Origin of the sequence: Dermacoccus sp. GAS27A, from assembly GCF_044909235.1 — a bacterium.
Lineage (GTDB): Bacteria > Actinomycetota > Actinomycetes > Actinomycetales > Dermatophilaceae > Dermacoccus > Dermacoccus nishinomiyaensis.
On record NZ_JBIYDW010000006.1, the window covers coordinates 1 to 55731 of the forward strand.

Below are 55731 nucleotides of genomic sequence, written 5' to 3' on the forward strand. Positions count from 1 at the left end.
CGGAGTAGTTCTTCCTGGCCATGGTTCTTCGATCATCTCGCTTCCCCAGCACCAGGTGCTGGATTCAGCGTGTCCAAGAACCGGGGTCAGGCCCCCCGAAGGACTCGCGGTGTCGTGGAATACCGCCAACGACGCTGTTCTGGCCGAAGGTCAACGCCTGCTGATCGATAACCCGTCCCGCTTGGACGGCGTCCGCGTGGTCGGGGTCGACGAGCATGTCTGGCGGCACACGAGGAAGGGCGACAAGTACGTCACTGTGATCATCGACCTCACCCCGGTGCGCGACGGCACCGGCCCCTCCCGCCTGCTGGCGATGCTCGATGGCCGTTCGAAGAAGGCGTTCCAGGACTGGCTCGCCGAGCGGGACCAAGCCTGGCGGAGGGGTATCGAGGTCGTCGCGATGGATGGCTTCTTCGGGTTCAAGACCGCCACCACCGAAGAGCTGCCGGACGCCGTCTGCGTGATGGACCCCTTCCACGTGGTCCGCCTGGCCGGCGACGCCCTCGACGATTGCCGCCGCCGGGTCCAGCAAGAGCTCCACGGACACCGCGGACGCAAGGGCGACCCGCTCTACACCGCGCGGCGGACTCTGCACACCGGTGCCGACCTGGTCACCGGCCGCCAACACGAGCGCCTCGAGTCCCTCTTCGCCGACGAACGCCACATCCAGGTCGAGTGCACCTGGGGGATCTATCAGCGCATGATCTCCGCCTACCGTCACCACGACCGGAGCGTCGGCCGCGTCGAGATGAGCTCCGTGATCGACGCCCTCGCCGATGGTGTGCCCACGGCGTTGGTCGAGCTGCGCAAGCTGGGCCGCACCCTGGCCAGACGCGTCTGTGACGTCCTGGCCTACTTCGACCGGCCGCGCACCAGCAACGGACCCACCGAAGCCGTGAACGGACGCCTTGAGCACCTACGCGGGCTCGCCCTCGGCTTCCGCAACCTCACCCACTACATCGCCCGAGCACTCCTGGAAGCCGGGGGATTCAGACCCCAACTACACCCTCATCTGTGAAGAGCCGGTTTGCTGTCGGATGGGCCTACAGGGGATCGCCCGCAGCCGAGCGGAATCTCATCAGGGCGGTGCTCAAATGGAAGCCCGTAGGGGAAGCTCGAACCGTTCTGGGCGCAGACACGGTCAACCTTCTAGAGGAAGCAGGCGTCGCGCTCCAGGACGTATACATCTTCCGTACCAACCTGAGGAATGCGCCCCCGTGTGCCATGTTTCGCCGCAGCGTAGGTTTCTGCGGCGAGGACGTCGACGCCCTCGAGGATGAGGGAGCGATACCCCCTGAGGTTCTCGCCGGCGTCGTGGCGCACGAGATCGGCCACCTGAGGGGAGGCCAACTCGTGCACCCGGTCGTTTATTGGATGATGACGCCCGCCCTCTTCTGCGGACGCATGTTCAATGCGGCGACGGGCGGAGTGTTCCGCCAACTCCGCCATGACCTCGGGCATTTTGCGACCTTCGCTGTCGGCGCCGTGGCCGCCCTCATGCTCTTGGGCCTGCTGCGCAACCACCCTGTAGCCCTTGGTGCGGGCGTAGCCTGCGCACTGATCTGGACAGGGCTGCTACTGGCCCTGCGCGCCGCCGACCGCGCTGAAGAGTTCCGCGCCGACGACTTCGTGAAGAAGCACGGCCTCGCGCCCGGCTTGACCTCCTACCTCGAAAACCAGCACGACAATGGCAACGAAGAGAGTCAGACGCCACCCATGTCGTGGCTCAACACCCACCCCCCACTGATCGAACGCATCGAACTCCTGGAGAACTGACAGACTCCCCCCGCGCCCAGCGAACGCGAAGGAGGGGTGGTGATTCCACTGGAATCACCACCCCTCCTTCGCGTTCGCTCAGGCGTCCACGTAGTACATGTGGAGCGCGCGGAAGGTGGCCCGGCCGGCGACACCGTCTACGCCGAGGTGGTGCGCGCGCTGGAAGCGCACGACGGCCGCGCGGGTCTGCGGGCCGAAGACGCCGTCAGCGCGAATGCCGAGGTGGCGCTGCAAGTTCGCCACCGAGGCGCGCAGAGTGGAGTCCAGCAGAGTGGTGTACGACGGACCTGAGTGAGCGCGTGCCTTCAACGTAGGCGCGGCCACCAGGTGGATCCTTCGAGTGATCTCTCACAACCAACCTCGAAGAAGGACACCTTGATGACCGCTGGACCCAGTATCGACCCTGCCCGTTTCCTGAACGAGCAGCTGTCCCAGGCGAGCCCCGATCTGATGCGGGACCTGCTCACCACCTTCGTCAATGCACTGCTGTCCGCCCAGGCCGACGCGGTGTGCGGTGCCGGCTACAACGAACGGACCCCGGAGCGGGTCAACTCCCGCAACGGCTACCGCCACCGCGACCTCGACACCCGCGTCGGCACCCTGGATGTCGCCGTCCCCAAGCTACGCACCGGGTCGCTGTATCCGGAGTGGCTGCTCGAGCGCAGGAAGCGTGCCGAACGAGCACTGACCAGCGTGGTGGCGACCTGCTACCTCCTCGGCGTCTCGACGCGGCGGATGGACAAGCTCGTCCAGACTCTCGGGATCACCGGCCTGTCGAAGTCCCAGGTCTCGGTGATGGCCAAGGAACTCGACGAGCACGTCGAAGAGTTCCGCACCCGACGACTCGAAGACGCCGGGCCGTTCACGTTCGTCGCCGCTGACGCGCTGGTGTTGAAGGTCCGCGAAGGTGGCCGTGTGGTGCCGGTGCACGTGCTGGTCGCGACCGGTGTCAACGCTGACGGGCACCGCGAGATCCTCGGCGCGCAGGTCACCACCAGCGAGGACGGCGCCGGCTGGCTCGCGTTCTGGAGGGATCTGACCGCCCGCGGCCTCACGGGGGTCAAGCTCGTCACCTCTGACGCCCACGCCGGGCTCGTAGCTGCGATCGCGGCCACGAGCCCGGGCGCCGGTTGGCAGCGCTGCCGGACCCACTACGCGGCCAACCTGATGTCCGCGACCCCGAAGACCAACTGGCCGTGGGTCAAGGCGTTGCTGCACTCGATCTACGACCAGCCCGATGCTGAGGCCGTGCACGCCCAGTTCGACCGCGTCGTCGACGCCCTGCACGAGAAGCTCCCGGCGGTGGCTGAACATCTCGAAGGTGCCAAGGCGGACATTCTGGCGTTCACGCCGTTCCCGAAAGAGGTCTGGCGTCAGATCTGGTCGAACAACCCGAACGAGCGGCTCAACCGCGAAATCCGCCGGCGCACCGACGTGGTCGGGATCTTCCCCGACCGCGCATCCATCATCCGGCTCGTCGGCGCCGTCCTGGCCGAGCAACACGACGAGTGGGCCGAAGGCCGCCGCTACCTCGGCCTCGACGTCCTCGCCCGCGCACAAGCCGTCGACACCACCACCGAGGAGGTGACCACCGAACTCGAACTACAGGCCCTCACAGCCTGACAACACGACCAACCGAGGGATCAACCTCGTACACCACCCCAGCGGACTTGACCACCGACCTCGCCCGCTGGGGCCAAGACGAACTCCAAGCCGTCGCGCACGCCCTGAACACCCGCCCCCGCAAGGCACTCGGCTGGAAGACCCCCGCAGAAGCCTTCAACGAAGAACTACTGTTGCTGGCACAAGCCGGTGTTGCATCGACCAGTTGAACCCAGTCAGTACACCTCGGCCCAACTCGCCGAGGCCGCAGAAGAGCTCGATGTTCGATTGTCGGTCGGGCGCACCGGGGTCTGTTGGGACAACGCGCAACAGGAATCTTTCTGGTCAACCCTGAAAACCGAGTACTACCATAGGTATTCGTTCACGACCCGGGCCGAAGCCATCACCGGAGTCAGTACCTGGATCGACACGGTCTATAACCGTCGCAGGCGGCACAGCGCCCTCGGTCAGATCAGCCCGACAGCGTTCGAAGACCAACTCACCACCGCGGCTGCTGAAGCCGCATAACCGATGTCCACCAGACGGGGTCAACCCCAGGATGCTTGAGCTGGTGGAGCGCCGGCCGCGGGAAAGCGATTGGGCGGACCCGGCGCTTCGACTCACTCCACCACGGTCGGTAGTAATAGAGTGCGCGGGTGCGTAGCCTTCGTCGGTCCCCGTTCCAGCGTCGGCTCGCTGCTGTGGCGGCAGCGGCCGTGGTGCTGGCCGGAGCCGCTGCTTGTGGTGATGGTTCGAACTCGATTGCTGGCCAGGCCAAGCGTGGCGACAACAAGGGGTACGTCGCCGGTAACGGCCAGATCGAGGTGATCGCACCTGGGAAGCGAAAGAAGCCCGTGGCGCTGGAGGGTACGACCCTGGAGGGCAAGGCGTGGTCGCTCAGCTCGGCCCGCGGCCAGGTGGTGCTGCTGAACTTCTGGGGCTCGTGGTGTCCGCCGCGCCAGAAGGAGCTACCACAGCTGCAGAGCGCCTGGACCCGCTACCGTGCGGCCGGTGCGCCGGTGCAGTTCATGGGTGTACTACAGAAGGACTCAGTGACCTCTGCCAGCGCGACCGCGGCCAAGTTCGGTGTGCGCTATCCCTCCCTGCGCGATGACGGCGGCAAGTCGTTGCTGGGACTGCAGGGGAAGGTCGTCACGGTGCCGACCACATTGGTGATCGACAAGCAGGGCCGGATCGCCGCACGGGTGTCCGGTGAGTCAACCGAGACGACGTTCCGGTCCTTGGTCGACCAGATGCTCGCCGAGCCAGCAACATGACGTCCGACGCGGCCGACGTCGTCGCCAGCGGCAGCCTGCCGCTGGCCGTCATGCTGGCCGTGGCGGCCGGGACCGTCTCGTTCGCCTCGCCGTGCGTGCTGCCTTTGGTGCCCGGTTTCCTCGGCTACGTCACCGGACTGACCGACCACACCAGGCGTACGCGCGTCGTCGCCGGCGCCGCGCTGTTCGTGATCGGCTTCTCCGTCGTGTTCGTCAGCCTGTCGGTGGCGCTCAACGCGGCGATGAGCCTCTTCTTCGGCCACCGGGACCTGCTGATGCGCGGCGGTGGGGTCCTGGTCATCCTCCTGGCGCTGGTCTACCTCGGGTTCATCGGCCAGCGGGGACTGCCGGTCCGGTGGCGACCAGCCGCCGGGCTCCTCGGCGCGCCCGTCCTGGGCATGGTCTTCGGCATCGGCATGAGCCCATGCATCGGCCCCGTCTACGGCGCTATCCAGGTCGCCGCCTCACCGCTGAGCAACGACGGCGCGCCAGTCCTGCGCGGAGTACTGCTCGCAGCCGGCTACAGCCTGGGCCTGGGGTTGCCGTTCGTGCTGATCGCCGCAGGGTGGGCCCGCGCCGACCGCGCCTCACGCTGGCTGCGAACCCACCACCGGGCCACCCAGCGCCTGGGCGGCGTGCTCATGCTCGCCGTGGGTGTCCTGATGGTGACCGGTGCCTGGCAGTCCGCCATGACATGGATACAGGTCAACCTCAGCTCAGGTTTCACCCCCGCTCTGTGACCTGAGCCCCACCGGGCCACGACGACCGTCACCGCGCCCGACATCGGTGTCACCGAGATTGGCCGATCAATGGCTGATGTCGTTATTATCGGCGCATGTCGATGAGAAGTGAGGTTGCAGACGACCCGGGGCTGCAACCAGACCTGACCGCCGCGGTAGCGCTGTTCCGGTCGCTGGCTGATCCCACCCGGCTCGCGATCGCTCGCCGGCTGGCTTCGGGGGAGGCTCGGGTGGTCGACCTGACCGCGGAGCTCGGCCTGCCGCAGTCCACGGTGTCATCCCACGTCGCGTGCCTGCGCGACTGCGGGCTGATCGACTACCGGCCGCAGGGACGGTCCTCGGTCTACCGGGTCACCCACCCAGAGCTGATCGAGCTGTTTGCCGTGGCCGAGACCCTGCTCGGCGCGACCGGCGAGGCCGTTGCACTCTGCCCCACCTACGGAGATGTTGCCCGTCCTGGTGCCGAGAAGGTGAAGCGGTGACCCAGCTGTCCGCCGTCGAGACCGAGCAGCTGACCCGGCGCGGTCTGCGGCTGGCCCAGTTCACCGTCGCCTACAACCTCATCGAGGGCGCGGTCGCGATCACCGCCGGCATCCTCGCCACGACCGAGGAAGTAGCACCATGACGGATGCATGCGGCTGCGGCCACGACGATCCGCGCGATGACGAGCTAGCGGAGCTAGAGCCTGAGCGGCTCTGGGAGGTCAGCGAGCTGCGGTTCGCCGCGTTCGCTGGAGTCTTCCTCGTCGCAGGCTTCATTGCCGACCGCTCCGGTGCCTCCGGTTCGACGGTGACCGGCCTGAACGGCGTCGCCTTGGCGCTCGGCGCCTGGACCTTCGTCCCGAGCACCCTGAAGCGTCTGGTCAAGGGCAAGATCGGCGTCGGCACGCTGATGACGATCGCCGCGGTGGGCGCCGTCATCCTCGGCGAGGTTGCCGAGGCAGCGATGCTGGCCTTCCTCTATTCCATCAGTGAGGGCTTGGAGGAGTACGCCGTCGCCCGCACCCGCCGCGGCTTGCGCGCACTGCTGTCGCTGGTTCCGGCGGAGGCCACTGTCCTTCGCGACGGCACCCAGGTCACCGTCGCTCCGACCGAGCTCGCGATCGGCGACCTGCTCCTGGTCCGTCCGGGTGAGCGCGTCGCGACCGACGGCGTCGTTCGTGACGGTCGCACCGCTGTGGACGTCTCGGCCCTCACCGGGGAGTCCGTCCCGGTCGAGGTTGCCGCCGGAGACGCCGTCTACGCCGGCTCCATCAACGGAACCGGCGTGCTTGAGGTCGAGGTCACCACCACCGCCGAGGACAACTCCCTGTCCCGGATCGTCACCATCGTCGAGGCCGAGCAAGCCCGCAAGGGCAACGCCCAGCGCCTGGCCGACCGGATCGCCAAGCCGCTGGTGCCCGGCATCATGGTCCTCGCCGGAAGCATCTCGATCATCGGTAGTCTGCTGGGCGATCCGGCCACCTGGATCGAGCGCGCGCTGGTCGTGCTGGTCGCGGCCTCCCCGTGCGCCCTGGCGATCTCCGTTCCGGTCACCGTGGTCGCCGCCATCGGTGCCGCCAGCCGCATCGGCGCCCTGGTCAAGGGCGGCGCCGCACTGGAAGCACTCGGCCGGATCCGTGCCGTTGCCCTGGACAAGACCGGCACGCTGACCCGCAACCAACCGTCAGTGGTCCAGGTCGCCACCGCTCCCGGCCACACCCAGGAGCAGGTCCTTGCGATCGCGGCCGCGCTGGAGTCGCGCAGTGAGCACCCACTGGCCCGCGCCATCCTCGCAGCCGTCCCGGTGTACCGCGACGCCGAGAGCGTGGAGGCCATCACCGGGGCAGGCCTGACCGGCACCATCGACAGCCGCCAGGCCAGACTCGGTCGGCCCGGCTGGATACCCGCAGGCGACCTCGCCGACCCGGTCACCGCCATGCAGGAGGCCGGCGCCACCGCCGTGCTGATCGAGTACGACGGTGGCGTGGTTGGCGCCATCGCTGTCCGCGATGACCTGCGGCCCGAGGCCGCGGAGGTCGTCGCCCGACTCCGCGCCGACGGCTACCAGGTCGCCATGCTCACCGGCGACAACGAACGCACCGCCGCCGCGCTGGCCGCCCAGACGGGCATCACCGACGTGCACGCCGAGCTTCGCCCGGAGGACAAGTCGGCCATCATCCGCCGGCTCCGCGAGGACCGGCCGACCGCGATGGTCGGCGACGGAGTCAACGACGCCCCCGCACTGGCCACCGCCGACGTCGGGATCGCGATGGGCGCCATGGGCAGCGACGTAGCCATCGAGACCGCTGACGTCGCCCTCATGGGTGAGGACCTACGGCACCTACCGCACACCCTGACCCATGCGCGCCGCGCCAGGTCCATCATGCTGCAGAACGTCGCACTGTCTCTCGGCCTAATCGCCCTCCTGATCCCGCTCGCTGCTTTCGGTGTGCTCGGACTCGCCGCGGTGGTGCTGGTCCACGAGGTCGCGGAGATCTTCGTGATCGGCAACGGCGTCCGCGCCGGCCGTACCCGGCCGCTCCCACCACCACCGGCAGCCACGCCCGCGGCTTCGGTGCCAGCGGAAGCCGACGCCAGGTGATTGGCCGTGCCAGCGAGACGGCGGCGCCTGCGAGAACAAGTCGCGGCACGGTCCTGCTCACAGCCGCGGCCATCGCTGCGGTGGACCTGATCGCCAAGGGCGCCTCTGAGGCCCGGCTCGCCGAGTCCACCGTCGATCTCGGAGTCATCCAGCTGCAGCTGGCCTACAACTCAGGCGTGGCATTCAGCATGGGCGACAAGCTGCCCGCCGGCGTGGTCGTGGCCATCACCGCTGCCATCTCTGTCGCGTTCGTCTTGTACGCCTGGCACCGGGCTCCGCGAGCCGGGCGGATGGAGCAGATCGCCGGGGGCGCCGTGATCGGCGGCGCCGTCGCGAACGTGGCCGACCGTGCCCGCGACGGCATGGTCACCGACTACCTGCACACCGGCTGGTGGCCCACCTTCAACCTCGCCGACACATTCCTCGTCACCGGATGCGTCGTGATCGCACTGGTGCACGCGCGCCCCGGGCGCGCGGCGGATGACGAAAAGGAACAGCGTCACACCAGGAACCCGTGAACACGGCACCAGAGCAGGCACGCGCGCAGTAGCACTCGAACAACGTCGACGGAAGGAGACGAATACGCATGGATACGACCGCCGCCGCGCTGCAGGCGATCGGCTTGTACCTGGTGACGAACATCGACGACATCATCGTCTTGTCCCTATTCTTCGCCCGAGGAGCCGGGCAACGAGGCGCCACCACCAAGATCATCGCCGGACAGTACCTCGGGTTCGGTGGCATCCTTATCGCCGCATTAGCAGTGACCTTCGGCGCCGGATTCATCCTTCCCGACGACGCCATCCCGTACTTCGGTCTTATCCCGCTCCTGCTGGGCATCTATGCCGCCTGGCAGGCGTGGAGCAACGGCGACGATGACGACAACGTCGCGGACCGGCCCGTCGGCGCCCTCACGGTCGCCGCGGTGACGTTCGCCAATGGCGGAGACAACATCGGGGTCTACGTCCCGGTGTTCCTGGCGGTAGGTACCGGCGCCCTTGTGGCCTACTGCCTCGTGTTCCTGGCGCTGGTCGTCGTCCTGGTCCTCGCCGCGAAGTTCGTCGCAACTCGTAAGCCGATCGCCGAGGTGCTTGAACGCTGGGAGCACATCCTCTTTCCGCTGGTCTTGATCGGCCTGGGCATTGTCATCTTGGTTGCGGGCGGCGCGTTCGGCCTGTGACCCTCAGCTGCCGAACCGGGCTCGGCCAGTTGGCGTTGGTGCAGTCGTCCCCCGGGGTTGGTGTCCAACGCGTCCGGGGCCAGATCGGACCGTCACCCTGGGGCCAGATCGACTTGACACAATCACATTAGCGCGGATGGGGTACACCCTATTTGCACAGTTGCTCCGCTATGTGGCTCGCGTGCAAATAGGGTCGGTCGCCACCTTGTTGCCCACTTTGCGGGTAGGGTCTAGACATGCCGGGTCAAATCGTGGGCTATGCGCGCGTCTCGTCGACGTCGCAGAATTTAGCCAGGCAACTAGAGGCACTTGGGGCGGTCGACGAGCTGTTCACCGATCACCAATCCGGCAAGAGCCGAGCCAATCGCGCCGGCCTGGGGGATGCGCTGCGCTACGTGCGCCGAGGTGACACGCTGCGCGTCGCATCAATGGATCGGCTCGAACGATCACTGATCGACCTCGAGCAGATCGTCTCCGGCCTCACCGCGCGCAAGGTGAGCGTCGAGTTCGTCAAGGAACGCCTCACCTTCTCACCCGACGCCGCGGCCGACCCGTTCGCGACGTTCCAACGCCAACTCATCGGCGCCGTCGCCGAACTCGAGCGTTCCCTCATCCGCGAACGCCAACGCGAAGGAATCGACCTGGCCAAAGCACGCGGCGTGTACAAGGGTCGCGCCCGCCGCCTCAGCGACGAACAGATCGCCCATGTGCGCCAGGCAGCAGCCGCCGGCGCGAACAAGGCTGAGCTCGCGACCGACCTTGGGGTCTCGCGCCGCCTCATCTACGACGTCATCGCCGGCAACGGCGCCTATGCATCACCATCCCAGCCTGGACGCTACGGTGGCGATGAGCTGACATCGGCGGGCAGTGACGGCTGAGCAATGCTCGCCGGATGGCGCGTGGGTGGTACAGCTAGGACTGGTCGTTCGGGCCAGAAAGCTGTAAGCAGTGGAAGCCGATCGGCATAGGTAGCTGACCGTTTTGCGACGCTGCGATGAGGAGCCACTGCAGGCTCTGGTGCAGCTGCGCGAAGCCAGCGCCGCACAGCGCGATCGGCTTGCCTGGGCCCATGTGGTTGTCGGCAAGACGAATGCCCTGATCCTGCAGGAAAGCTTGGGTTTCTTGACTGGCGTGGAGAAGGTCGGTGCCTTCAGGGAAGACGATGATCATGCCTGCGGCTTGCAGGGGGCTGAGTAGGTGGGCATCAGGTACCGCGCGTTCGAAGGAGTCTTGTGGTGCGGTCATGACAAGGATTTCTTCGGGACACTCGCCCGCGTAGGTGCGGGGTCGGATGCGTGCCGTGGGGTGCCATGGCCCAGCCTTGGGGCGGCACTCCAACTCGGCATTGAGTGTTGTACAGGCTAGGGCGAGCCGCTCGGTGACGAGGTCGTCGAATCGGCCTGCGAGGAAGCGAGCCTGAAGCATCCTCAATTGATCCGGAGTTGCTGGTGAGGCGATCTCACCGTGTCGCACATAGACCGTGCCGGCCCGTGCTTTTCCGAAGTCGCGTTGGAGGACACGTAGCGGATCGCCGTCAGCGGGAGGAGCTACTTCGATCACGAGGACTGTCTTTTCCCCCCTGGCTACGTGGTGCGCTGTCCAGGCGGGCGCTTCAAGGCCAGTTCCTAAGAAGGTCGCCAGTTTTTGCTGTATCTCGGTGGCGCTGAAGGCGGGTGCGCCGTGAAGGCCGGACTCGCTCGCCCCGACGACAAGGTAGCCGAACCCCCCGTAGTCAGCTTGTGCCGTTGAGACGTCGCGGTTGGCCAGAGCGAGTATCTCTTTGGCCAACTCGAACATGCCAGCTTTGGCACCCAGGTCGCATTCGCTCTTCCACTCGAGCCAGTGAGTCTCTCCATGCTTGTCCGCGGCGGTGATGATGGCGTCGATGAGATCTTCACGGCGCTGCGGCGTCGCGATGGGGATAGTGGTGTCGAACGCGACCGGCATGACCGTTCTCCTTCAGTGGGCGACGAGAGAACTCGTACTGTCGAGGCTGGCTTTTGGAAGGGCCGCGTGCACGAACTTGCGGCTCTTGAATTGCGACCGCGATCCGTGTGCACGGTGCACCCGGCCACATCGACGCCGTCAGAACTCGTCACGCTTCGCTTGCGAGCCGTGCCGAGGTTCTTGTTCGCCACGCCATCCCCTGTAGGTGTTCATCTCGTGTGAGGTGCGTCCTGCCCGATTATGGGCCACGACGGGCCGCCTAGGTTGGCTCACCCCGGCTCAGAGCCCCCCATCCACCGACGTGGGGTAGCCGTAGCGGCGGCGGTGGTCATCCCAGCTCGACGCGTACGCCTGACGCAGGGGCTCAGCCAGATTCGCGAACCACACGCGTCGCTCCTCACGGCGCCGCTCGAACTCGCGTCGATCCTGCGCCTCGAGCCAGTCCGCATGTCGCCGCGACGGGTCGAGACCACGGCGTAGGTTGCGTTCCTCCCACACACGCTTACGCTGCTGTTGACGCCACACACTCAGACGCGAAAACTCCCCACTCAGCCGCTGCACCCGCTGCACCCGCAGCGCCCGCTCACCCGCGTCCAGACCCGCCCACCAGCGCTGCGCGCTCCTGACACGCAGCGACCGACGCGCGCCGCGCCAGCACCCACGCCGACGCACGCTCACGAAAGACCAGACGCTCCAACGCGATCCGCTCACGCACTACCTGCTGCTCAACAGACGCCGCCTCGAGAGTCGGCAGGGTCTGGGGGCGCGTCCACTCGGCGTTCGCCGAGACCTGCGCCAACCCGTGCGTCTGCAGGTGCGCCAGATGACGCAGCACCTGCCGTCGCGTCCACCCCGACACCTCACCAGGGGTGGGGCACAGTTGCGCCTTCAGCGCCACATCCTCGACCGCCAGACCCACCCGCGAATCCAACGAGGCCAGCACCAACCACGCAGCAGGGGGAGTTCACCGGGGAGGGTGGGGGCCAAGGGGATGTGATGATCGCGGCGCTCGTGCTGCTGGGGTTGGGTTGGAACGCTGGATTGCTGGCCGGCAAGGCGATGCTCGTCGACGCCACCTCGAGCGCAACCCGCGCCCGCACACAGGGAACGTGCGACGTCCTCGTCGCGCTTGTCGGAGCGGGCGGCGACATCGGCGCAGGCTTCGTCGCCAGCGCCACGACCTACGCGACGCTATGCTGCCTCGCCGTCGTCGCAGCCGTTGCGCTGCTCGCGTTCGTGCCCCGCCGAAAGTCGGCGTGACGTTTTATTCATCGTCATGACACAAAGGCGTTAGGGTGAACGTCATTCCTTTCTTTCCCATGTGACGAAAAGAGCGGCGCCATGACGGTCCGTCCCACCCCACTCTCGGCTCCCGCGAGTCGAACCGAGCGGCTCGATCGGTTGCCGTTCACGGCGCGTCATCGCTCGATGCTCGTCGGTTCGGGCGTCGGCTGGGCGCTCGACGCGATGGACGTCGGGCTCATCAGCTTTCTCATGGTGGCGGTCAAGAAGGAGTGGGGGCTGACGACCGGCGACCTTTCGGTGCTCGCCTCGATCGGCTTCGTCGGCATGGCGATCGGCGCCGGTGTCGGCGGCGCCCTGGCCGACCGCATCGGGCGCCGCACCGTGTTCGCGGGCACACTCGTCGTCTACGGCCTCGCGACGGGTCTGTCGGCGCTCGCACCGGGCTTCCTCGTCCTGTGCGCCCTGCGCTTCGTCGTCGGGCTCGGCCTCGGCGCGGAACTCCCGGTGGCCTCGACCCTGGTGAGCGAATTCGCCCCGAAGCGCCTGCGTGGACGGATGGTCGTCGCCCTCGAGTCGTTCTGGGCGCTCGGGTGGCTGCTCGCGGCCGTCATCGGATTCACGATCGTGCCGCACGACAACGGGTGGCGCTGGGCGATGGCGCTCGGGCTCGTGCCCGCTCTCTACGCAATTCACGTGCGCCGCGGGCTGCCCGAGTCAGTGCGCTTCCTCGAGAAGGCCGGCCGCGACGACGACGCCGAACGCATCGTGCGCTCGTTCGAGGCCGCGGCGGGTCCGGCGCAGCGCAGCGACGGCGCCCACCTCGACGACGCCGCCGACACCCACGCGGGCGCGCAGGGAACCACCGTCGACGTCGTGACGACCAGAACGTCAGAGCCCGCGAGCCCGTTCTCCGCACCGTATCGAACGCGGACGGCCGCTCTGTGGGCGACGTGGTTCGGCGTCAACTTCGCCTATTACGGGGCCTTCTTGTGGATCCCGACATTCCTCGTCGCGAACGGCTTCCCGGTGGCGAAGTCGTTCGGTTTCACCCTCGTCATCACGATCGCACAGTTGCCCGGATACGCGGTGGCTGCGGTGTGCGTGGAGAAGATCGGACGCCGACCGACGCTCGCGCTCTTCCTCGCAGGTTCGACGGTGTCGGCGCTGCTGTTCGGTCAGGCCACGTCGGAGACGACGATCATGGCCGCCGGGTGCGCGCTCAGCTTCTTCAACCTCGGCGCGTGGGGTGCGCTGTACGCCATCACGCCCGAGATCTACCCGACGCTCATGCGCGCGGGCGGCGCCGGCGGCGCGACGGCGTTCGGGCGCATCGCCTCGATCGTGGCGCCGCTCGTCGTGCCTTGGGTGTTCACCCATCACGGCGAGGGCTGGACGTTCGGTGTCATCGCCGCGGCCTTCGCGGTCGCGACGCTTGCCGCGCTCGCGCTGCCCGAACGTCGGGGGCAGGCGCTCGACTGACCCGGCGGGGACGAGGCGTCAGCTCTCCTGCGGGTCGCGCAACGCCGCGGTGAACGTCAGCCCCGTCAACAGCAGGCCCGCGACGAACGGCAGGATCATCGCGCGCTGGATGCCGAAGTGGTTGCTGAGGAAGCCGATGATGCCGGGCCCGGCGAGAAACGCGGTATAGCCGAAAGCGGTGACGATGGCGAGCACGCGGCCGCCGCCGATGTGGCCGGCGATGGCGTAGATCTGCGGGGCGATCATGCCGACACCCAACCCGACGAGCAGCCAGCCGACGAGGATGAGCGGCAGCGACGACGTGGTGATGACGACGCCGAACCCGGCCACCGCGACGGGCGCGCCGAAGCGCACGACGGCGGCGCGCCCGAATCGTGCCACGAGTGAGTCGCCGAGCAGCCGGATGACGACCATCGTCGCGGACACGCAGACGAGACCGGCGGCGCCGACCCCCGGGTCGACGTGCGCGACGTCCGTGACGTGGATCGAGGCCCAGTCGATCGCGGTGCCCTCCGTGAACCCGAAGAACAAGGCCATGACGCCGAGCAGCCACGCCTGCGGCGGGATGCCGGGTCGCGGCGGTGCGTCGCCGCTCCTGGGGCTGATCGGCGCGGCGTCGTCCGTGCTGTCCTCGACATGCGGTGCCTGCGGCGTCAGAGCGAACAGTGCGGTGAGCCCCGCCCCGGCAAAGATCGCTGCCGCGACGAGGGCCCACCTCGGATCAGCCCCGTCGCCGCCCTGCAGTTTCGCCGAGCCCATGACGAGCAGGGCGCCGAGGAAACCTCCGAGCGAGAAGAACGCATGGAACCGGCTCATGATCGCCGTACCGGAGGCCCGCTCGGCGTCGACGCCGAGGGCATTCATCGCGACGTCCATGACACCGTTGCACGCGCCGATCATCACGCCGCCGACCACGAGGGTGGGGTAGTTCGGGGCGAACGCGACCACCAGCAACCCGATGGCGAGGCCGACTCCGCCGACGAGTGACGGCAGGCGCGGTGTGAACCGGTCGGAAACGCGGCCGCTCACCTGCATGGCCACGATCGCGGAGCCCCCGGCCAGCAGGAGGACGAGCCCGATCCCCGACGCGTCGGTGTGCAGGCGTTCACGGAGGCCGGGCAGCGAACCGCCCCAGGCCCCGATCATCAGGCCGTTGACGAGAAAGATGCCGAACACCGAGCGGATGAGGGCGTGGCTCTGCGCTGCGGTGAACGACGTCGTGGGAGTCGAGGTGGGCATGCGCTCCATTGTCACCGCCGCCACCTACCCTGGTCGAATGGACGACAAGGCCACGCTGAAGACGTACCTCGACTCGCTGCGTTCGGCGATCCTGTGGAAGCTCGAGGGCCTCGACGAGTGGCAGCTGCGCTGGCCGATGACGTCGACGGGGTCGAACCTGCTCGGCATCGTCAAGCACCTCGCAGCGATGGAGTACGGCTACCTCGGGCATGTCTTCGACCGCCCCGGCGAGGAGCTGCCGTGGATGGGGCAGGACGCCGAGCCCAACGCCGACCTGTGGGCGACGTCCGACGAGACCGTGGAGAGCGTCGTGCGCCTCTACCGCCGGGCCGTCGCACACGCCGACGAGACGATCGCGAGCCTCGACCTCGACGCCGCCGGCCACGTGCCGTGGTGGCCGCAGCCCGACGTCACCCTGCACCGCGTACTCGTCCACCTGAGTGTGGAGGTGGCCCGCCACGCGGGGCAGGTCGACGTCCTGCGCGAACTGCTCGACGGACGCGTCGGCATGCGTGAGGCGAACCCCAACCTGCCGTGGAGCGACGAGTTCTCCTGGGAGAGCTACGTGGAGAGGCTTCGTCAGATCGCGATCGACGCGCAGTGGCCCGGTGCCCGACCCGGTCTGTACGGGTTCGCGGGCCCGCAACGGGACGCGCTGCTCGCGCCGATCCTTCGCGGTGCCAAGACGGCGACATCATCCCTGGCAGCCGCGTATTCAGTGGACGATGAACTGCCGCGAGTCGGTGAGCGCGAGGTGCTCATCTCGTCGGCGGGGATGCCCGTCGGCGTCACCGAGACAGTCGAGGTGCGCGTCGTCCCGCTGGGAGAGGTTGACCTCGAGCACGCCGTCGACGAGGGGGAGGGGTTCCGCAGCGTCGACGAATGGCGCGGGGCGCACGAACGCTTCTGGGCCTCCGACGCGATGCGGGCCGAGCTCGGCGACCCCGACCTCGTCGTCGACGATGCGACGCCCGTCGTCGACGATGCGACGCCCGTCGTGCTGCAGCGCATCCGGCTCGTCGAGACGCTCTGACGGGTGTGCCGGCGCGGTGGCACTGGAGGTTCGCCGGTGTCGAGATGCCCGCCATTCCGAGGACCGCGGGCGCTCGTGGACCGAGTGGTTCGAGGCGCAGTGACGACGGAGCAGCGCCTCGCCGATGCGTCGTGATGACGCACCACGCGCCGCGCCCGGCGCCGTCATCACGCCTGATGCCCGGTTGTCCTGGTCAGCGTGGGCGCGTCATAGCGCCCTGATCGCCGCGCTCAGGCGAACAGGTCGTCCTGCTCGGCGTGCTCGTTGCGCAGCGACTCGAGGAAGCCGACGAACGTGGCGCCGAGCTCGCTGAGCTCCTCGCCGCTGTCGCGCTCGACGTCGACCCAGCGCGTCGGGTGACCGGGGACGACGCCGAAGTCCCAGTCCTCGCCGCGGCCGAAGACGACGATGTCGCCGGTCTTGGTCACCGAACTCGGGTGCAGCACGCGCAGGTAGGGCCCGTCGGTGCCGTCGGCCATGTGGACGTTGCCGTTGTACGTCGCCGTCGTCAGCCAGAAGGCGCGCAGGTCGTCGGGAAAGGTAACGCCGAGCTTCTCCTCGGCGTGCGTGAGGTCGTCCTCGGTGGCGGGGGAGTCGAAACGGTCAGGGCTGAAGTACTCCGTGAAGGACATGCCGTCAGCCTAGGGCCTGCGACCCGTGAGCGGGCCGCGACGAACGACGAAGCGAGTAGCGCGATGGTCCGTGGGTGCTTCCGCCCCGTGAACCGGGCCGCGACGATCCCAGCGTCCTGTCGGCGCGATCCACAGCGTCTTGTCGGGGCGATGCGTCACAATGCGCTCATGATTCGTCCTGCTCCGCTTCGCTCGAACCCCCCGCGCGCCGGTGAGCCGTCATGATCGAGGGTCTCGATATCGCTGACGCGCGGGTGTGGCGCAGGAAAGAGGCGAAGGCGCGCTCCATCGAGGCGGGTGCGCTCGCCGACGCGATGCGCGACGAGGAGAACCTCGTCTGGGTCGACCTGCTCGACCCGTCGCCGGAGCAACTGCGTCAGCTCGTCCTGCGGTTGGGCGTGAGCGGGACTGTGGTCGAGGATGCTCTCGCTCCGCACGAGCGCGCCAAGGTGACGGCTCACGCCGACCATCTGTTCTTCACCGTGTACGCCACGCAGCTCGCGACCGACACCCTCGCCGAGCACGCTGACGGGGGCAGCCACCTCAGCGTCACGCGCATCAGCGGCATCGTGCTGCCGCGGGCGCTCATCACGATCAGGGTCAGGTCGCCGCATTGCGAAGCGTTCGACATGGGTGAGGTCGTGAAGCGCTGGGATGATTCCGCCTCACTCATGACGCAGGGCAGCGGCGCGCTCGTGCACGGGTTGCTCGACTACGTCGTCGACGGCCATTTCGACACAATCCAGTCGCTCGACGACGCTCTCGAAGGCCTCGAGGAGACGTTGTTCGCGGAGCGGCGCACCGGCAGCGAGTTCGTCCGCACGACGTACGCGATCCGCAAGGATCTCGTCGCGCTGCGCCGCGTCGTCCTGCCGATGCGTGAGGTCGTCAACGCGCTCATGCGTCACCGCGGGCGCACGGGCGGGCCGCTCGACGCCTGGTACGACGACCTGTACGACCACGTGCTGCGTGCCTCGGAGTGGACCGAGTCGCTGCGTGACATGGTGAGCACCGTCTTCGAGACGAACCTGTCGCTGCAGGACGCGCGGCTCAACACGATCATGAAGAAACTCGCCGCGTGGGCCGCGATCATCTCGGTGCCGACGGCCGTGACGGGCTGGTTCGGCCAGAACGTGCCCTACCCCGGTTTCCAGGCGCATTCGGGGCTCGTCATGAGCGTCGTCGTCATCGTCGCGTTGTCGGGCGGGCTCTACGCGATCTTCCGCCACAACGACTGGTTGTGACCTCCCGCCCACCTGCGTCCAAGTGCGCCCGGGTGCATCTGGACGCAGAGGGTTACGGCTGGGCGCTGACGACGAGGGTGGCCTCGCCGCGCACCCCTCCGGGCGTTCGCGATCGTGGTGAGGCGTGCCTAAGCTGGAGGCATGGTCAAGCGCATCGAAACCGACAGCATGGGTCAGATCGAGGTCGACGAGAACGCCTACTGGGGCGCGCAGACGCAGCGCAGCATCGAGAACTTCGACATCGGCCGTGACACGTTCGTGTGGGGGCCCGTCATGGTGCGGGCACTCGGCATCCTCAAGAAGGCCGCCGCGCAGGCGAACGCCGATCTCGAGCAGCTCCCGAAGGACGTCGCGGAGCTCATCGAGAGGGCCGCGGACGACGTCATCGACGGCAAGCTGAACGATCAGTTCCCGCTCGTCGTGTTCCAGACAGGCTCGGGCACGCAGTCGAACATGAACGCCAACGAGGTCATCTCCAACCGCGCGATCGAACTCGCCGGCGGAGAGCGCGGCTCGAAGAAGCCCGTTCACCCCAACGATCACGTCAACCGTGGTCAGTCGTCGAACGACACGTTCCCGACGGCGATGCACATCGCCGTCGTCCTCGACCTCGTCGAGCGCCTCTATCCGGCCGTCACCGAGCTGCGTGACGTGCTCGACGCCAAGGCGAAGGAGTTCGACGACGTCATCTGCGTCGGGCGCACCCACCTGCAGGACGCGACGCCGATCCGTCTCGGTCAGGAGATCGGCGGCTGGGTCGCGCAGCTCGACTTCGCGCTGTCGCAGGTGCGTCAGGCCGAGCAGGCGACGCGGGCGCTCGCGATCGGTGGCACCGCCGTCGGTACGGGGCTCAACGCGCACCCCGACTTCGGCATGCTCGCCGCGCAGAAGATCTCCGAGATCACGGGCGAGAGCTTCCACCAGGCCGACAACCTGTTCGCGTCGCTGTCGGCGCACGACGAGCTCGTCGCCGTCAGCTCGTCGCTCAGGCTGCTCGGCGGGGCGCTCATGAAGATCGCGAACGACGTGCGTTGGCTCGCGTCCGGGCCGCGTAACGGTATCGGCGAACTCGTCATCCCGGAGAACGAGCCGGGCAGCTCGATCATGCCGGGGAAGGTCAACCCGACGCAGTGCGAGGCGATGACGATGGTCGCCACCCGCGTGTTCGGCAACGACGCGACGGTCGGTTTCGCCGGCTCGCAGGGCAACTTCCAGCTCAACGTGTTCAAGCCCGTCATGGCGCACGCCGTGCTGGAGAGCAGCCGCCTCATCTCGGATGCGTGTCGTTCGTTCACCGCGCACTGCGCACGTGGCATCGAGCCGAACCGGGAGCGCATCGACGCCAACCTCGCCTCGAACCTCATGGTCGTGACGGCGCTCAACCGTCACATCGGCTACGACAAGGCCGCCGCCATCGCTAAGAAGGCGCACAAGGAGGGCACGACGCTGCGCGAAGCGGCGCTCGCGTCCGGCGACGTGACGGGCGAGGACTTCGACCGCTGGGTCGTGCCCGCCGACATGACGCACCCGTCCGCCTGACGAGCCCTCCCACCGGCGAAGGGGTTGTGGAGGTTCGTGCGCTCAGACGCGCAAACCTCCACAACCCCTTTCGTCGTCTGTCGTCGTCTCGGAGCGTTCAGTCGCGTAGCCCCGTCGAGTCGACGACGCCGCTGAGTACCTTGGCGGAGTGGGCGAGGGCGTCGCGTTCGGCGTCGTTCAGGTCGAGTTCGACGACGCTCTTGACTCCGCTGCGCCCCAGCACCGTGGGCACACCGATGAACAGGTCGTCGATGCCGTACGTGCCGTGCAGCTTCGTCGAGACCGGCAGCGCGGTGTACTCGTCGCGCAGGATGGCGCGGGTGATGCGCGCGAGGGCCATGCCGATGCCGTACGACGTCGAACCCTTCGCGTCGATGATGCGGTAGGCCGCCTCACGCGTGTCGGTGAAGACACGCTCGATCTCCTCACGGCGCCCCGGCACGCTCTCGAGGTCGCGTGACAGCGGCGCGCCCGCGACGTTCGCGGACGACAGTGCGGCCACCTCGGTGTCGCCGTGCTCACCGATGATCGACGCGTGCACGCTCGACGGTGCGACGTCGTACAGCTCGCCGAGCATGAAACGCAGGCGCGCCGAGTCGAGCGTCGTGCCCGAACCGATGACACGCTCGGACGGCAGACCGCTCAACTTCCAGGTGGCGTAGGCCATCACGTCGACCGGGTTGCTGGCGACGAGGAAGATGCCGTCGAAACCCGTATCCATCACGGAGCCGACGATCGAGCGGAAGATCTCGACGTTGCGCCCGACGAGGTCGAGCCGCGTCTCACCCGGGCGCTGCGCCGCACCCGCGGTGATGACGACGAGGTCGGCGTCGGCGCAGTCGTCGTATGACCCCACCGTCACGCGCGTCGGCGACGGCGCCCACACGACGCCGTGGTTGAGGTCCATCACCTCGCCCGTCACCTTCTGAGTGTTGATGTCGATGATGGACAACTCGTGGACGAGACCCTGGTTGACGAGGGCGTACGCGTACGCCACCCCGACGTCACCGGCACCGATGAGAACAACGCGATCGCTCATGACCTCAACGCTACGCCGCCGGCCCGGTCTGTTCCGTCGTGTGGAGCACCTTGCCGGTGCAGTGAACATGAACATCGAATGACAGGCGGGGAGGGCTCGTCACGTGACCGCTGGCCTCAGAGGCCCGAGCTTGGGAGTTTGGCAGCCGACCCGCGACCCCGCGGGCCTCCGGGGCCCGAGCTTGGGAGTTTCCGCCGCGTGTATTCAGGCTGTACTGCCTCGACAGGAGCCCGCGGGGGTGCGGTGCCGCGCCGCCCCGCAGGGTCAAGGTGTCGCGATCTGCACCGTAGAGTTCGTCACTGAAAAGCGAACAGCAGCAAGGGAATCGACGATTGCGTCGGCGTCCGTTGTCGCGTCGAGGTTGGCGACGTTCGTCGTCGACGTCAGCGCGAGCGTCGCGCATCCTGCGGCCTTCGCCGCGCGCAGACCGCTTGGTGCGTCCTCGACGACAAGGCATTCTTCGGCGGCGACCCCGAGACGCTCGGCAGCCACGAGGAACGGGTCGGGGTGCGGCTTGCCGTGCTCGACGTCGTCGAACGTCACGACCACGTCCGGGAGCGGGATGCCCGCGGCCTGCAGGCGCGCCAACCCAAGTTCATGCGTCGCCGACGTCACGACCGCACACCGACGGGGCAGCAGCGCCGCGACCGCGTCGACGGCTCCGGGCAGCGCGACGACCCCGTCCGTGTCTGCGAGTTCCATCGCCGTGATGCGGGCCAGCGCGACCTCCGCCTCGCCGGGGCTCAGATGCGGCGCGATCTGCGCGATGATGCCCGACGCCGGCACCCCGTGATGCTGGCCGAGCAGGTGCGGGTCGATGTCGTACTCGCGCGCCCACGCGACCCATGAGCGGATGACGGCGGGCGTCGAGTCGACGAGCGTGCCGTCGTTGTCGAACAGCACGGCCGCGAACGAGCGGCCGGCCAGGGCGGAGAGGTCACCGAGTCGGGGCATGCCTCGATCCCATCACGCCGCCACGCGACGTGCGAGTCCGTAGGCCTCCGCCTCTGGGGTGACCTGTCGAGACGTCGGTGATCGCCTGCCGCAGGGTGGCGGTCCTCCGCTTCCTGGGGGACGACGCCTCGTGGACGTACGCTTGAGGCCGTTTTCGAGGAGGAGGCCCTCATGCTGCGCACCCTGATGCGAGCCAAGATTCACCGCGCGACCGTCACGCACGCCGACCTGCACTACGTCGGCTCGTGCACCATCTCGTCCGACCTCATGGAGGCCGCCGACCTCGTCGAGGGCGAGCAGATCGACATCGTCGACGTCGACAACGGCCACCGACTCACTACCTACGTCATCGCCGGCCCTGCGGGTGAGGGGCGCATCGGCATCAACGGTGCCGCCGCTCACCTCGTCGGGGTGGGGGACACCGTCATCCTCATCGCGTACGGAATGTTCGGTCCCGACGAGGTCGCGACGCACGAGCCGCGTGTCGTGTTCGTCGACGGCGACAACCGTATCGTCGAACGCGGCACCGACCCCGCCCACGCGCCCGAGGGCTCCGGTCTCGTCGACCCGCGCGACGGCTGAAGCCCCCGCGGCCGGTACATAGGCCCGACCCTGACGTGCGGCCGGCGGGCCGGCGGATCAGCTGCTCGACTTTTGTGCATCTGCACGAGGAATGTGCCGCACATTCCTCGTGCAGATGCACATTTCTCGTGCAGCTGGGCTCTCGTGGCGCGGTGAGGCGGGTGGCCCGCTCGTTCAACGGCGCGGCGGGTGCCCGCCCGAGGTCGCTCGTTCAGGAGGCTCGTGCCGCAAGCGCGACGGCCTCGCGCACGAGTGACCTCACGCGCTCGTGGTGGTCGAGGTCGCGGTAGAGCACGCGGACGACGTGGTAGCCGAGTCGCTGCAGGGCGACCTCGCGGAGCTTCTCGCGGCGCAGCGCTTCGCGGTCGGTGTACTTGAGCAGCCCGTCGACCTCGACGATGACGTTCGTCCCCGCCACGAGGAAGTCGGCGCGCGCCACGAACCGTCCGTGCGCGTCGTACACCTCGAACTGCGGGATGACGGTGTACCCCAACGTCGCCAGCACCCAGCGGGCCCGTGATTCCGCAGCCGACTCGGTTCGCGGATCCGCGAACCGTGCCACCGTTCGTGCCTGATGAGCGCCCGCGCGAGTTCCGAAGGCGTCCGCCGCGGCGACGAGGGCATCGGCGTCGAGGCCCAGACGGCGAGCTGCGTCGGCGACGACGAGACCGTCGGGGATGCCGTGGTGGGCCGCGATGTCGATGCCGACTTGGGCCAGGCCCTGCACGGGCCGCGCGATGCCGGCGAGGGGGACGTCGGCCGGCCCGGCGCCCCACGGCCGACGCATCGCCAGGCCGGGGCGGGTGCTGGGTCCGTACGGGCGACGGGACATCTCGACCGTGGTCGGCATGGTGAGCACCGGCAGCTGGTGGGCCAGCGCGGCCGTCACACCGGTGAGGTAGCTGCCGGGAATGGCCTCGAGCAGTGCGACCGCCCGCCGCAGGTGATCCTCACGGGCTGCCTGCCAGGGGTCGTCTGGCCCATCTGTGCGCGTGACGCCGCCGGCCATGCCGGGCGCGGGCTGTACGGCGTAGAGACCCTGACCGAGGCGGGTCAGCACACCCGCCTGCCCCCAGCGTCGCAACTGCGAATCGGTGACGCCCGCGCCCAGGGCCTGCGCCCGCGTGAAATGCCCCAGCCGTGACAGTGCGAGGAGCACGTCGGGAATCGTCACGCCGGGGGCGCTCGCGTCGGAGGCGGCCGCACCACGGGCGTTCGGTGAGGGGTCGGTATCGGGGTCGACCGGGTGGTGGACGCTCGCGGCGGTGTCGTTCGGAGTGAAGGCCCGAGCGCCCTGAGGGGCGGTGTCGGAGCGGACCGCGCCGCCGGCGCTCGCGCGGGGGATCGTCGTCATGAGCCCAGCCTGGTCGAGAATGAGGCCCGGCCGCTGAGGCCCTGTGGACAACTCGTCACATCGACGCGGACGGCGCAGCACCTCGTGTCCTGATGGAACTCCCCGCGGGGAGCCAGCCATTCACTGAACCAAACCCAGCTGCGCGAGAAATACGCATCTGCGCGAGGAATGTGCGTCACATTCCTCGCGCAGATGCGCAAAAGTCGAGCAGCTGCAGCGTCAGCCGGGCAGATGCGGACACCCGGGCAGACCCACCGGTCGTACAGGTCAGACAGCCGCTCAGGTCAGACAGCTCAGGCGACGCCCGTGCCGACGAGCGAACCGACGCCGAAGGTGATGGCCATGGCGAGTACGCCGCCACCGACGTTGCGGGCGACGGCGCGTCCGCGCTGGGCGCCACCGATGCGCGCGCTGACGAAGCCGGTGATCGCGAGCGCGATGACGACGGCGACAACCGTCACCGGCACCCTGAGCGACGGCGACGGCAGCAGGATCGCGAGCAGCGGGATGAGAGCACCGAGGGCGAACGACACGAACGATGCACCGGCGGCCGTCCACGGGTTCGCGAGGTCGTCGGGGTCGAGGTTGAGTTCGGCGTCGGCGTGCGCACGCAGCGCGTCCTTCTCGGTGAGCTGGACGGCGACCTCGCGAGCGAGGGGCTCGTCGAGACCCTTGTCGACGTAGATCTGCGTGAGTTCGGCGAGTTCCTCGTCGGGCATCGTGGCGAGCTCGAGCTTCTCCTTGGCGAGGAGCGCCTTCTCGCTGTCGAGCTGCGTCGAGACGGAGACGTACTCGCCGACGGCCATCGACAGCGCACCAGAGACGATGCCCGCGACACCCGCGATGATGATGGGGGTGCGCTCAGCCGTCGCTCCGGCGACACCCATGACGAGGCCGGCGACGGAGACGATGCCGTCGTTGGCTCCGAGAACGCCGGCGCGCAGCCAGTTGAGCTTCGCGGCATGCCCGGCATCGTGGGCCTCGCCGCTGTGGGGAGTCGTGGTCGTCATGACGCGCATCGTGCGCGATCGACGATGCGAGCGCCACGTAGGTGAGGCTTCGATGAGTCCGGTCACGTTGGCTTCGGCTCGGCCCGTACCCCGAGGGCGCGGCCTTGCGGCCGGTCGAACCATCAGGTGCGTCCATCATCCGCACCCCGAGGGCGCGGCCTTGCGGACCCTCGGATGGACCGCGTCCCCGGCAGGTCGAAAACCCTGCGACAATGGCAAGCATGGCTTTGAAGTCTCGTAACGACGTTCGCAACGTCGCCATTGTCGCCCACGTCGACCACGGCAAGACCACCCTCGTCGACAAGATGCTCTGGCAGGCCGGCGTGTTCGCCGAGCGCGCCACCGTCGAGACCACCGGAGAGCGAGTCATGGACTCCGGTGACCTCGAGCGTGAGAAGGGCATCACGATCCTCGCGAAGAACACCGCGATCCACTACGCGGGCCCCGCCGCGAAGGAGGTCGCGGGCCTCGACGACGGTGAGTTCGTCACGATCAACATCATCGACACCCCCGGTCACGCCGACTTCGGTGGTGAGGTCGAGCGCGGTCTGTCGATGGTCGACGGTGTCGTCCTGCTCGTCGACGCCTCCGAGGGTCCGCTGCCGCAGACGCGCTTCGTGCTGCGCAAGGCCCTCGACGCGAAGATGCCCGTCATCCTGTGCATCAACAAGGTCGACCGTCCCGACAGCCGCATCGCCGAGGTCATCGACGAGGTCTACGAACTGTTCATGGATCTCGACGCGGACGAGGACCAGATCGAGTTCCCGATCGTCTACGCGTCGGCGAAGAACGGCATCGCCTCGACCGTGCGTCCCGACGACGGTGGCCTGCCCGAGGGTGACTCCGTCGAGCCGCTGTTCAAGACGATCCTCGAGACGATCCCCGCCCCGACGTACGAGGAGGGCACGCCGCTGCAGGCGCACGTGACGAACCTCGACTCGGACAACTTCCTCGGCCGACTCGCGCTGCTGCGCGTGTTCAACGGTGAGATCGCCAAGAGCCAGCAGGTGACGTGGTGCAAGGCCGACGGCACGCAGCAGAAGGTGAAGATCACCGAACTGCTCATGACGGAGGGCCTCGAGCGCAAGCCGTCCGAGAAGGCCGCGGGCCCCGGCGACATCATCGCCGTCGCCGGCATCCCCGACATCACGATCGGCGAGACCCTCGCCGACGCCGAGAACCCGGAGCCGCTGCCGCTCATCACGGTCGACGAGCCCGCGATCTCGATGACGATCGGAACGAACACCTCGCCGCTCGTCGGCAAGGAGCGCGGCACGAAGGTGACCGCGCGTCTCGTCAAGGACCGCCTCGACAAGGAGCTCATCGGCAACGTGTCGCTGCGCGTCCTGCCGACCGAGCGTCCCGACGCCTGGGAGGTGCAGGGCCGCGGTGAGCTGGCGCTCGCCATCCTCGTCGAGCAGATGCGCCGCGAGGGCTTCGAGCTGACCGTCGGCAAGCCGCAGGTCGTCACGCGTGAGATCGACGGCAAGCTGCACGAGCCGTTCGAGCGCCTGACGGTCGACACACCCGAGGAGTACCTCGGCGCCATCACGCAGCTGCTCGCTGCCCGCAAGGGCCGCATGGAGCAGATGACGAACCACGGCACCGGTTGGATCCGCATGGAGTTCGTCGTCCCCGCGCGTGGCCTCATCGGCTTCCGCACCGAGTTCCTCACCGAGACGCGCGGTACGGGTATCGCGCACTCGACATCCGAGGGTTACGAGCCGTGGGCGGGCACCATCACGACGCGCGTCGCCGGGTCGCTCGTCGCCGACCGCACGGGCCCCGTCACGTCGTACGCGATGGTCAACCTGCAGGAGCGCGGCACGCTGTTCGTCGAGCCGGGCACCGAGGTGTACGAGGGCATGATCGTCGGCGAGAACAGCCGCGCCGACGACATGGACGTCAACATCACCAAGGAGAAGAAGCTGACGAACGTTCGCGCGTCGTCCGCCGACAACTTCGAGAAGGTCATCCCGCCGCGTCAGCTCTCCCTCGAGCAGAGCCTCGAGTTCTGCCGTGAGGACGAGTGCTGCGAGGTCACCCCGACCGCCGTGCGCATCCGCAAGGTCGTGCTCAACGCCGGTGAGCGCGCGCGCACCGCGTCGCGTGTTCGTAACGCGAACAAGAGCTGACCTGATCAGCTGACGATCGACGAACGGCCGGCCACTCTCGAACGAGGGTGGCCGGCCGTTTCGCGTGCGGCAGAGTGGGGCCATGAACAAGAACCGGGAGGGCGTCTGGATCGTTCAGCACGACGAGACGCCCCACAACACCGTCCTCAGGGTGTTCGCGACGGCCGAGGAGGCGGCAGAGTAGGCCGACGGTGCATGTGAACTACGCCGATGGCGTCATCACCATGGCGTTTCCGATCGGGTTCCGGTTCGAGGACGGGGCGGCGCGCTACCGCCGCTGAGCCTTCGACCCCAGGCATGCAGCCACTGCGCTCTTTGCGTTTCGGCGCGTGGAGGACGAAGGTTGACCTCATGGCTCGGCTTCTCTTCGCGCATGCGCATCCTGATGACGAATCGCTGTGGACGGGTGTGACGATGGCGCATCACGTCGCGCGGGGTGACGAGGTGCACGTGCTCACCTGCACGCTGGGGGAGGAGGGCGAGGTCATCCCTGACGACCTCAAACACCTCGAACTGCCCGCCGGCTCAGCGCGTCCCGACGACGTCGCGGACGAGCTCGCTCCGGTGCGTCGCGAGGAACTGCGCCGCGCGATGACGGCGATGGGGGTGACGTCGTCGGTCGTCCTCGGTGACGACGCCTTCCGCGCCCTCGCGAACCGCCCTGAGGCGCGCACGTACCGCGATTCGGGCATGGCAGGCACGCCGTCGGCATCCCACCCCCGGGCGTTCACGGGCGCCGACATCGAGGCCGTCGCTGCCGACGTCGCCGCGTACGTCGACGCGCTCGCGCCCGACGTCGTCGTCACCTATGACGAGCAGGGCGGCTACGGCCATCCCGACCACATCCGCACGCACGAGGTGACGGTCGCCGCGCTCGCCGCATCGACCGCGCGCCCGAGGCTGTTCATCACCCTGACGCCGCAGTCGTGGGCACAGGAGGATCGCGCCTGGCTGCACGCGATGTGCTCGCCCGAGTTCCTCCACGAGACGGGCTTCGTCGTCCCCGAGCGCGACGACGCCTACCCGCCGTCCGTCGTGCCCGACGACGAGGTGACGCACGCGGTCGTCGATGACGCCGCCGTCAGCCTCCAGATCAAGGCGCTGCGCGAGCACCGCACGCAGGTCAGCGTCGCCGACGAGGTCTACGCGCTCTCCAACGACGTCGCCGCACGTCTTTCGGGACGTGAGGGGTTCACCGAGTACGACGCCCGCGCTCGCCGCCGCATCGTCGGCGCCGAGAACGCCACGCCGAGCGCGACGCGCCCGGAGCTGATCGCATGACCTCCCACCACGAACCGGTCGACCCCGACCACTACCGCAAGGCCATCGGTCGTCTCGCGACGGGCGTCAGCGTCGTGACGACGCGCGTCGGCGACATCGACCACGCCATGACGATCAACTCGTTGACGAGTGTCTCGCTCGACCCTGTTCTCATGCTCATCAGCGTCGAACGCGAGGCCCGCTTCTTCGAGGCGGTCATGGAGCGCGGCGAATGGGCGGTCTCCCTGCTCGGTGCGAGTGCGAAGCCGATCGCGTCGTGGCTCGCGACGCGCGGGCGTCCGCTGCACGGCCAGCTCGACCGCGTGCCGCACCACCGCGGTGACGCGACGGGCCTCGCCCTCGTCGACGACGCCCTCGCGGAGTTCGAGTGCCGCACGGTCTCGACCCTCGACGCGGGCGACCACACGATCGTCGTCGGTGAGGTGCTGACGCTCGCCGTCGGCGACGCTCCCGAGGACGCCCTCACGTATTACCGGGGCGCATTCGGCCGGTTGCGCTGACGCGTCGCTCGTGCCCAGATCGTCGGACGCCGCCGTTCGTGGTGCAATGGTGCGACCCGTGGCGCGGGGTTTTCGCGGGTTCGAGACATGCAGGAGGTCACCGTGGCGGACGACGAGCAGGTGCAGGCGACGCAGCCGGACGGCACGCGTCGGCGCAGGCATCTGGCCTGGTTCGGGGGCGCCGGTGTGCTCGCCGTGGCGGCGATCGGCTACGTCGGGGCCTGCTACCACTACAAGGACACGATCGCGGGCGGTACCACCGTCGCGGGCCGCAGCATCGGCGGGATGACGATGGAACAGGCCTCGCGTCAGGTCTCCGGCCTGCCGGGCCCGGGGGCGCAGCAGCAGGCCACCGTCACGGCCGACGGGCAGAAGTTCGCGTTCGAGCCGTCCAGCGCATGGAAGCCGGACGTGGCGCGCACGCTCGACGGCGTCACCGGGTTCAGCCTGTCGCCTACCCGCCTCATCCATCACATCAGCGGTGACGGCGGCGCCGTCACGCCGCGGTACACGGTCGACGAAGCGGCGCTGGCGCGTCTCGTCAAAAGCTCGGCGGGCACCTCGATCAAGGGCGCGCCCACGCAGGGCAAGGTGAAGTTCATCAACGGTGAGGTCGTCGTCGTCAAGGGCGCGCCGGGCAAGAGCGTCGACGAGAAGGCGGTCGCGAAGGACGTCGCCGAGCACTGGCCGGGCACCACGGCCTACACCACGAAGCTCGTCGACAAGCAGGCCGACGCGACGCAGGACGCCGTCACCGCGTTCGCGGCGGGGGATGCGAAGAAGGCGATGTCCGAGCCGCTGCAGGTCAAGGCCAATGGCGAGACCGTGACGATGAAACCCTCCGATGTCTCCGAGGTCATCTCCTCCGACACGGATGCGCACGGAAAGCCCTCCATCAAGGTCGACGCGGACGCACTGCTCGCCCACGTCCTCGAGCGCAGCACCGACATGCAGAACGACATCGCGACGGACGCGAAGGTCGTGTGGAAGGACGGGAAGCCGAGCGTGCAGCCGGGCAAGGCCGGCCAGCAGATCGACGCCTCGAAGGTGCAGTCGGTCGTCGCGGCAGCACTGACGGGCAACCACGTCGCGAACCTGCCCATGAAGCCGATGCAGCCGCAGGTGACCGAGAAGGACATCAACGTCTCGTCGCTGCCCACCACGTCGATGGCGCACTTCGAGTCCAAGTTGCCCGGCGGCGCCGAGAACGCCGCGCGCACCCACAACATCGAGACGGCGCTCGCGACGCTCAACGGGATGGTGGTCAGACCCGGTGAGCAGTTCTCACTGTTGCGTGCCCTGGGGTACTCGTTGACGAAGGAGAAGGGCTACGTCGAGGCGGGCACGCTGCAGGGCGGCATTCACGTCGACGGCATGGGCGGCGGCGTCTCCCAGGTCTCGACTGTGCTCTACAACACGGCGTTCTTCGCGGGCGTGCAGCTCGACGAGCACACCCCGCACGACGTCTACATCGATCGCTACCCGATGGGTCGTGAGGCAACCCTGTGGAACCCCGGCGTCGACAACACGTGGACGAACGACACCGGCCACCTCATCCTCATCAAGGCGGGCACGAGCGGCAACAAGGTCGTCATGGACTTCTACGGCACACGCCAGTACGACGTGTCGACGAAGACGGGGCCGAAGACCGACGTGGTGCAGCCGAAGCAACGCACCGTGAAGGACGTCAAGGGGTGCGAGAACTCCGTCGGAAACGGCACGCCAGGCTTCCAGGTCGACGTGTCGCGCACCCTCAAGAAGGGCTCGAACGTGGTGCGCACCGACAAGATCCACACGAAGTACCAACCCGACGACATCATCACCTGCGTCGGCTCGTGATGTCGGCGCGCCGGTCTTACAGGCCCGCGTGCTCGATGACGAGGTCGGCGACGTCGCCGGCGTGCGAGCGCACGGCCCAGTGCCCGGCGTCGAGAGGCCGCACGCGGGCCGTCGCGGCGTAGGCTGCGCCGTACGTAGCGATGGGTTCGCGGACGTAGCGGTCCTTCGTCGGCACGACGATCTGAGTCGGCACGTCGGTGCGACGAGGCCCGGAGGTCGCGTCCGCGCTGGAGCCGTGCCGACGCAGCCCCATGTTGGCGCGGTACAGCTCGAGGCCGTCGAGCATGTCGCGGCGCTCGCGCTCGGCGCCGTCGCCGCGCTGCAACAGCCGCCCGAACGCGCCGCTGCGGATGGCGAGTTCCGGAAGCAGCGGGGTCTGGAAGAACGCGATGTACGTCGACGACGCGGCCTGCTGCGCGAGGAGCAGACGATCGTGGGTCGAACCACGGGCCATCGCGTGCATCCAGCGCGACGCATGATCGAGACATGGGCCCGAGATCGTCGTGAAGCTGCTGACGCAGGAGGCCGCGCCGTCGTCCGTCACGGCCTGCCAGGCCTGGATCGAACCCCAGTCGTGGGCGAGCAGATGGACCTCATGCCCGTTCTCGGCGGCTGCGGTGACGGCCCGATCGACGTCGCGGCGCAACTTGTCGAGGGCGTAGCCGTCGCGTGACGGCGGCGCGTCGGAACGGCCCGACCCGCGGGTGTCGTAGGTGAGGACGTCGGCGCGCGGGATGAGGTGGGGGATCATCGCGTCCCAGACCCGCTGGTCGTCAGGGTAGCCGTGCACCGCGATGACGACGGGACGCTTCGGCGTGCGGCCGGTCGGCATGCCTTCGTCAGACGAGTCGCCAGCCGACGATTCGTCAGCCGACGAGACGGCGAGTCGGTGCCACGTCGCGGCGAGCGTCAGGCCGTCATCGGTGGTCAGGGAGGTCTGTTCGACAGTAGCTTCGTGCGTCGCGGTCGTCATGACGCCACTGTGCCGTACGAACCCGGGGCCTGTCTTGATCTACGACGCTGCCCGACGCGCCCAGGGGCGGCGCGGCACAATGAACGCGTGAGTACGCCGAGCATCCCGTTCACGCCCGCCGCCGACGTCACGGCGCATGCCGCCACGATCGACGTCGGGCGCATCGCGCACGAGCTGCGTCATCACGAGGTCACCGACGTCCTCGTCAGCGGTGTCGAGCGTGCCGCGTACTCGAGCGACGCGAGCCTGTACCGCGTGCTGCCGCGCGCGATCGTGCGTCCGCGCCACACCGATGACGTGCTCGAGACCCTCGCCGTCGCGCGCAGTCTGGGCGTGCCGATCACAGCACGCGGCGCGGGCACGTCATGCGCCGGCAACGCCGTCGGGCCCGGCATCGTCATGGATTTCAGCACGCACATGAACAAGGTGCTCGACCTCGACGTCGCGAACCGGCGCGCTGTCGTCGAACCCGGCGCGGTGCATCAGAGCCTGCAGCGCGCGGTGCTGCCGCACGGGGTGCGCTTCGGGCCGGACCCGTCGTCGCACACGCGATGCACGATCGGCGGGATGATCGGCAACAACGCGTGCGGGTCGCGGGCGTTCGCGTATGGCAAGACGAGCGACAACCTGCTCTCGCTCGAGATGGCGACGGCCGGGGGGGAGCTCGTGCGCCTCGATCACGGGGCGTCGCGCGACGCGCTGACCGCCGCGCACCCCTACCTCGGGCGCCTCGACGACCTCGTCGGCGCGAACCTCGCGACGATCCGGCAGGAGTTCGGGCGCTTCGATCGTCAGGTCTCCGGCTACGCGATGGAGACGCTGCTGCCGGAACGCGGGTTCGACGTCACACGCTTCATGGCCGGCACCGAGGGCACGCTCGGGGTGCTGACGGAGGCCACTGTCGGGCTCGTGACGGAACCGGCGTTCCGCATCCTCGTCGTCCTCGGCTACGACGACATGCCGGCCGCCGGTGACGCCGCGCCGCTCGTGCGTCAGTTCACGCCGACGGCGTGCGAGGGCATCGACCGGCGGCTCGTCGACGTCCTCATCGCGCGGCGCGGCGCGCAGGCCGTCCCGGCGCTGCCGAAGGGGTCGGGGTGGCTGCTCGTCGAGATCGCCGGCGACGATCGCGACGAGGTGCTCGCGCGCGCCGAGGCGTGTCTCGTCGGCTGCGGGGCGATCGACGGGCGCGTCGTGCTCGACGCCGCGGAGACGAGTGCGCTGTGGAAGGTGCGTGAGGACGGCGCCGGCCTTGCGGGGCGCTCGCCGAAGGACCTGCCCGCGTGGCCCGGCTGGGAGGACGCCGCCGTCCCGCCCGAAAAGCTTGGCGCGTACCTGCGTGACTTCGACGCGTTGCTCGACACCTACGACCTCTCCGGGTTGCCGTATGGACACTTCGGCGACGGGTGCCTGCACATCCGCATCGACTTTCCGCTCAGCGCGCCGGGCGGCACGCAGGTGCTGCACGAATTCCTCGACGAGTCGGCGCAGCTCGTGGCGCGCTACGGCGGGTCGATGTCCGGTGAGCACGGCGACGGGCGCGCCCGCAGCGAGTACCTCAGCTCGATGTACTCGTCGCAGGCGCTCGCGTTGTTCGCCGGCGTCAAGGAGATCTTCGACCCGACGAACCTGCTCAACCCGGGCGTCCTCGTCGATCCCGCGCCGGCGGCGGCCGACGTCCGCATGGCGCACGTACCGCCACTGACGAAGGACCTCGCACTCGCGTACGCGCATGACGGCGGCGACTTCGCGCGCGCCGTCCACCGCTGCACCGGCATCGGCAAGTGCCGCGCGAGCACGATCGGGACGACGAACGTCATGTGCCCGAGCTACGCGGCGACCGGTGACGAGAAGGACTCGACGCGCGGACGCGCGCGGCTGCTGCAGGAGATGGTGCAGGGCGGGCTCTCCGGCGGTTTCGTCAACGACGGTTGGCGCTCGCCGGAGGTGCACGAGGCGCTCGATCTGTGCCTGTCGTGCAAGGGCTGCACATCGGACTGCCCGACGGGTATCGACATGCCCGCGTTCAAGTCGGAGGTGTTGCATCAGACGTACAAGGGGCGCGTGCGTCCGCGCTCGCACTACGCGTTGGGGCAGCTTCCGCGCTGGGTTCGGTTGGGACACAAGGCGTCGGGCGTGTTCAACCTGGCGCTCGCGGTGACGGGCAAGGTGCCGGTGCTCAAGAAGCTCGCCGGCGTCGATCCGCGACGCTCGGTGCCGTCGTTGGCGCGTGAGTCGTTCCGTGACTGGTGCCGCACGAACGATGTCGGGTTCTTCGAGGACGCCGAACGTCGTGGCGTGGTGCCGGAGAACGCCGTCGTCATCATGGTCGACACGTTCACCGACCACTTCTCGCCCGAGGTCGGTCAGGCCGCGGTTCGCGTGCTGCGGCGCGCAGGCTGGGAACCGTTCGTCGTCGAACGCGCCGGCTGCTGCGGTCTGACGTGGATCTCCACGGGCCAGCTCGACGGGGCGAAGAAGCAACTGCGCGGGTTGATCGGCGACCTCGCGCCCGTCGCGCGTCGTCACGTGCCCGTGATCGGGCTCGAACCGTCGTGCACGGCGGTGCTGCGCGGTGACGCCGCCGAGCTGCTGCCCGGCGACGAGGACGCTGAGCTGGTGGCGCGCTCGACGTCAACGCTCGCGGAGTTCCTCGCCGGTGACGACCGGTGGACGGCGCCCGACCTGTCCGGTGTCGACGTGGTCGCGCAGCCGCACTGTCACCACCACGGCGTCATGGGGTGGTCACCCGATGCGGCGCTGTTGCGCGACGCCGGCGCCAACTTGCAGCAACTCGGCGGATGCTGCGGCCTCGCAGGCAACTTCGGCGTCGAGCAGGGGCACTACGAGGTGAGCGTCAAGGTCGCCGAACAACAGCTGCTGCCGGCGATGGACGCCAAGCCCGACGCTGCGCTGCTCGCCGATGGGTTCTCGTGCCGCACCCAGATCGCCGACCTCACCACCCGGCGCGGCATTCACCTCGCGCAGTTGCTCGACGACGCTCAAGGTGGTCAGGGCGTCTGAGCCCTGAGTGCAGGCAGGGGGTCAACGGCGTCTCTCGAGGCATCGCCCTGCCTGCGCGCGTGGATCTCTGACCGGATTCGCGTCGTGCGCGACGCGTTTCCGGGCGATGATCGCGGAGGCCGGTGCCTCGGTGGTCAGTTCGGCTGGAGGTAGACGTACCTGTGGTGCGTCGTGAAGCCGAGCGATTCGTACAGAGCGATGGCCGGTGCGTTGTCGGCGGCGACCTGCAGGTACATCGACGAGGCGTCGGCGCGGAGCGCTTCGTCGGCGCAGGCGCGCAGTAGTTGTCGTGCGAGGCCCTGACGGCGGGCGTCGGGGCGGGTGGCGAGGGCGAACACTCCGGCCCATCCCGGCGACAGCGCCAGGCGAGCGTGGGCGACGGCTCCCGAGGGCGCGCCCGCCGCACCGGAGGTGATGCCGTCCGTGTCAACGGGCGGCGTGAGCGCGAGGAAGACCTGCTTCTCGGAGCCCTCCAGGACGCGCCGGGCGTCGCTCTCGTGCGTGCGGGCCCGGTCATCGGCGAGCGACCACCACGCGTCGTCGAGGGCGGGGGAGACGTTCGTGCGCATCGAGCTGGTCGACGTGCGCCGCGCAGCCGCAGCGACGTCGGCGCTCGCGGCCGTCATGACACGTACCGGGCGGAGCGCCTCCCAGCCGAGAGTGGTGGCCTCCTGGACGAGGGGGTCGTCGTCGGCCGAGAAGCCGGGTGAGAGAGGCACCTGGATCAGGGGCGGCAGCGCTCGAGCGTCGTACCAGCGTCGAACGGTGGCAAGCGAGTCGGCCGTCGACGGGCCGGGTTCGCCGAGGACGAGAGCCGAGTTGGCACGCCCGGTGTAACCGCCGGCAGCGCGCAGCATCCAGCGTCCGAACCACTCACGTTCGTGGGGCGGCCAGCCGTCCGTCATGAGCTCTTCGAGATCCTCGACGGAGACCGCGCGATGCGGCGCGCCACGCCGGCCGGGGCGTGGGCCGAGCGCCTTCGCCGTCACGATGTGCGTGATGGCGACGCGCACCTCGCCGCGCCGGGTGTCGACGACGACATGGCCAACGTCGACGGAGCGGACGGTGCCGACGATGTCCGTCAGGGTCGCGTTCGCGTCGAGCGTGCCTGCGGCGGCGGCGATCTCGCCGGCTGTCAGCCGCCGGCGAATCATGACCCGTGCGCCCTCTCGCAGGGTGGAAGCAAGGGTGGGCTTGTTTTCGGCGGAGTCGCGCACATCGGCATACTAGGAGGCAACCATCCGAACATCGCACCGTGACGCTCGGATACCAAGAACGTTCGCTGTCCGCATCTCGCCTCTGCACGGGTCGGCCGGCGGGCGCAACGCGACCACCGAGGAGCTACCCGTGACGTACGTCATCGCCCAGCCCTGTGTCGATGTCAAGGACAAGGCCTGCATCGAAGAGTGCCCCGTCGACTGCATCTACGAGGGTGAGCGTTCGCTCTACATCCACCCCGACGAGTGCGTCGACTGCGGCGCATGCGAGCCGGTATGCCCCGTCGAGGCCATCTACTACGAGGACGACACGCCGGAGGAGTGGGCCGACTACTACAAGGCCAACGTCGAGTTCTTCGACGACCTCGGCTCGCCCGGTGGCGCCGCCAAGATGGGCGTCATCAAGAAGGATCACCCGATCATCGCCGTCCTGCCCCCGCAGAACCAGGACTGACGCCCAGGGCTGGTGGCCAGGGCTGACGGTGAGGCCTGACGAGGACCGGCAGGCCGAGTGCACGCCCCAGAGGTGCTGGGTGCTTGCGTGCCTGCACGCGAACCTCGCTCGCGCCAATAGAATCCTGCCCTTTCGAACCCCGCGCCAATCGAACCCCCGCGCGAGCTGCTGACGGCTCGTGTGGGGGTTCGTCGTGTCCCGCACCCATCTGTGATCTACGTCTACATCTGCGAATCCCGTCCACCTTCGCGATCTACGTCCCCTCCGGCGATTCCTGTCCACATTGGCGATTGTCGTCCACATTTACGTCGTCGGCGCAGCACGTGGGTCGACCGCGAAGGTGGACGAAAATCGCAACAGTGGACGAAGATCGCAGCGGGGGAGGTGGTTCGCAGAGGTGGACGGAAATCGCGAATGGTGACGAAGATCGCAGGAGTGGACGCCGTTAGCCGATGGGCATGCGGCCCTGGCGGCGCGGGGGTTCGGGCAGGGTGGGGATGTCGGTGGCAGGTGCGAGAATGGCGGCATGGCGCTCAACCTTCCTGACTTCCCCTGGGATTCGCTGGCCGCGGCCAAGGCGCGCGCGAGTGAGCACCCTGACGGCATCGTCGACCTCAGCGTCGGCACGCCCGTCGATCCGACGCCGCAGATCCTGCAGGACGCACTCGCGGCCAACGCCGACGCCCACGGTTACCCGCAGGTGTGGGGGACCCCCGATCTGCGTGAGGCGATCGCCGCCTGGTACGCACGCCGCCGCAACGCGAGCCACGTCGACCCCGACGGCGTCATGCCCACGGTCGGTTCTAAAGAACTGGTCGCGTGGCTCCCGACGCTGCTCGGCCTGGGCGCCGGGGACGTCGTCGCCTTTCCCGAGGTCGCCTACCCGACGTACGACGTCGGCGCTCGCCTCGCGGGCGCGACGCCACGTCCGATGCGGGGCCTCACCGAGTTCGGGCCGCAGGCGCCGAAGCTGCTGTGGATCAACAGCCCCGGCAACCCGAACGGCAAGGTTCTCGGTGTCGAGCACCTCAAGAAGGTCGTCGACTGGGCACGCGCGCGTGGCGTCATCGTCGCGAGCGACGAGTGCTACGCCGAGCTCGACTGGCGTGACGGCGCCGGCGAGGCGGGGCAGCTGAGCGCCCCGAGCATCCTCGACGACCGCGTGTGCGGTGGAGATCACACCGGGCTGCTGTCGGTGTACTCCCTGAGCAAGCAGTCGAGCCTTGCCGGATACCGTGCGAGCTTCGTCGCGGGTGACCCAGCGATCGTCAAGCAGCTCGTCGACGTTCGCAAGCACGCCGGCATGATCGTGCCGTGGCCGGTGCAGCGGGTGCTCAAGACGGCGGTCGAGGACGACGCCCACGTGGCCGCCCAGAAGGCGATCTACGCGCGCCGCCGCGCCGCTCTCAAACCTGCGCTGGAGGCGGCAGCCTGGCGGATCGACGATTCCGAGGCCGGTCTGTACCTGTGGGCGACGCAGGGACGCCCCTGCCGCGAGTCGATCGACGCGCTCGCCGAGCTCGGCATCCTCGCTGCGCCGGGCGACTTCTACGGCGTCGCGGGCGAGCAGCACGTCCGCATCGCGCTGACGGCCACCGACGAACGGATCGACGCCGCTGTGAGGCGACTCACAGCGGGTTGACGGACAGTCAAAGTTTTTCCTCTACCCGGTGGTAGCGGATTAAAAGCAGCGGAAATTCTCAGGTAACGTCTCATTCGCTAACCCGGTACACCCCTGCCGGTCCGCAAGGAGGAAAACCCACATGACTTCTCAGGGCAACGCCACGTTCACGGCCGACGACAAGGAACTCGAGTTCCCGATCGTCGAGGCCGTCGAGGGCTGCAGCGGCTACGACATCTCGGCGCTCATGAAGGAGACGGGCAACGTCACCCTCGACGTCGGCTTCGTCAACACCGCGTCGTGCAAGTCCGCCATCACCTACATCGACGGTGACCAGGGCATCCTGCGCTACCGCGGTTACCCCATCGACCAGATCGCGGAGAACGCCTCATTCCTCGAGGTCGCCGCGCTCCTCATCGACGGTGAGCTGCCGTCGCAGGCTCGTCTCGACGAGATCACCCAGGCCGTCGCGAAGGCGTCCGTCCTGCCCGAGGGCCTGGAGAAGATCTTCGACGCGTTCCCCAAGGGCGCGCACCCGATGCTGATCCTCGCCTCCGTCGTCCCGGCGCTCGGCACGTACTGCGCCGACGCGCTGTCGGTGAAGGACGACGCCGCGATCGACAAGGCGACGGCCGTCCTGCTGGGCGCCGTCCCGACGCTTGCCGCGTACTCGTACCGCAAGTCGATCGGTGAGTCGTTCATCGCGCCCGACGCCTCGCTCGGGTACGTCGAGAACTTCCTGCACATGATGTTCGGCGGCGACGTCGACCAGGCCACCGCCGATGCGCTCGACATGCTCTTCACGCTGCACGGCGACCACGAGCAGAACTGCTCGGCCTCGACCGTCCGCATGGTTGGTTCCGCCGAGGCGGACCTGTTCCAGTCGATCACCGCCGGCATCGGCGCCCTCTCGGGCCCGCTGCACGGTGGCGCGAACTCTGCTGTTCTCGAGATGCTCGAGAAGATCCAGTCGACGGGTGACTCGGCCGAGGACTTCATGGACAAGGTGAAGAACAAGGTCGACGGCGTGAAGCTCATGGGCTTCGGCCACCGCGTCTACAAGAGCTACGACCCGCGCGCCGCCATCGTCAAGAAGGCGACCCACTCGATCCTCGAGAAGAACGGCAAGGACGAGCAGCTCGAGCTCGCCATGGGCCTCGAGGAGCGCGCGCTGAAGGACGACTACTTCGTGCAGCGCAAGCTGTACCCGAACGTCGACTTCTACACGGGCCTCATCTACAAGTCGATGGGCTTCCCGACGAACATGTTCACCGTCCTGTTCGCCATCGGCCGCATGCCCGGCTGGATCGCGCAGTGGCGTGAGCAGAACAAGGACGCGGCGAAGAAGATCGGCCGTCCGCGTCAGGTGTACGTCGGCGCGACCGAGCGCGACTACCCGACGAAGTGACGCCGGCGCGGCGCTGATCGCGTTCGCACCGTCGGACGAAGGGGCTGTTCACCATCGAAGGTGAGCAGCCCCTCCATCATGCCTGACGTCCGGCCGGTACGACGGCCTTCCCCGCGTCAGGGACGGGGGGGTGTCGCCCCACGCAAGAGCGCGCGCTGGGTTCGATTGGTCGCAGCGGCGAGCGGCGGGCGTCAGCCGATGAACGCGATCCCGAACGTCGCGAGCAGGCCCAGCAGCAGGAAAAGAGCGACGATGCGCTGCATCCTGCTCGCGCCGCTCATCGACGACGCGGCCTGCAGATCCGGCGCCGAGTAGGCGTCGAAGCCACTCTCGCGGACCTGGTCGCGCTCGCTGACGGGCACCCGCGTCTCGTGCAGCTCCCGCAGGTCCTCGCGTGGGGTCGGGCCGCTCAGGTGCGTTCGGTCGGGGTGGCTCGTCATCGTCGTCTCCTCGTGCGTGGGGCGCTCACAGTGTGACGCCTGGCTGACGGTCCGTGGGGTTGAACGGGTGATGAAATGCCGCGAGGCGCCGCGGCTCGGATGGTCGCGACCCCGCATGCCCGCCTGTGGCGTCAGTTCTTGTGCAGGTCCGCGTTGAGCTCGATGCCCCTGCCGGCGCGGGCGCGGCACTCGACGGCGCCCGTCTCGGAGTTGCGCAGGAAGAGCATGTTGGCGCCACCGGAGAGCTCGACGGCCTTGGTGACGGTGCCGTCGGGCATCGTCACCTTGGTGCCGGCGGTGAGGTAGAGGCCGGCCTCGACGACGCAGTCGTCACCGAGCGCAATGCCGAGGCCCGATTCGGCGCCGAGCAGGCAGCGTTCGCCGAGGCTGACGCGCTGCGTGCCGCCGCCCGACAGGGTGCCCATGATCGAGGCGCCGCCGCCGATGTCGGAGCCGTCGCCGACGACGACGCCCTGCGTGATACGCCCCTCGACCATGGAGTGCCCGAGCGTGCCGGCGTTGAAGTTGACGAAACCCTCCTGCATGACGGTCGTGCCCTCGGCGAGGTGGGCGCCGAGACGCACGCGGTCGGCGTCGGCGACGCGGACACCGCTGGGCGTGACGTAGTCGGTCATGCGCGGGAACTTGTCGATGCTGAAGACGCTGACGGGGCCACGCTGACGCAGACGCGCGCGCGTCATCTCGAAGTCGTCGACGGCGCACGGGCCGAAGTTCGTCCACACCACGTTGGCGAGCCGGCCGAAGATGCCGTCGAGGTTGATGGTGTTCGGCAGCACGAGGCGGTGGCTGAGCAGATGCAGGCGCAGGTACGCGTCGGGAACGTCGTCCGGGGCGGCGTCGAGGTCGATGACGGTGCGCACGACCTTCGTCGTCACCGTGCGCGCGTCGTCCTTCGTCTCGAGGGCGGTGAGCGCGGACGGAGCCTTGGTGGCGTCGTCGGGCGTGCCGAGCGCGGGGGAGGGGTACCACGTGTCGAGCGTGGTGCCGTCGGCGGTCACGGTGGCGAGGCCGTAGCCCCAGGCGGTGCGTGCATCAGTCATGCCGCCCAGGCTACCGAGGGGTTCGCGGCTGTGGGTGGGCTCGTCCGGGTGGCGGGCCGACTCGTCTGCGATTCGCGCACACATTCGCTCCCCGGGCGATGGACGTTCCTCTCCCGTGCCACGGTTGTCGGCGACGGGTCATAGGGTGTGGGCATGGCTTCTCTGGACCTGACGCAGGACGTCGTCGCGCTCACCGAATCGGTGTGCAACATCGAGTCGGTCTCCCTCGATGAGAAGAACCTCGCCGACGCGATCGAGGCCGAGCTCGCGACGCTCGACCACCTCGACGTCGTACGCGACGGCAACACGATCGTCGCCCGCACGAACCTGGGGCGTGACGAACGCATCGTCCTCGCCGGCCACATCGACACGGTGCCGCTGACGAAGGATCCCGCCAACCTGCCCGTCAAGCGTGTCGGCGGCAAGCTGCACGGGCGCGGCACGACCGACATGAAGGGCGGGGTGTCCGTCCAGCTCAAGATCGCCAAAGAACTGACGGAGCCGAACCGCGACATCACCTTCGTCTTCTACGAGGGCGAGGAGATCGAGGATCAGCACAACGGTCTGGGGCGCATTGCGCGCACCCGACCGGAGCTGCTCGAGGGGGCCGCGTTCGCCGTCCTGCTCGAGCCGACCAACGGCGGTATCGAGGGCGGCTGCAAGGGGACGCTGCGGGTTCACGTGCGCACCAAGGGAATCGCCGCCCACTCGGCGCGGCCCTGGAAGGGTGACAACGCCATCCACAAGGCTGCCGACATCCTCAACCGGTTGCGTGAGTACGAACCGCAGACGGTCACCGTCGACGGTCTCGACTACCACGAGGGCCTCAACGCGGTGAACATCTCCGGCGGCATCGCGGGCAACGTCATCCCCGACGCGTGCACGGTGACGGTGAACTACCGCTTCGCGCCGGACAAGAGCGCCGAGGACGCGCTCGCGTACGTCACGACGTTCTTCGATGGTTTCGACATCGAGTGCGACGATCTCGCCGGGGGCGCCCGTCCCGGTCTCGACCGCCCGGCGGCCAAGGCGTTCGTCGACGCGCTCGGCCTGCCCGTCGTCGCGAAGGAGGGGTGGACGGACGTCGCGCGCTTCTCCGCCGTCGGCGTGCCCGCGGTCAACTTCGGCCCCGGGGACCCGAACGTCGCCCACATGGACGACGAGTGGTGCCCCGAGGATCAGATCGTCACCGCACTCGAGCTGCTCAAGGGATGGCTGGCCTGATGGCGCACCACGACGACGAGCGCGACGCGCGTAGCGCCCGCGGGAGCGAGGAGATGGTCGACGTCGCGTCGCAGCCCGGCCCGGTTGCCGATTCGGGTCTCGCGGCCCGCCGTGACGAGGCAGAACGCCGCAAGGCCGGCCCCGAGCACGACTACCACAAGGGTGCCGTCACGCTGCGCGGCAAGCACGTGCCTCGCACGACGACCGACCAGCGACTGCTCGACTCGAACTTCGAGGCGGACTGGGTCCACACCGACCCATGGCGCGTCATGCGTATCCAGGCTGAGTTCGTCGAGGGCTTCGGCGCGCTCGCCGAGCTGGGGCCCGCCATCAGCGTGTTCGGCTCGGCGCGGCTCAAGTCCGAGCATCCGGCGTACGCTGTGGGCGAGCAGGTGGGGCGCGCCCTGGTCAAGGAGGGCTTCGCCGTCGTCACCGGCGGGGGCCCGGGCGCGATGGAGGCCGCGAACAAGGGCGCCTTCGAGTCAGGCGGCACGTCCGTCGGGCTCGGCATCGAACTGCCCTTCGAGACGGGGCTCAACCGCTTCGTCAACCTCGGCGTGAACTTCCGCTACTTCTTCGTGCGCAAGACGGTGTTCGTCAAGTACACGCAGGGCGCCATCGTGCTGCCGGGCGGTGTGGGGACGCTTGACGAGATGTTCGAGGCGATCACGCTCGTGCAGACGCAGAAGGTGACGCACTACCCGATCGTGCTCGTCGGCACCGCGTTCTGGAGCCCGCTTCGCGAATGGTTGCGCGCGACGGTGCTCGCCGAGGGCATGATCTCCGAGCGCGACGTCGACCGCATGGTCATCGTCGACACCGCAGAAGAAGCCATCGCGTTCATCCGTGACGCTCACCGCGCCGCTCGCGCGGGCGAGCGTCCCGTCGAGGCCTGAGGAGCACCATCATGATGATCGTCCTCATCGTCGTCCTGATCGTCATCATCGGGGCGCTCGTCGCGGTTCTCGCCGGGCGCATCGGCGTCGACTCGATGTCGGGCCCGAGCAGCACGTCATCGTTCGAGTTGCCGCCCGGCCCCCTGGGCGCACAGGGCGTGGACGCCGTTCGTTTCGACCAGGCACTGCGCGGGTACAACATGGGTCAGGTCGACGCGGTGCTCGACCGCCTGTTCGAAGAGATCGGTGAGTTGGAATCGCAGCTCGGCGAGAAGCCCGACGGTGCGCGCGCCACGACGGCTCGCCCTGACGCCGTGGCCGACGCGGAGGGTGCGTCTCGTAGCCGCCCGGCCGGTGACGAGGCGGCCGAGATCGTCCAGTTCCGGCGTCGCGGGCGCCGCTCGCTCGGGCACGAGCGCGAGGACGAGGCGTCTGAGACCGCGGCGCGCGAGGCCGTGGCGCTCGACAAGGGCGATGAGCCAGTTGGCAGTGATGAGCCGGGAGGCCGGCACGCGGCGTCGCGGGAGTCGTCGAGCGACCGCCACGCATGAGCCTGCTCATCGTCGGTGACGACGGTGTCGCCCGCTGCGCATGGGCCACGAGCGCACCAGATTACGTCGCCTACCACGACGACGAATGGGGGCGACGGGTGCGCGGTGAGCGGGAACTGTTCGAGCGGCTGACGCTCGAGTCGTTCCAATCGGGGTTGTCGTGGCTGACGATCCTGCGCAAGCGTGAGGCGTTCCGGGCGGCCTTCGTCGGGTTCGAGCCGGATGTCGTGGCGGCGCTCGGGGTTGCCGATGTCGAGCGGTTGATGGGCGATGCCTCGATCGTGCGTAATCGCCGCAAGATCGAGGCTGCGGTGACGAACGCGCGCGCCGTCGTCGAGCTGCGTGCCGACGGTGGGCTCGAGGCGCTCATCGACACCTTCCCGCCTGCGGCGCACGAGCGCCCGACGACCGTGGCGGACGTCGTCGGGTCGTCGGACGAGTCGGCCGCGCTCGCGAAAGAACTGAAACGGCGCGGCTTCGCGCACGTCGGACCCACGACCTGCTACTCGCTCATGCAGGCGTGCGGGTACGTCAACGACCACGCAGCAGGGTGTGTTGTGGGCGACGCCATCGAACGTCTGGCGGGGTGAGGTCGAGGCGCCCGGTGCCCCGGTGCCGTCGGCGGGCCGGGCGTGACGGCTGCGTCGTTGGCGTGAGCCCTCCGAGCATCACGTTGATGGCGGGGGTGCGCGCCGAACGCAGGCAATCTGTGCCGTGCCACCTAGGGACCGTCGCTCGGCACCCCTCGGCACCCCAAACTACCGGCGGGGACGACCGTCAGATGCAGGGTGCCCTTCGCGCGGCTCTTGGAGCACCAGCCTGCTAACGGAGGGCGCGACGGACCACCGTCCGAAGGCGAATGTGGATGAAACCCCCGATGGGGACGGGAATCGCGAATGTGGACGAAAATCGCCGATGGGTCAGCGGCCCTCGAAGGTCGGGGGTTGCTTGGTGAGGAAGGCGTCGACGGCGCGTCGGTGATCGTCGCTCGATCCCGTGCGGATCATGAGCGGCTCCTCGTGGGCCAACGACTCCACCAGCGAGTGGTTCGACCCGAATTCGAGCGCATCGCGCATCGCGGCGTAGGCGAGGGTCGGGCCGGCCGCGAGTCGGGCCGCCCATGACTGCGCTGCGGCGAGGGCGTCGTCCTCGATGCGGTTGACCAGGCCGATGCGCAGGGCCTCGTCGGCGTCGATCGTCCGCGCATCGAAGAGCAGTTCGCGCGCGCGGGCCGAGCCGACGAGTCGCTGCAGGCTCCAGCTCGCGCCCGTGTCGCAGCTGAGCCCGATGCCTGCGAACGCCGTCGTGAACTTGGCCGTGGGCGCGGCGATCCGGAAGTCGGCCAGCATCGCGAGCGACAACCCGGCGCCTGCCGCAACGCCGTTGACGGCGGCGATGACGGGCTTCGGCATCTGCGCGAGCGTCGTCGCGATCGGGTTGTAGTAGCGCGACACCGACTCGAACGGGCCCTTCGACCCGGCACCGAGCTGCTCGGCGTGCTCACGCAGATCCTGGCCGACGCAGAATCCGCGCCCGGCCCCCGTCAGGACGAGGGCTCGGATCGACGCATCGTCGGCGACCTGTCTGACGGCGGCGAGCAGCGCGGTCTTGCTCGTGTCGGTCAGTGAGTTGAGCGAGTCGGGGCGGTCGAGCGTGACGGTGGCGACGCCGTCGCTCGCGTCGACGAGAACTTCAGAGGTGGCAGACATGGTGACGAGTTTCACACATGGATTTCGTCTGCCTGGCAGGACGCGCAATAATGGTGGGTAACAAGCTGATCGACGAGCACACTGGCCCCCTTGCGAGAGCGGGGAGTCGTGTTCGGCGCGACGGAGGATCGCGGCACGCTTCGACGATGTGGCAGAACCTAGCGCGCCGTGTGGCGCGTTCTCGAAAGGGGTCAACCCATGGCAGCGATGAAGCCCCGGACCGGTGACGGTCCCCTTGAGGTCGCGAAGGAAGGCCGCAGCATCCTGCTGCGCATGCCGCTCGAAGGCGGCGGACGTCTCGTCGTCGAGATGAACGCCGACGAGGCCAAGGCCCTCGGCGCCGCGATCACCGACTGCGTCGGCTGACGCGTTCGTCACGCACCGCTCGAAACAGGCGCCTCATCCCTCCGGGGATGAGGCGCCTGTTCGCGTCGTGCCAGCGCCGGCGGCTGGGTGGCAGCGCGACAGGCAGCCGCGCTGTGTGTCGCCACTCGTGTTCACGAAACTCGTGGCCGAGGGCGAGCAGGCGGGCGTCAGCCCTTGGCGTGCCTCGTGCTCGCGCAACTCGTCGCAGAGGGCGCGCAGGCCGGCGTCAGCGTTTGACGCAGACGAGGAGGCCGTCGCCGACGGGCAGGAGCGTCGTGAGCAGGTCGTCACGTTCGCGCAGCTCCTTGCCGAGGGCGCGCAGACGCTTCGTCGTCTCGTCGCGCACCGCGGGGTCGGCGACGCGGTCATGCCACAGCATGTTGTCGAGTACGATGACGCCGCCGCGCCGCACGAGACGCAGCGCCTGCTCGACGTACGCGGGGTATTCGTCCTTCTCACCGTCGACGAGGACGAGGTCGTAGGCGGCATCCGCGAGGCGCGGCAGCACCGTCAGGGCGCTGCCGGAGATGATGCGGGTGCGCTGGGGCGGGTAACCCGCGCGCTGGTACGCCGCGCGGGCGGCGCGCTGGTGCTCCATGCTGATGTCGATCGTGGTGAGCACCCCGTCAGCCGGCATGCCGTCGAGCAGCCACAGCCCGGACGAACCGGCGCCCGTGCCGATCTCCACGACGGTGCGCGCCGCCGTCGACGCCGCGAGCATGCGCAGGGCAGCGCCCGCGGCGCTCGTCACCGGGGTGGCGCCGAGGTGCTCGCCCTGGATGCGGGCAGCCTCGATGTGCTGGGGCTCGTCGGCGAAATCCTCGGCGTACGCCCAGCTCGCGGGCTTGAAACTGGTCATGGGGGACATCCTAGGGGCGCTCGCAGCCCCACCCGATCCGTGGGTCGGCGCGCGGCTGTGCGCCGATGGCGGCTCCAGGCCCAGTGCAGCCGACTCTGCGCGCAGTGCGGCGCCAGCCCCTGTGCAGCCCACTGTGCGCGGATGACGGCCGTCGAGCTCCGCGGCCCGAGGCGCTCGACGTCTCAGCAGCAGGGCAGCGTTCGGAATGCGCGACAAGAATGCAGCATTCGCAATGGGCCTTCCGCATCCTGAACGCAACTGGGCGTCAGCGGCACGAGGCGGCCAGCCGGCGGGTCCCTCAGCAAGTCCACAGGCATGCCGGGGATAATGGATGCTCGCGGCGCGCCAGCGCCGAGATGCGGTCGGGAGGACCCATGTCGATGTCGAACCCCCGGGGCGCAGTTGCCGACCCCGTTCACCCCGTCAACACGCGCTCGCGTGTGCGTGTCGCCGAGCAGGCGCCGCCTGGCTGGCAGCCGCCGACGTGGGAGGAGATCGTCACCGAGCACAGTGCGCGCGTCTACCGACTCGCCTACCGCCTCACCGGCAACGTCCACGACGCAGAGGACCTGACGCACGACGTCTTCGTGCGCGTGTTCAATTCGCTCGGTTCGTACCGCCCCGGCACCTTCGAGGGCTGGCTGCACCGCATCACGACGAACATGTTCCTCGATCGCATGCGCCGCAAGCAGCGCATCCGCTTCGACGCCCTGGCCGACGACGCCGACGGCCGGCTGCCCTCCGGAGCGGCCGGGCCCGAGCAGGTCGTCCTCGACGCGCAGTTGGACGACGACGTGCAGCGCGCGCTCGACGCGCTGGCCCCCGACTTCCGCGCGGCGGTCGTGCTGTGCGACATCGAGGGCCTCACGTACGAGGAGATCGCCCAGACTCTCGGACTGAAGCTCGGCACGGTGCGTTCACGCATCCACCGCGGCCGGGCCGCCCTGCGCGAGTCGCTCGCGCATCGCTCGCCCGCCGCTCGTGAGGCGCGACGTCGTAGCGTCGTCCAGGCCGCGAAGGAGGGGCTCACGCGACGCCCGGCCGTGGGGCTCACGTGATCCGCCGGTATCGCTCGGGGCATCTGGGCGAAGCCATCGACCTGTACGTCGACGGCAAACTCGACGCGGTGTCGATGCGGTGCGCGGCGCGCCACCTGCTCGTGTGCTCGGTGTGCCGCCGTGACGTCGACGCGGAACGCGTCATCGTTCGTGAGGTGCGCGCGGTGCCCGTCGACCCCGACCGTCATGCCTCCCTCGTCGCAGGGCTGCTCGCTCTGGCGCCGGAGTGCGCGTCGCGGCCGCCGTCAGCGGCGCCTGGCTCCTGCGCCGACGAGGCCATGGTGCTGGAGGCGGCTCCCCACCGCGCTGCGGCTGGTTCCCGGGAGGACGAGATCGCGTGGCAGGATGCCACGCGCCAGCACCCGGCAGCGCGTCGGCGCCGCTCGAACGTGCGGGCGGGGCTCGTCGCGGGTCTCGCGGGCCTCGGCTCGACCGCGGCATGCGTGGGCGCGTTCGTGCTCGTCACACCGTCGCATTCCGCGCCGATGGCGCCGGAGCGCAGTCGCATGGCGAGCGTCGGAAGCGACAGGATCGCGCCCCCGACGATCGATGTCGCGGGCAGCCGCGAGGTCACGCACGGTGAGCGGGTGACGGTGAGTCGCGCCGGATCAGGCAGAATGGCCCCATGAGCGAGTTCGCAGGGGTGACGTACGCGTGAACATTCCATTCATCGACATCAACTCGGGCGAATTCATCATCATCGTCATCATCGCTCTCGTGCTCATCGGGCCGAAGCGGTTGCCGGGTTATGTCGACAAGCTGCGCACGTTCATCCGCACCGCGCGGGAGATGGCCGAGGGAGCGAAGACGCAGCTCAAGACGGAGATGGGCCCCGAGTTCCAGGACGTCGACTGGCGCCAGTACGACCCCCGCCAGTACGACCCGCGCAAGATCGTGCGCGAGGCGCTGTTCGACGATCCCGACGCCGACATCGCGGGCGAGATCGGGCTGAGAGAGCGCACCGCGCAGTCGACCGGCGCGACAGCGGTGGGCGCCGTGGGTGCGGCCGGCGCAGCTGCATACAGCAGCGATAGCGGAGCTGACGGCGTCGGGGCCGGAGGGATCGGAGCGGAGGGCGCCGGCGGTGAGGACGCCTACGGCGTGCCGGCCGCCCCGCGCTCCCACGTCACTGCCGAATACCACCCCGACCGCGTCACGCCCTTCGACGACGACGCAACCTGAGCCCGACCGAACCGGTGCCGGTCGAGCGCTGACCGACCTCGCGGGGGAGTTTCGCTTCCGCGCACACGACGAGAGCCGCAATCCTGACGTGCAGGGTTGCGGCTCTCGTCGTGTGCTCGTTGTACGCGAGTGGCGCGTCAGCTCACAGCTTGGCACTCGGCGTCAGCCCGAGGCTGCGTCCGGCGAGGCCGCGAGCGCGCGTGCCGAGGCCCTTGGCGATGCCGCGCAGGGCGACGGCGGCGGGCGCGTCGGGGTGGCCGACGACGACGGGGATGCCGTGGTCGGCGCCCTCACGCAGGGTCGTGTCGAGCGGGATCTGGCCGAGCAGCTCGACGGGCGCGCCGATCGACTGCGTCAGCGATTCGGCGACGGTGGCGCCGCCGCCCGCGCCGAAGATCTCCTGGCGCGTGCCGTCGGGCAGTTCGAGCCAGGACATGTTCTCGATGACGCCGGCGACGCGCTGCTTCGTCTGCAGGGCGATCGCACCGGCGCGCTCGGCGACCTCGGCGGCGGCCTGCTGCGGCGTCGTCACGACGAGGATCTCGGCGGTCGGGATGAGCTGCGCGACGGAGATCGCGATGTCGCCTGTGCCGGGCGGCAGGTCGAGCAGGAGGACGTCGAGGTCGCCCCAGAACACGTCGGCGAGGAACTGCTGGAGCGCGCGGTGCAGCATCGGGCCGCGCCACACGACGGGCTGGTTGCCGGGCACGAACATGCCGATCGAGATGACCTTCACGTCGTGCGCCTCGGGCGGCAGGATCATGTCGTCGACCTGCGTCGGGCGGTGCGCGACGCCGAGCATGCGGGGCACGGAGAAACCGTAGATGTCGGCGTCGACGACGCCGACCTTGAGGCCCTGCTCGGCGAGCGCGGCGGCGAGGTTCGTCGTCACGGACGACTTGCCGACGCCGCCCTTGCCGGACGCGACGGCGTACACGCGCGTCATCGAACCGGGCTTGGCGAACGGGATCTCACGTTCGGGGGAGGAGCCCTTGAGCTGCTCGCGCAGGTTCTTGCGCTGCTCATCGTTCATCACGCCGAGGTTCACCTGGACGCCCGTGACACCGTCGACGGCCATCACGGCCTTCGTCGTGTCCTCCGTCAGCTTCGCCTTGAGCGGGCAGCCCGCGATCGTCAGGAGGATGGTGACGGCGACGTGGCCGGACTCGGAGACATCGACCGACTCGACCATGCCGAGTTCGGTGATGGGCTTGTGGATCTCCGGATCCTCCACGGTCGCCAGGGCAGCGCCGATGGCGTCGAGAGTGGGGGTGGTCATGCCCTCCATCGTACGGCGTGGTAGTGAGTGGCCTGAGTCACGTCCACCCGGGCCCTCGCGCCCTCATGCCTCCGGGCGCGCGTCCTTCTTGGCCTGCTTCTTCGCGGCCTTCTTCTCCTGCTTCGACGAGCCGGCATCGTCGTCCTCGGCATCGGGCATGGCGAGCATGCCGCGCTCCTCCATCTCCTCGAGCAGCGAACGCAGCTCGGAGCGCACGAAGTCACGCGTCGCCGTCTCACGCATCGCGAGGCGCAGCGAGGCGACCTCTCGGGTGAGGAACTCGGTGTCGGCGAGGTTGCGCTCGTCGCGCGAGCGATCCTGTTCGATGGCGACGCGGTCGCGATCGTCCTGACGGTTCTGCGCGAGCAGGATGAGCGGCGCCGCGTACGAGGCCTGCAGCGACAGCAGGAGCGTGAGGAAGACGAACGGGTACTCGTCGAACTTCAGTGGCGTCATGTTGACCACCACGTAGATGATGATGAAGCCCGACATCAGGATGAGGAAGTTCGCCGTACCCATGTAGCGCGCGAACTTCTCGCTCGCGACGCCGAAGCCCTCGGAGTCGAGGTCGATGCGTGGCAGCACGCGCGCCCGCTTCTCCTGCGGCTGATCGAGGCGGCCGGCGGCGTCGCGTTCGTCGCGTGAGTCCCGACGCGCCTCCTTCAATGCCTCCTTGCGACGCGATTCCTCCCGGGATTCCTTGGCGTCGCGACGCTCGTCCCGCTTCTCGTCACGCCCGCGCTCACGGCGCGAACCCACTTCGCGGCTCACTGCGTCACCCCCGGAAAGGTCTTGTCCTGGCGGAAGTCATGGCGCTCCTCGCGCCAGTCCTCGGGAAGGATGTGGTCGAGCACGTCATCGACGGTGACCGCGCCGAGCAGGCGCCCGTCGTCGTCCACGACCGGCAGCGACACGAGGTTGTACTGCGCGAGGGTGCGCGTCACCTCGCCGAGCGGCGCGTCGACGTTGACCGGGTCGACGGTCGAGTCGACGACGTTGCCGAGCGACGTGTGTGGCGGTTCGCGCAGCAGCCGCTGCGTGTGCACCATGCCGAGGAAGCGTCCCGTCGGCACCTCGAGCGGCGGGCGCACGACGAACACGGCCGACGCGAGCGCCGGCGCGACCTCTTCACGGCGCACGACGGCGAGGGCCTCGGCGATCGTCGCCTCCGGGCCCAGGATGGCCGGTTCGGTCGTCATGAGACCACCCGCGGTGTTCTCGTCGTACGTGAGCAGCCGGCGCAGGGGAGCGGCGTCGGCCGGCTCCATGCGCTGCAGCAGATCCTCGGCCGTCTCGGGCGGCAGATCACCGAGCAGGTCGGCGGCGTCGTCGGGCTCCATCGCCTCGAGGACGTCGGCCGCGCGCTCGGTGTCGAGGGCGGCAATGATCTCGACCTGGTCGTCCTCGGGCAACTCTTCGAGTAGATCGGCGAGCGTGCCGTCGTCGAGGGCGCGCGCCACCTCGGCGCGACGCTTCGGCGTCAGGTCGTGGATGACCTCGGCAAGATCCTCGACGCGCAGGTCGTCGTACGTCTCGAGCAGCCGCTCAGCCGACTGCTCGGTGTGCTGCCGGTTGAGGCCGTAGACATCGCGGATGTCGTGCAGGCTGGTCGATCCGGTGCGCCGACGCGTCAGACGGTGCATGGCGCGCGAGGCGCCCGACGACTGCTCCTGCGCACGGACGAACACCTTCGTCATGTCCCAGTCGCGACGCTGGTTCTGCTCCATCGCCATGTCCTCGACGGTGCCGGTGAACGTCTCGCCGTCCGGCTCGCGGACCGTCACCTGGCGGTCGAAGAGTTCGGCGCACACGAGCGTCTCGTTGTGACGCTGCTCGAAGCGGCGCATGTTGACCAGGCCCGTCGTGATGACCTTGCCCGCATCGATCGACGTCACGCGCGTCAGCGGCAGGAACACGCGGCGCCGCTGCACGACCTCGACGACGAGGCCGATGACGCGCGGGCTCGGGTTCTTGCCGAACACGACGACGACGTCACGCACCCGCCCGACGCGGTCGCCGAGAGGGTCGAAGACGGTGAGGCCGACGAGACGGGCGACGAAGACACGGGTGCTCACGGGTTCACCCTATCGGCGCCCGGTTGGGCGTTCGCTGCGTCGGCGGGCTTGCTGGACCCGCCGGGTTCCGGCGTCGCCTCCTCGGCACGCACGGCGGCGCGGTGCTCACGCTCCGCGGCGGCAGCGGCGGGGCGCGGTTCGCCCGGCGCGCTCGTGCCGAGATCGGCCGCGGGAGCGCTCTGCGCCGCGGCGGGGCTCGTCTGCGCCTCCGGGGAGGCACCTGCCGCGGCATTCTTCGCGGGCGTCGCTCTCGACCCGGACGCCGCTCTCGCTGCTGCCGGCGCCGGCCGGGACGTGGTCTCCTCCGCCTCCGCAGTGGCCGAGGTCTCTGCGTCATCTTGCGCCGGCGCATCAAGGCGCTCACCGCGCAGCACCACCGTCGCCAGGTCGGGGGTGAAGCGCGTGACACGGCACTCCTGCGCCCAGCGCGCGACGATGTCGTGGGCCGGCGCGTTGAGCCGCCCGGCCTTGAGGGCGAATGTCGCGGCCTCCCACACCTCGTCCTCGGGCGTGATGACGTCGGCGTCCGCCTCGAAGGAGACGAGGCGAGCGCGGGACTCCTTCGAACGCGCCACCACCTCGACGCGGCCGAGGTGCTCGGGGGAGAACTGCTCGCCCGGGCCGCTCACCGTGTACGCGACCCCGGCGAGGTGGACGTGCCAGACCGGCGCCGAGCCGGCAGGCGAGGTGATCCACAGCAACCCCGACTTGGCGAGGGCCTCGGTGACAAGACGGTCGGTGGCAGGCTTCGCGGCAGTCATACCCTCATTGTTTCATCACGATTTCGTTGCGAACGCCGGGCGCGAATCGCCGTGAGCCGATGCCCGCAGCTCTTGTGCGACTGCGTCGCCCCCCTGCAACGACGCGGAGAACGATCCCCACCCGCCCGTCGGCAGCTGCGCTGCGCGGCGCAGGACGCCGCCGTCGAGCCCGCCCTCGTTACCACGACCTCTGGCATGATGAGGAATCGGTGAACCGGTACGGATTCTGCACGACTCACGACGAGCCGGGGGGGAAACCGAGATCGGCCGGCGCGCGTCCCAGACGTACACGGGCCGCGCCAGAGCCCAGATCGCTCACCACGATCTCGATCGAAGGGAAAGTGCCATGCAGCACCACGAAATCAGCCGCCGCGCCATCGTCACCGGCGCCGGCGCCACCGGCACGCTCGCCGTCGTCGGCCTCATCGGCTCGGGCACGGCGTCCGCCGCGAACCCCGTCCTGCAGACCGGCAGCAAGGGCAGCGCCGTCACCACCCTCCAGAAGCGCCTCAACGCCCTCGGCTATTGGTGCGGCAACCCCGACGGCGCCTTCGGCGCCCAGACCAAGCAGGCCGTCCTCGCCGTGCAGAAGGTCGCAGGCCTCGCCCGCGACGGCGTCGTCGGCGCCCGCTCATGGGATGCGCTGAACCGCGGCGTCCGTCCAAGCAGCCGTCGCGGCGGCAACCGCATCGAGGTCGACAAGAGCCGCCAGATCGTCATGGTCGTGCGCGGCGGCTCCGTCAAGTACATCTTCAACACCTCGACCGGCAACGGCCAGACCTTCACCTACTACGGCCGACGCATCAAGGCCGTCACGCCCTCCGGTGAATACAAGACGTACCGCTCCGTCACCTCCGGCTGGGACTACGGCGCCCTCGGTGGCCTCTACCGCCCGTTCTACTTCAACGGCGGCATCGCCCTGCACGGCTCCAACGACATCCCGGCCTACCCCGCCTCCCACGGTTGCTGCCGCATGTCCTGCGCCGCACAGGACTTCCTCATCGGCTCCAAGCTGCTCTACATCGGCGAAGCCGTCAGCGTGTACTGATTCCTCTCACGGGCCGGCTTCCGGCTCACCGTCGGCCGGGGCGCATGCGCCCCGGCCGTCGTGTTCGCTCGGTGCGCCGGCCGTTCGGGCCGAAACGCCCGCACCCGCTTCTCGTTCTCGACCTCGCAGGCTCGGTCGAGAACTCGGCGGATTCGAGCGTTTCGGCGTCCGCGTCGATGGTGTTCACCGGCGGGGCCGGTGCCTCGTGATGTCGCGCTCTGCGGCATCGCGGCCGCACACCGTCGGGCGCCCGGCAGCTCTAGCCGCGCCGCAGGTCGCCTGCCCAGATCAGTTCCTCTTTCGAGCTGGACGCCCGCGCGGTGTCGCACCGAGCGGGGAGATGACGAGGGTGAGCCTGCGAGCCGTCGTCATCTGCCCACCGGAACGGCGTGAGGGACGATTCACCGGCTCCAGACGTCGCGCATCCAGGCCTCGACATCGTCGGGGTCGCGCGGCAGCGACGCCGACAGGTTCTCGTTGCCGTCCTCCGTGATGAGGATGTCGTCCTCGATACGCACACCGACGCCGCGGAAACGATCCGGCACCAACTCGTCGTCCGCCTTGAAGTACAGGCCCGGCTCGATCGTGATGATCATGCCCGGCTTCAACTCGGCGTCCATGTAGTCCTCCTTGCGCGCAAGGGCGCAGTCATGGACGTCGAGGCCGAGGTGGTGGCTCGTACCGTGCACCATCCACCGACGGTGGAACTGGCCGTTCTCCGGGTCGAGCGTCGCCTCGACGTCGACGCCGTCAGGCAGCAGACCCCAGCCGTGCAGACGCTCCGCTATGACGCGGATCGCCGCGGCATGCACGTCCGAGAACTTCGCGCCCGGCTTCGCCGCCGCGAGCCCAGCCTCCTGCGCCGCGAGCACCGCCTCGTACACCTCACGCTGCGCAGGGGAGTACGTGCCGTTGACGGGCAGGGTTCGCGTCACGTCAGCGGTGAACAGCGAGTCGACCTCGACGCCCGCGTCGACGAGGATGAGGTCGCCGTCCTTGACGTCGCCCGTGTTCTTGATCCAGTGCAACGTATTCGCGTGATCACCGCTCGCACAGATCGAGTCGTAGCCGACGCCGTTGCCCGCATGGCGTGCATGCAGGCCGAAGACACCCTCGACCCAGCGCTCACCGCGCCCGCGACGCACCGCCTCCGGCAGGTCGGCGACGACGGCCTCGAACCCGCGCGCGGTCGCGTCGCACGCCTCGCGCATCTGGCCGACCTCCCACGCATCCTTCGTCAACCGCGCCGTCGACAGCCACCGGCCGAGCTCCAGATCGCGCTCCTGCGCCTTCTCGGCGGTGGCCTCGTCGAGGTGGGCGCGGATCTGCTCGACCTGCGCCGTGACGTCGACGTCAGCGTCACGCACGACGAGCACCTCCGTCGCGCCCGCGTCTTTGGCCGCAGCGTCGGCGAACTCATCGATGTGACGAGCGGTGATGCCGAGCTCGTTCGCCATGTCCTCGAGCGACGGTCGCGCACCGACCCAGAACTCGCCGTAGCGGCTGTCACCGAAGAACTCCTCGGTGTCGCGCCCGGCGAGCGGGCGGAAGAAGATCTGCGCCTCGTGCCCGCCCTCGGCCAGCGGCTCCAGGACGAAGACGGCGTCCGGCTCGCGGTCCGCGCCGAGACCCGTCAGCCACGCGAACGCGGTATGCGGACGGAACACGTAGTCACAATCGTTGCTGCGCACCTTCAACCCGCCGGCGGGCACGACGAGACGGGCCCCCTCGAAGGCCGCCGAGAGGGCCTCGCGTCGCGCGGGCGTCAGGTCGGCGACCTCGGCGCGGGGCGTCGGCTCGGTGCCGCGCGGCGCCCACCCGGAGGCGACGAACTCTCGGAAGGCCGCCCCACCCGGGCGGCTGCGGTGCTCTGCTGTCTGCTGCTTCTCACTCACCCGTCCATTCTGCACCCCGGCCCCCGACACATGGCGGACGGTGTGCGCCCAGTTGGCCGCATCCCCCACAATGGCTGGGCCGACAGAAGTGACGAGACGAGGTGCAGGCGCGACATGGTGAATCCCGACGGTCCCCAGGCCACCCCGACACCGCCGTCGGCGACCCCGTTGCCGACGCCGCGTCGTGCCGCGCCGAGCAGCGCCGAGAGCCGCCCTGTGCAGGCCCGCCCCACGAAACCCGCCGCGGCCACGACGAGCGCCCCGCGGATGCCACGTACCGGCGCGACGCGGGTGCGCGGTCGGGCGATGTCCGTCATCCGTCCGAGCGGGCCGCCGACGAAGCCGATCTCGGTGCGCGGCACCAACGACCGCGTCTCCGAGTGGCACACGCGCTCCGTCATCGACTTCTGCCTCCGCCTC

Annotated in this window: 55 protein-coding genes and 3 pseudogenes (1 of these 58 only partly in view); 37 read left to right on the forward strand and 21 right to left on the reverse strand. The window is 69.0% G+C overall.

The genetic code is table 11. From position 1 onward, the window contains the following. Positions 1-79: 79 nt before the first annotated feature. Both ABH936_RS07490 and ABH936_RS07495 read left to right on the forward strand, forming a co-directional pair. Positions 80-1018: pseudogene (locus tag ABH936_RS07490) on the forward strand (ISL3 family transposase); the annotation flags it as partial. Between the two features lie 206 nt (positions 1019-1224). Beyond that, complete coding sequence (locus ABH936_RS07495) at positions 1225-1776, forward strand: M48 family metalloprotease (protein ID WP_074045820.1); 552 nt, start codon at positions 1225-1227, stop codon at positions 1774-1776. A gap of 78 nt (positions 1777-1854) precedes the next feature. Here ABH936_RS07495 and ABH936_RS07500 read toward each other — a convergent pair whose 3' ends face one another. Then, complete coding sequence (locus ABH936_RS07500; protein ID WP_040014492.1) at positions 1855-2100, reverse strand: peptidoglycan-binding protein; 246 nt, start codon at positions 2098-2100, stop codon at positions 1855-1857. 54 nt (positions 2101-2154) lie between these two features. Here ABH936_RS07500 and ABH936_RS07505 point away from each other — a divergent pair, with 54 nt between their 5' ends. The 11 genes and pseudogenes from ABH936_RS07505 to ABH936_RS07555 all read left to right on the forward strand — a co-directional run bounded on the left by ABH936_RS07505 (position 2155) and on the right by ABH936_RS07555 (position 10036). Then, positions 2155-3399 (forward strand): IS256 family transposase, encoded by a 1245-nt coding sequence (locus ABH936_RS07505; RefSeq protein ID WP_040014493.1) that lies wholly within the window; start codon positions 2155-2157, stop codon positions 3397-3399. 53 nt (positions 3400-3452) lie between these two features. Beyond that, positions 3453-3608: pseudogene (locus tag ABH936_RS07510) on the forward strand (IS30 family transposase); the annotation flags it as partial. 4 nt (positions 3609-3612) lie between these two features. Continuing rightward, a pseudogene (locus tag ABH936_RS07515) lies at positions 3613-3906 on the forward strand (integrase core domain-containing protein); the annotation flags it as partial. 128 nt (positions 3907-4034) lie between these two features. Further along, positions 4035-4655 carry a TlpA disulfide reductase family protein gene (locus ABH936_RS07520; RefSeq protein WP_006944824.1) on the forward strand — a complete coding sequence of 207 codons (621 nt, stop codon included), beginning with the start codon at positions 4035-4037 and terminating at the stop codon, positions 4653-4655. Continuing rightward, positions 4652-5395, forward strand: coding sequence for a cytochrome c biogenesis CcdA family protein (locus ABH936_RS07525; RefSeq protein WP_006944749.1), 744 nt, complete (start codon positions 4652-4654; stop codon positions 5393-5395). The genes ABH936_RS07520 and ABH936_RS07525 overlap by 4 nt, the downstream gene beginning before the upstream one ends. 95 nt (positions 5396-5490) lie before the next feature. After that, on the forward strand, positions 5491-5877 hold the full coding sequence (locus tag ABH936_RS07530; protein WP_006944798.1) for a helix-turn-helix transcriptional regulator: 387 nt from the start codon (positions 5491-5493) through the stop codon (positions 5875-5877). After that, positions 5874-6020 (forward strand): hypothetical protein, encoded by a 147-nt coding sequence (locus ABH936_RS07535; RefSeq protein ID WP_006944664.1) that lies wholly within the window; start codon positions 5874-5876, stop codon positions 6018-6020. The genes ABH936_RS07530 and ABH936_RS07535 overlap by 4 nt, the downstream gene beginning before the upstream one ends. Next, positions 6017-7978 (forward strand): cation-translocating P-type ATPase, encoded by a 1962-nt coding sequence (locus tag ABH936_RS07540; protein ID WP_006944623.1) that lies wholly within the window; start codon positions 6017-6019, stop codon positions 7976-7978. The genes ABH936_RS07535 and ABH936_RS07540 overlap by 4 nt, the downstream gene beginning before the upstream one ends. 80 nt (positions 7979-8058) lie before the next feature. Then, complete coding sequence (locus ABH936_RS07545; protein ID WP_235006024.1) at positions 8059-8496, forward strand: signal peptidase II; 438 nt, start codon at positions 8059-8061, stop codon at positions 8494-8496. A gap of 68 nt (positions 8497-8564) precedes the next feature. After that, positions 8565-9158, forward strand: a complete 594-nt coding sequence (locus tag ABH936_RS07550; RefSeq protein ID WP_404602955.1) for a cadmium resistance transporter — start codon at positions 8565-8567, stop codon at positions 9156-9158. A gap of 236 nt (positions 9159-9394) precedes the next feature. Next, positions 9395-10036 carry a recombinase family protein gene (locus ABH936_RS07555; RefSeq protein ID WP_165584562.1) on the forward strand — a complete coding sequence of 214 codons (642 nt, stop codon included), beginning with the start codon at positions 9395-9397 and terminating at the stop codon, positions 10034-10036. A gap of 34 nt (positions 10037-10070) precedes the next feature. On the opposite strand, the gene ABH936_RS07560 is transcribed toward ABH936_RS07555, so the two are convergent. The 3 genes from ABH936_RS07560 to ABH936_RS07570 all read right to left on the reverse strand — a co-directional run bounded on the left by ABH936_RS07560 (position 10071) and on the right by ABH936_RS07570 (position 12024). Continuing rightward, the gene (locus ABH936_RS07560) at positions 10071-11105 is read right to left on the reverse strand and encodes a helix-turn-helix domain-containing protein (RefSeq protein ID WP_165584561.1); all 1035 of its coding nucleotides are present in this window, start codon (positions 11103-11105) and stop codon (positions 10071-10073) included. A gap of 279 nt (positions 11106-11384) precedes the next feature. Then, complete coding sequence (locus ABH936_RS07565) at positions 11385-11603, reverse strand: hypothetical protein (protein WP_207623458.1); 219 nt, start codon at positions 11601-11603, stop codon at positions 11385-11387. Positions 11604-11688: 85 nt separating this feature from the next. Next, positions 11689-12024, reverse strand: a complete 336-nt coding sequence (locus ABH936_RS07570; protein ID WP_404602956.1) for a hypothetical protein — start codon at positions 12022-12024, stop codon at positions 11689-11691. A gap of 77 nt (positions 12025-12101) precedes the next feature. Here ABH936_RS07570 and ABH936_RS07575 point away from each other — a divergent pair, with 77 nt between their 5' ends. After that, on the forward strand, positions 12102-12365 hold the full coding sequence (locus ABH936_RS07575) for a hypothetical protein (protein ID WP_074040376.1): 264 nt from the start codon (positions 12102-12104) through the stop codon (positions 12363-12365). Between the two features lie 81 nt (positions 12366-12446). Next, the gene (locus ABH936_RS07580) at positions 12447-13829 is read left to right on the forward strand and encodes an MFS transporter (RefSeq protein WP_074040377.1); all 1383 of its coding nucleotides are present in this window, start codon (positions 12447-12449) and stop codon (positions 13827-13829) included. Positions 13830-13847: 18 nt separating this feature from the next. On the opposite strand, the gene ABH936_RS07585 is transcribed toward ABH936_RS07580, so the two are convergent. Beyond that, positions 13848-15068 (reverse strand): MFS transporter, encoded by a 1221-nt coding sequence (locus tag ABH936_RS07585; RefSeq protein WP_231729349.1) that lies wholly within the window; start codon positions 15066-15068, stop codon positions 13848-13850. Between the two features lie 37 nt (positions 15069-15105). Here ABH936_RS07585 and ABH936_RS07590 point away from each other — a divergent pair, with 37 nt between their 5' ends. Continuing rightward, complete coding sequence (locus ABH936_RS07590; RefSeq protein ID WP_074040378.1) at positions 15106-16101, forward strand: DUF664 domain-containing protein; 996 nt, start codon at positions 15106-15108, stop codon at positions 16099-16101. A gap of 230 nt (positions 16102-16331) precedes the next feature. On the opposite strand, the gene ABH936_RS07595 is transcribed toward ABH936_RS07590, so the two are convergent. Next, positions 16332-16733 carry an SMI1/KNR4 family protein gene (locus ABH936_RS07595; RefSeq protein ID WP_074040379.1) on the reverse strand — a complete coding sequence of 134 codons (402 nt, stop codon included), beginning with the start codon at positions 16731-16733 and terminating at the stop codon, positions 16332-16334. Between the two features lie 221 nt (positions 16734-16954). Between ABH936_RS07595 and ABH936_RS07600 the strand changes: the two genes are divergently transcribed. Continuing rightward, positions 16955-17977: a magnesium transporter CorA family protein gene (locus tag ABH936_RS07600; RefSeq protein ID WP_074040380.1), complete on the forward strand. Its 1023-nt coding sequence runs from the start codon at positions 16955-16957 to the stop codon at positions 17975-17977. A 141-nt stretch (positions 17978-18118) separates the two neighbouring features. Continuing rightward, positions 18119-19516 (forward strand): class II fumarate hydratase, encoded by a 1398-nt coding sequence (fumC, locus tag ABH936_RS07605; RefSeq protein ID WP_074040381.1) that lies wholly within the window; start codon positions 18119-18121, stop codon positions 19514-19516. A gap of 97 nt (positions 19517-19613) precedes the next feature. Here the strand turns inward: fumC and ABH936_RS07610 are convergent, their stop codons facing one another. Further along, positions 19614-20555 carry an L-lactate dehydrogenase gene (locus tag ABH936_RS07610; RefSeq protein ID WP_006947407.1) on the reverse strand — a complete coding sequence of 314 codons (942 nt, stop codon included), beginning with the start codon at positions 20553-20555 and terminating at the stop codon, positions 19614-19616. A gap of 264 nt (positions 20556-20819) precedes the next feature. Next, a complete protein-coding gene (locus ABH936_RS07615; protein ID WP_074040382.1) occupies positions 20820-21509 on the reverse strand; it encodes an HAD family phosphatase in 690 nt (229 codons plus the stop codon). 171 nt (positions 21510-21680) lie between these two features. Between ABH936_RS07615 and panD the strand changes: the two genes are divergently transcribed. After that, positions 21681-22091 carry an aspartate 1-decarboxylase gene (gene panD / locus ABH936_RS07620; RefSeq protein WP_006947480.1) on the forward strand — a complete coding sequence of 137 codons (411 nt, stop codon included), beginning with the start codon at positions 21681-21683 and terminating at the stop codon, positions 22089-22091. A gap of 211 nt (positions 22092-22302) precedes the next feature. Here panD and ABH936_RS07625 read toward each other — a convergent pair whose 3' ends face one another. Both ABH936_RS07625 and ABH936_RS07630 read right to left on the reverse strand, forming a co-directional pair. After that, positions 22303-23445, reverse strand: a complete 1143-nt coding sequence (locus ABH936_RS07625; protein WP_006947436.1) for a type IV toxin-antitoxin system AbiEi family antitoxin domain-containing protein — start codon at positions 23443-23445, stop codon at positions 22303-22305. Positions 23446-23738: 293 nt separating this feature from the next. Next, the gene (locus tag ABH936_RS07630) at positions 23739-24464 is read right to left on the reverse strand and encodes a VIT family protein (RefSeq protein ID WP_062255826.1); all 726 of its coding nucleotides are present in this window, start codon (positions 24462-24464) and stop codon (positions 23739-23741) included. A gap of 212 nt (positions 24465-24676) precedes the next feature. On the opposite strand from ABH936_RS07630, the gene typA reads away from it, so the two are divergent. From typA to ABH936_RS07650, 4 genes are all read left to right on the forward strand, one after another. Beyond that, a complete protein-coding gene (gene typA, locus ABH936_RS07635) occupies positions 24677-26590 on the forward strand; it encodes a translational GTPase TypA (RefSeq protein ID WP_404602958.1) in 1914 nt (637 codons plus the stop codon). Between the two features lie 351 nt (positions 26591-26941). Then, on the forward strand, positions 26942-27871 hold the full coding sequence (locus tag ABH936_RS07640; protein ID WP_062255821.1) for a PIG-L family deacetylase: 930 nt from the start codon (positions 26942-26944) through the stop codon (positions 27869-27871). Next, on the forward strand, positions 27868-28371 hold the full coding sequence (locus ABH936_RS07645) for a flavin reductase family protein (RefSeq protein WP_006947412.1): 504 nt from the start codon (positions 27868-27870) through the stop codon (positions 28369-28371). Before ABH936_RS07640 ends, ABH936_RS07645 begins: the two co-directional genes overlap by 4 nt. An 87-nt stretch (positions 28372-28458) precedes the next feature. After that, a complete protein-coding gene (locus tag ABH936_RS07650; RefSeq protein WP_144693422.1) occupies positions 28459-30210 on the forward strand; it encodes a VanW family protein in 1752 nt (583 codons plus the stop codon). A gap of 16 nt (positions 30211-30226) precedes the next feature. Here the strand turns inward: ABH936_RS07650 and ABH936_RS07655 are convergent, their stop codons facing one another. After that, positions 30227-31183, reverse strand: a complete 957-nt coding sequence (locus tag ABH936_RS07655; RefSeq protein WP_074040384.1) for an alpha/beta fold hydrolase — start codon at positions 31181-31183, stop codon at positions 30227-30229. Positions 31184-31270: 87 nt separating this feature from the next. Here ABH936_RS07655 and ABH936_RS07660 point away from each other — a divergent pair, with 87 nt between their 5' ends. Next, positions 31271-34207 (forward strand): FAD-binding and (Fe-S)-binding domain-containing protein, encoded by a 2937-nt coding sequence (locus ABH936_RS07660; protein ID WP_404602959.1) that lies wholly within the window; start codon positions 31271-31273, stop codon positions 34205-34207. Positions 34208-34341: 134 nt separating this feature from the next. Here the strand turns inward: ABH936_RS07660 and ABH936_RS07665 are convergent, their stop codons facing one another. Next, on the reverse strand, positions 34342-35361 hold the full coding sequence (locus ABH936_RS07665; RefSeq protein WP_074040385.1) for an N-acetyltransferase: 1020 nt from the start codon (positions 35359-35361) through the stop codon (positions 34342-34344). Positions 35362-35554: 193 nt separating this feature from the next. Between ABH936_RS07665 and fdxA the strand changes: the two genes are divergently transcribed. The 3 genes from fdxA (at position 35555) to ABH936_RS07680 (ending at position 38907) form a co-directional block, all read left to right on the forward strand. Next, entirely contained in the window at positions 35555-35878 is a 324-nt protein-coding gene (gene fdxA / locus ABH936_RS07670) for a ferredoxin (RefSeq protein WP_006947414.1), read from the forward strand. Between the two features lie 526 nt (positions 35879-36404). Beyond that, positions 36405-37520: a succinyldiaminopimelate transaminase gene (gene dapC / locus ABH936_RS07675; RefSeq protein WP_062257065.1), complete on the forward strand. Its 1116-nt coding sequence runs from the start codon at positions 36405-36407 to the stop codon at positions 37518-37520. A gap of 121 nt (positions 37521-37641) precedes the next feature. Beyond that, positions 37642-38907: a citrate synthase gene (locus ABH936_RS07680; protein WP_404602960.1), complete on the forward strand. Its 1266-nt coding sequence runs from the start codon at positions 37642-37644 to the stop codon at positions 38905-38907. A gap of 191 nt (positions 38908-39098) precedes the next feature. Here the strand turns inward: ABH936_RS07680 and ABH936_RS07685 are convergent, their stop codons facing one another. Both ABH936_RS07685 and dapD read right to left on the reverse strand, forming a co-directional pair. Next, a complete protein-coding gene (locus ABH936_RS07685) occupies positions 39099-39347 on the reverse strand; it encodes a hypothetical protein (RefSeq protein ID WP_074040387.1) in 249 nt (82 codons plus the stop codon). 131 nt (positions 39348-39478) lie between these two features. Then, on the reverse strand, positions 39479-40408 hold the full coding sequence (dapD, locus tag ABH936_RS07690; protein WP_062257071.1) for a 2,3,4,5-tetrahydropyridine-2,6-dicarboxylate N-succinyltransferase: 930 nt from the start codon (positions 40406-40408) through the stop codon (positions 39479-39481). A gap of 153 nt (positions 40409-40561) precedes the next feature. Between dapD and dapE the strand changes: the two genes are divergently transcribed. Genes dapE through ABH936_RS07710 form a run of 4 tightly spaced genes read left to right on the forward strand, consistent with a single transcriptional unit; the run spans position 40562 to position 43669 of the window. Beyond that, on the forward strand, positions 40562-41632 hold the full coding sequence (gene dapE / locus ABH936_RS07695; RefSeq protein ID WP_074040388.1) for a succinyl-diaminopimelate desuccinylase: 1071 nt from the start codon (positions 40562-40564) through the stop codon (positions 41630-41632). Then, entirely contained in the window at positions 41632-42528 is an 897-nt protein-coding gene (locus ABH936_RS07700; RefSeq protein WP_243754982.1) for a TIGR00730 family Rossman fold protein, read from the forward strand. The genes dapE and ABH936_RS07700 overlap by 1 nt, the downstream gene beginning before the upstream one ends. 11 nt (positions 42529-42539) lie before the next feature. Next, positions 42540-43079 (forward strand): DivIVA domain-containing protein, encoded by a 540-nt coding sequence (locus ABH936_RS07705; protein WP_006947425.1) that lies wholly within the window; start codon positions 42540-42542, stop codon positions 43077-43079. Continuing rightward, positions 43076-43669: a DNA-3-methyladenine glycosylase I gene (locus tag ABH936_RS07710; RefSeq protein WP_404602962.1), complete on the forward strand. Its 594-nt coding sequence runs from the start codon at positions 43076-43078 to the stop codon at positions 43667-43669. Before ABH936_RS07705 ends, ABH936_RS07710 begins: the two co-directional genes overlap by 4 nt. A gap of 330 nt (positions 43670-43999) precedes the next feature. Here the strand turns inward: ABH936_RS07710 and ABH936_RS07715 are convergent, their stop codons facing one another. Beyond that, positions 44000-44788 carry an enoyl-CoA hydratase-related protein gene (locus tag ABH936_RS07715; protein WP_404602963.1) on the reverse strand — a complete coding sequence of 263 codons (789 nt, stop codon included), beginning with the start codon at positions 44786-44788 and terminating at the stop codon, positions 44000-44002. A gap of 198 nt (positions 44789-44986) precedes the next feature. Between ABH936_RS07715 and ABH936_RS07720 the strand changes: the two genes are divergently transcribed. Then, positions 44987-45154: a DUF3117 domain-containing protein gene (locus ABH936_RS07720; RefSeq protein ID WP_006947428.1), complete on the forward strand. Its 168-nt coding sequence runs from the start codon at positions 44987-44989 to the stop codon at positions 45152-45154. A gap of 226 nt (positions 45155-45380) precedes the next feature. Here the strand turns inward: ABH936_RS07720 and ABH936_RS07725 are convergent, their stop codons facing one another. After that, the gene (locus tag ABH936_RS07725) at positions 45381-46013 is read right to left on the reverse strand and encodes an O-methyltransferase (RefSeq protein ID WP_038567255.1); all 633 of its coding nucleotides are present in this window, start codon (positions 46011-46013) and stop codon (positions 45381-45383) included. Between the two features lie 374 nt (positions 46014-46387). Between ABH936_RS07725 and sigE the strand changes: the two genes are divergently transcribed. Genes sigE through ABH936_RS07740 form a run of 3 tightly spaced genes read left to right on the forward strand, consistent with a single transcriptional unit; the run spans position 46388 to position 48253 of the window. Beyond that, complete coding sequence (gene sigE / locus ABH936_RS07730; RefSeq protein WP_038567258.1) at positions 46388-47071, forward strand: RNA polymerase sigma factor SigE; 684 nt, start codon at positions 46388-46390, stop codon at positions 47069-47071. Then, positions 47068-47700 (forward strand): hypothetical protein, encoded by a 633-nt coding sequence (locus ABH936_RS07735; RefSeq protein WP_038567260.1) that lies wholly within the window; start codon positions 47068-47070, stop codon positions 47698-47700. Before sigE ends, ABH936_RS07735 begins: the two co-directional genes overlap by 4 nt. Positions 47701-47725: 25 nt before the next feature. Beyond that, positions 47726-48253, forward strand: coding sequence for a preprotein translocase subunit TatB (locus ABH936_RS07740; RefSeq protein WP_200874242.1), 528 nt, complete (start codon positions 47726-47728; stop codon positions 48251-48253). A 142-nt stretch (positions 48254-48395) separates the two neighbouring features. On the opposite strand, the gene ABH936_RS07745 is transcribed toward ABH936_RS07740, so the two are convergent. The 4 genes from ABH936_RS07745 to ABH936_RS07760 all read right to left on the reverse strand — a co-directional run bounded on the left by ABH936_RS07745 (position 48396) and on the right by ABH936_RS07760 (position 52368). Next, the gene (locus ABH936_RS07745; RefSeq protein WP_038570476.1) at positions 48396-49532 is read right to left on the reverse strand and encodes an Mrp/NBP35 family ATP-binding protein; all 1137 of its coding nucleotides are present in this window, start codon (positions 49530-49532) and stop codon (positions 48396-48398) included. Between the two features lie 63 nt (positions 49533-49595). Beyond that, positions 49596-50303 carry a DUF1003 domain-containing protein gene (locus ABH936_RS07750; RefSeq protein ID WP_404360756.1) on the reverse strand — a complete coding sequence of 236 codons (708 nt, stop codon included), beginning with the start codon at positions 50301-50303 and terminating at the stop codon, positions 49596-49598. Continuing rightward, positions 50300-51607 carry a magnesium transporter MgtE N-terminal domain-containing protein gene (locus tag ABH936_RS07755; protein WP_006947455.1) on the reverse strand — a complete coding sequence of 436 codons (1308 nt, stop codon included), beginning with the start codon at positions 51605-51607 and terminating at the stop codon, positions 50300-50302. Before ABH936_RS07755 ends, ABH936_RS07750 begins: the two co-directional genes overlap by 4 nt. After that, on the reverse strand, positions 51604-52368 hold the full coding sequence (locus ABH936_RS07760; RefSeq protein WP_051805705.1) for a hypothetical protein: 765 nt from the start codon (positions 52366-52368) through the stop codon (positions 51604-51606). The genes ABH936_RS07755 and ABH936_RS07760 overlap by 4 nt, the downstream gene beginning before the upstream one ends. Before the next feature lie 346 nt (positions 52369-52714). On the opposite strand from ABH936_RS07760, the gene ABH936_RS07765 reads away from it, so the two are divergent. Continuing rightward, positions 52715-53416 carry a L,D-transpeptidase family protein gene (locus tag ABH936_RS07765; RefSeq protein WP_006943417.1) on the forward strand — a complete coding sequence of 234 codons (702 nt, stop codon included), beginning with the start codon at positions 52715-52717 and terminating at the stop codon, positions 53414-53416. A 401-nt stretch (positions 53417-53817) separates the two neighbouring features. Here ABH936_RS07765 and ABH936_RS07770 read toward each other — a convergent pair whose 3' ends face one another. After that, positions 53818-55311: an aminopeptidase P family protein gene (locus ABH936_RS07770; protein ID WP_281711476.1), complete on the reverse strand. Its 1494-nt coding sequence runs from the start codon at positions 55309-55311 to the stop codon at positions 53818-53820. 267 nt (positions 55312-55578) lie between these two features. On the opposite strand from ABH936_RS07770, the gene ABH936_RS07775 reads away from it, so the two are divergent. Beyond that, positions 55579-55731, forward strand: the beginning of a protein-coding gene (locus ABH936_RS07775; RefSeq protein ID WP_404602964.1) for a threonine/serine exporter ThrE family protein. 1296 nt of this gene lie beyond the right edge of the window; 153 of the gene's 1449 nt are visible here — the first part of the coding sequence; its start codon is at positions 55579-55581; its stop codon lies beyond the right edge, outside the window.

Coding starts and splice junctions, on each gene's coding strand:
- ABH936_RS07585 (WP_231729349.1), bottom strand. CDS start 15,068: ATGCCCACCTCGACTCCCACGACGTCGTTCACCGCAGCGCAGAGCCAC.
- ABH936_RS07725 (WP_038567255.1), bottom strand. CDS start 46,013: ATGACCAGTTTCAAGCCCGCGAGCTGGGCGTACGCCGAGGATTTCGCC.
- ABH936_RS07705 (WP_006947425.1), top strand. CDS start 42,540: ATGATGATCGTCCTCATCGTCGTCCTGATCGTCATCATCGGGGCGCTC.
- ABH936_RS07665 (WP_074040385.1), bottom strand. CDS start 35,361: ATGATTCGCCGGCGGCTGACAGCCGGCGAGATCGCCGCCGCCGCAGGC.
- ABH936_RS07600 (WP_074040380.1), top strand. CDS start 16,955: ATGATCGAGGGTCTCGATATCGCTGACGCGCGGGTGTGGCGCAGGAAA.
- sigE (WP_038567258.1), top strand. CDS start 46,388: ATGTCGATGTCGAACCCCCGGGGCGCAGTTGCCGACCCCGTTCACCCC.
- ABH936_RS07580 (WP_074040377.1), top strand. CDS start 12,447: ATGACGGTCCGTCCCACCCCACTCTCGGCTCCCGCGAGTCGAACCGAG.
- panD (WP_006947480.1), top strand. CDS start 21,681: ATGCTGCGCACCCTGATGCGAGCCAAGATTCACCGCGCGACCGTCACG.
- ABH936_RS07505 (WP_040014493.1), top strand. CDS start 2,155: ATGACCGCTGGACCCAGTATCGACCCTGCCCGTTTCCTGAACGAGCAG.
- dapC (WP_062257065.1), top strand. CDS start 36,405: ATGGCGCTCAACCTTCCTGACTTCCCCTGGGATTCGCTGGCCGCGGCC.
- ABH936_RS07625 (WP_006947436.1), bottom strand. CDS start 23,445: ATGACGACGATCCCCCGCGCGAGCGCCGGCGGCGCGGTCCGCTCCGAC.
- ABH936_RS07615 (WP_074040382.1), bottom strand. CDS start 21,509: ATGCCCCGACTCGGTGACCTCTCCGCCCTGGCCGGCCGCTCGTTCGCG.
- ABH936_RS07765 (WP_006943417.1), top strand. CDS start 52,715: ATGCAGCACCACGAAATCAGCCGCCGCGCCATCGTCACCGGCGCCGGC.
- ABH936_RS07525 (WP_006944749.1), top strand. CDS start 4,652: ATGACGTCCGACGCGGCCGACGTCGTCGCCAGCGGCAGCCTGCCGCTG.
- ABH936_RS07590 (WP_074040378.1), top strand. CDS start 15,106: ATGGACGACAAGGCCACGCTGAAGACGTACCTCGACTCGCTGCGTTCG.
- ABH936_RS07645 (WP_006947412.1), top strand. CDS start 27,868: ATGACCTCCCACCACGAACCGGTCGACCCCGACCACTACCGCAAGGCC.
- ABH936_RS07715 (WP_404602963.1), bottom strand. CDS start 44,788: ATGTCTGCCACCTCTGAAGTTCTCGTCGACGCGAGCGACGGCGTCGCC.
- ABH936_RS07550 (WP_404602955.1), top strand. CDS start 8,565: ATGGATACGACCGCCGCCGCGCTGCAGGCGATCGGCTTGTACCTGGTG.
- ABH936_RS07640 (WP_062255821.1), top strand. CDS start 26,942: ATGGCTCGGCTTCTCTTCGCGCATGCGCATCCTGATGACGAATCGCTG.
- ABH936_RS07655 (WP_074040384.1), bottom strand. CDS start 31,183: ATGACGACCGCGACGCACGAAGCTACTGTCGAACAGACCTCCCTGACC.
- ABH936_RS07680 (WP_404602960.1), top strand. CDS start 37,642: ATGACTTCTCAGGGCAACGCCACGTTCACGGCCGACGACAAGGAACTC.
- ABH936_RS07720 (WP_006947428.1), top strand. CDS start 44,987: ATGGCAGCGATGAAGCCCCGGACCGGTGACGGTCCCCTTGAGGTCGCG.
- ABH936_RS07610 (WP_006947407.1), bottom strand. CDS start 20,555: ATGAGCGATCGCGTTGTTCTCATCGGTGCCGGTGACGTCGGGGTGGCG.
- ABH936_RS07540 (WP_006944623.1), top strand. CDS start 6,017: ATGACGGATGCATGCGGCTGCGGCCACGACGATCCGCGCGATGACGAG.
- dapE (WP_074040388.1), top strand. CDS start 40,562: ATGGCTTCTCTGGACCTGACGCAGGACGTCGTCGCGCTCACCGAATCG.
- ABH936_RS07560 (WP_165584561.1), bottom strand. CDS start 11,105: ATGCCGGTCGCGTTCGACACCACTATCCCCATCGCGACGCCGCAGCGC.
- ABH936_RS07685 (WP_074040387.1), bottom strand. CDS start 39,347: ATGACGAGCCACCCCGACCGAACGCACCTGAGCGGCCCGACCCCACGC.
- ABH936_RS07700 (WP_243754982.1), top strand. CDS start 41,632: ATGGCGCACCACGACGACGAGCGCGACGCGCGTAGCGCCCGCGGGAGC.
- ABH936_RS07495 (WP_074045820.1), top strand. CDS start 1,225: ATGTTTCGCCGCAGCGTAGGTTTCTGCGGCGAGGACGTCGACGCCCTC.
- dapD (WP_062257071.1), bottom strand. CDS start 40,408: ATGACTGATGCACGCACCGCCTGGGGCTACGGCCTCGCCACCGTGACC.
- ABH936_RS07630 (WP_062255826.1), bottom strand. CDS start 24,464: ATGCGCGTCATGACGACCACGACTCCCCACAGCGGCGAGGCCCACGAT.
- ABH936_RS07555 (WP_165584562.1), top strand. CDS start 9,395: ATGCCGGGTCAAATCGTGGGCTATGCGCGCGTCTCGTCGACGTCGCAG.
- ABH936_RS07710 (WP_404602962.1), top strand. CDS start 43,076: ATGAGCCTGCTCATCGTCGGTGACGACGGTGTCGCCCGCTGCGCATGG.
- ABH936_RS07530 (WP_006944798.1), top strand. CDS start 5,491: ATGTCGATGAGAAGTGAGGTTGCAGACGACCCGGGGCTGCAACCAGAC.
- typA (WP_404602958.1), top strand. CDS start 24,677: ATGGCTTTGAAGTCTCGTAACGACGTTCGCAACGTCGCCATTGTCGCC.
- ABH936_RS07745 (WP_038570476.1), bottom strand. CDS start 49,532: ATGACCACCCCCACTCTCGACGCCATCGGCGCTGCCCTGGCGACCGTG.
- ABH936_RS07650 (WP_144693422.1), top strand. CDS start 28,459: ATGCAGGAGGTCACCGTGGCGGACGACGAGCAGGTGCAGGCGACGCAG.
- ABH936_RS07575 (WP_074040376.1), top strand. CDS start 12,102: ATGATCGCGGCGCTCGTGCTGCTGGGGTTGGGTTGGAACGCTGGATTG.
- ABH936_RS07760 (WP_051805705.1), bottom strand. CDS start 52,368: ATGACTGCCGCGAAGCCTGCCACCGACCGTCTTGTCACCGAGGCCCTC.
- ABH936_RS07595 (WP_074040379.1), bottom strand. CDS start 16,733: ATGTCCTTCACGGAGTACTTCAGCCCTGACCGTTTCGACTCCCCCGCC.
- fumC (WP_074040381.1), top strand. CDS start 18,119: ATGGTCAAGCGCATCGAAACCGACAGCATGGGTCAGATCGAGGTCGAC.